Here is a 57,671-nt window from a genome sequence, read left to right on the forward strand (position 1 = left end):
CTCGGCATCCCACTCCCCCAATTCGGCATGACCTGGGTACCCGCACCACTGCGCAGCCTGTGGCACTACCACGCCGAAATGTGGTCGTTCCACACCGGCCTGGACAGCCCACACCCCTACCAGTCGAATCCGTGGAGTTGGCTGGTCCTGGGCAGGCCGGTGGCGTACTACTTCGAAACGGTCCACCAGGGCACGGCGGGCTGCACCGAACAGGACTGCTACCAAACCGTCCTCGGCATCGGCACCCCACTTCTGTGGTGGACCGGGGTGGTCGCGGTCGGCTACCTGCTGTTCCGCTGGGCGGGCCGACGCGACTGGCGCGCGGGCGCGATCCTGTGCGGGCTGGCCGCCGCCTACCTCCCCTGGATGGCGTACCAGCAACGCACGATCTTCCTCTTCTACGCCGTCGCGTTCGTCCCGTTCCTGTGCCTGGCCGTGACCATGATGCTCGGCGCACTCCTCGGCCCACCCGGAGCCACCGAACGCCGACGCGCCTGGGGCACCGCGGGCGTGGTCGCGATCATCGCCCTGATCGCCTGGAACTTCCTCTACTTCTACCCGATCTTCACCGGTGAGACGATCACCCGCAGCGGATGGCTGGACCGCATGTGGTTCAGCACCTGGATCTAGCGGCGCGATGTCGCCGTCGATGCCGAGGGAGGCTGCACCGGTGCCCGTCACGCGGGAGCAGGACATACGCAGGCGAGCCATCGACGCGACCCGCGACCTGGCCGCGGAGGGCGGCTACGACAGCGTGCAGATGCGCGACGTGGTCCGCCTGTCCCGGCTCTCCTCGGCGACCATCTACCGGCACTTCTCCTCGAAGGACCACCTGCTCGCGGCCACCCACCTGGAGTGGATCGCGGCCCTGGAACGCAGCGGCGCGGCCCGCCCGGACGGCGCGAACGCGGCCGAGCGGGTCTGCGCGATCCTGCGCGACACCTGCCGCACGATGGCCCGCCACCCCCGCCTGACCGCCGCCCTGATCCACGCCCTCGGCTCCTCCGACCCGGGCGTGGGCGACTGCCACCGCGAAATCAACCGCATCATGAACACGATGTTCCGCACGGCCCTGGCGGACGAGGTGACCAACGCCGACGAGTTCGTCCACTTGCTCGGCATCGCCTGGGAAGGCGCCCTGTTCAGCTGGGCCTTCGGCCGAATGACCATGACAGAGGTAGAACACACAATCTGCCGAGCCACCCACCTACTCCTACTCGGCACCACCACAGAGGCAAGCACACCCCCCTGACGGCCCCCAAAAAACCAAGCCACACACGTCAGCCCGCCCAGCGTGGGAGAACGCCCGCCACAGGCGCCACGGCCCGTGGCCTCAACCTCCGGACCCAACCCATCCCAGCCCGTCCGGCGCTTGAGGACGCCCGCCGCAGGCGCCCGGAAACCGCCGCCCGAACGGGCAAACACAACCCAACCCAGCCCGTCCGGCGCTTGAGGACGCCCGCCGCAGGCGCAACACACCGCAGCCCGAACCGGCGAACGCCACCCACCTCAGCCCGTCCGGCGTTTGAGGACAACCGACTCGGGCCGACCAATCAGCCCGTCCGGCGCCTGAGGACCTGCCGGACGGGCCCACCCGCACGCACTACGACGCCCGGCTCGCGCGCTCCGCGACCGGCGCCGCAGCCAGGTCCAACGGCGCCAACTCCGGCCGCTTCGCCGTCACGTGATCCCCCGACGACTGCCCCCGAAGCCGCCGCCCGATCCACGGCACCAGGTGCTCCCGCGCCCAATGCACGTTCTCCAACCGCGCCGCCCCCGCCGTCACCGCGACCTCCTCCGCCGGCCACGGCGCATCCGGGTCACCGTCCACGGCCAGCCCGAGCGCCCGCCCGACCTTGAGCGCGACCCGATCGTGCCCCTCGGGCGACAGGTGCAGCCGATCCTCGCTCCAGGCCCGCCGATCGTGCAGCGAGGTGAGCCCCCACATGTCGGCCACCGCACAGTCGTACCGATCCGCGACCGCCCGCAACAACTCGTTGTAGGTGGCCACCTTGCCCCGGATCAACTTGAGCACCGGCACCCACCGCGTATCGAACCCGGTGAACACCACCACCCGCGCGCCCGTCGCCGTCAGCGCGGCGACCGCCTCCTCGTACTCCGCGGCAAGCTTGTCCGGGTCGCTCCCGGGCCGCAGCACATCGTTGCCCCCCGCGCACAACGTCACCAGATCGGGCCGCGCCGCGATGGCCAGCGGCACCTGCTCCTCGACGATCTGATGCAACAACTTCCCACGCACCGCGAGATTCGCGTACCGCAACCCCGGCCGCTCCACCGCCAGCCGAGCCGCGAACCGGTCGGCCCACCCGAGATAGTTCCCGTCGGGCCCGGGATCCCCGACGCCCTCCGTAAAGCTGTCGCCGATGGCCACATAAGAGTTGATTCCGGACAGATTCCCGTGTGGATTCACAAGCTCGGCCATGTCACCCGATGTTGGCACCGCTCACCTCGCCTACGCGACCGTAATAACCACCCGAACACACTCCGCTACACGCGGCGCTGCCCCGCACGTCACCACGCGAGACGCACTCTTTCGAGCAAGGCCGATCGACCCCCGGACATTCCCACCCCGGCCCGAAAGATCACTGTTCACACACCGGGCGCCGCTTCGTCACTCAAGGCTTCGACGTCAGGCCAAGCCATTCCCGACGCCGCGCTCACGGGCTGCGCCCGCAGCGCGAATTCGAGCAGCCCGGACAGCTCGCCCCAACCACGAACCAGCACATCCAGCGCGGCCTTCGCATCCGTTCCCGGCGGCAACGGAGTATCACCGAGCAGGTCCGAGAGCGTGTGCGGCCTGCACAGTCGACGCTGCAGGGCCCGCCAATCCTCGTCCCTTTCCGAGTCCGCACCGAGAGACCATGGCTCGACCTCATAAACGGTCCGATCGAAGCCCACGGAGTGGAGCAGACCGGAACGCCGTACCAGGCACGGGTAACAGACACCGCAGTTGGCCATGGTCAAGCCCTGCCCCTGCCGAATCGGCGGCTTGCCACAAGTCACCGTGCCCTCCAGCTCGGCCGGTCTCAAACCGGCGTCCAGCGCGGCCCGACACACCTCCCCTTTGGTCAGCTGCCCAAGGGGATTCACCACCGTCACCGCACCGTCGCCGGCGCTGATCTCGGCCATCAACGCATTCAGGTGATGCAACGTCCAAGGATGGACGGAACGGGTCGAGCAGGCCGCGGCGCGGGCCGGCGTCAGCGGTGGGTTGAGCGCGAGTTGTCCGTTCTCGGGCACGTGCACGATCCGCACCCGATGAGCCGTGGCGATGCGAACCGCACCGGTTGTGTACAACAGTCCTCGGGTGCGCGCAGAAGTCTCCAGTCGGTCTCCGGATCCGTCGCCCTTCGGGGTCTGCCGCAGGGGTACCAGTGAGATGTCCCGGGTGGGGCGCAGACGTCGAACCGACGCGTACACCCGTTGCTGCACCGCGTCGAGACTGATCTCGCGGAACATCACGAACACCAGGCCCTGCGCACTGGTTCCACCGGCTCCCGCACGGGTGGCCGCCCAGCTCAGGGAGTCCAAGCCGCCCGACAACAACGCCACTTCACTCACCTGGCGTTCGTACGCCAACGGCAGCGCCTCGCACGTGTACTCGGGTCGGAACGCGCGGAAGGACACCTCCCACACGTCTGCCGTAAGCGTCTGAAGCAACGTAGTGAGATGAGCCGACGCCACGGGCGACCCCCAACGTTCGGGATCGGTCACCGGTACCGAGAGGTGGATGTGGCGCGTCCAGTTGTCGACAGCGGTGCTTCGTCGAATGTACTTGTCCGCGATGAAGGCGGCCCGAGCCACGCGAAACAGGTCCTCGGCCCAGGCGGGGACGAGACCGGGCAACCGATCCGCTCCGGTGACCCTGCCCTCGCGTTCCTGGAACGAGTCCGCACCGACCACTGTCGCGTGCTTGGGTGCCGTCGCCGTATCCCTCGGGTGTGCCGACCACCACACGAGTCGACCGGGCCCGGTCACACCGACTCCCCCACGTCGCCGGCGAACGGAGTGACAAGGCCGAGGATCATGCCGACCGTGCGCGGCACAAGGCCCCGAGCAACGTGGGACAACCCGCCCGGCGAGCCTTCCGTATCGGCGGTCTCGCAGGGATCGGGGACCAGTTCCAACACATGGTCCGCGACCCAGCCGCTGATCACGTCCTCCGGATCGATGACAGGCAGCACCGGAACGGTCGACTTCACCTTCTCCGCCACGACGGAGCGCAGAAATTCGGCCACCACGTCGGCGAAGAAGAATCGAAAGAGGTCGCACAGGACATCCGAGGCGATACCGCGACCGGCCGAACCCGTTCTTGCGCCCGGTTCCGGTTCCGGGTGCTGTTCGAGCACCTGACGCCCCGCCGCCACGACAGCTCTACGCACGACCGCGTCCGCAAGGGTGCCGCCCTCTCCGGCGATCCGGGAGACGAGCCCGGCCAGGAAATCCGCCTCGGTCTCCATCCGCGGCGGGTTCTCCAGCACCGCGGCCAATCGTTCGCCCGCCGCACACGCGGCGTCGTAGAGGCCGAATGCCGAGGGATCGTCACGCACGGTCGACTGGAGGGCCAGGAGATAGCCCCGGGCAATCCCCCGAAGGCGATCCTCGGCATCAGGCCCGTCCGGGTCCCACCGGGTCAGCCGACCGCCTACGGAACTCCATGGTCTCCCGCTCGGTCCATCCCACCGCGTGGATGTCCCCACCGTGCCCCCCGGTGTCGATGCCGCCCGCCTGGCACCTTCCATGGCAGCAGACGAAGGAACCGCCCGGTAGGGGGTGAGTCGGCCATGATTCGACGCATTGATCGGGATCGCACCGCGCCTGATGGAATTCCGCGCTTTTACCAACCGACGACCACACAGTGGAATCCGGAAATGACGAAAGCCCCGCCGGAGTTCGGCGGGGCTTTCGTGATGTGTGGACCTGTGGGGATTTGAACCCCAGACCCCCTCGATGCGAACGAGGTGCGCTACCAGACTGCGCCACAGGCCCAACGAGGAGAAACATTACCACCTCCCCGAGCCGGCTCGTGCACGGGTATTCACTCGTTGCCGGCTCGGCGCCACTCGTGTTCGTAGAGCGGGAGGGAGTCGACCGAGGCGCCGTAGCCGGTGCGGGTGTCCTCGGCGTATTGGTCGAACAACGGGGTGGGCGGGCGTAGTGCCTCGGCCGGTTGCGGGTCCGGGACGGCGTGGATCTGCGGGCGCTCCGGCTCCTGTTCGGTGTCGCCGCGCGGGACGACCGGGGCCGTCACGTAGGTGGGCAGCGGGACGGGGACCGGGTCCCACGCGTCCCGGTCGGGGCCGTCACCGGTGGCCAGTTCGGCGATCCACTCGGCCAGCGCCGGCTCCTCCTCCGCACGCTCGCGTCGACCCCGGGCCGAGCCGGCCGGGCCGGCGGCGCCGCCCGCTCCCGCGGGGCCGGACGCACCCGGCGCACCGGAGCCCGAACGCGGGGTACGGACCTGCCGCCCCTCGCCGGCCGTCGGCGGCGTCGCGGGCCGGGGATCCGCCGTCGCGCCGTCGGCGGCCTCACGCGTCCGGGCTGCCCGGACCCGAGCCTCGTGCGCCGCGCCGGCGTCGGCCGGCGTGCCCGGCTTGCCCGCCGGTCGGCCCAGCCGGCGCAGCCCCGCCTCGTAGCGGCGGCGCTCCTGGACCCGCAGATGCACGATGTACGCCGACAACAACACGCCGGGCACGGCGGGCAGCCACACCCAGGCGAGGCCGGCCACACCGGCCAGGATCGCGCCGGCGGTGAAGCCGGCGAACAGGCTCGCGATCACCCGGCGGCGACGGGTGAGCAGCGCGGCGCGCCCCTCGTCCCGGCGCACCGGCGCGGCGGGGCGCTTGCCCGCGCCGCCGGCCCTGCCCTTGGCCGCCGCGGCGGACCCGGCACCCGACCCGGTCGCCTGCTGCGGCACCGACGACTGGCCACCCGAGGACTGCCCGGCGGGGGCCTGCACCGAAGCCTGTGCACTCGAAGCCTGCCCACCCGAGCCCTGCGCACCCGAAGCCTGTGCCCCGACACCCGGCCCCGCGCCCGCCGTCCCCGACGGCCGCCGCCCGCGCCCGGACTCACCGGCGGCGCGGCGCTCGGCGCCCTCCGTACCGCTCTTTTCGGCCAGCGCCCGCGCCGAGCGCCGCTCGAAGGCGCCGCGACGGGACAGGATCCGGATCGCGGTGGTGAAACGCTCGGTCGGCCGGGCCTCGTTCAGCTCGTCCTGTCGGCGAAGCCACATGGGCACCAGATAGGCAGCCCAGGCCCCCACGATCGCTGCGTAGATCAGGCCGCTGCCGTTCACGCTTCACACGCTAAGCCGGATGGGCACCGCATCGTCGGATTAGGCACGGTGTGTCGTGCGATCCGTTCTGATGCCCATGTGACGGATGTGACTACCGGGATCATCGAGGCGACCGGATCGCTCGGGGTCGCCGAGCCCCCCGAGGCCCACCGGGCAGCCATGCCCCCGGAGGCTCCGGGGTCTGCCGAGGTGACACCGCTCATATCTCCGGGAGAGTAGCGAAATCGCGAGATCGATGTGTCGATATGGCGGGATCGACATCGAAGAGATTCCGAAGGCGGCGGTGACTACCAGGTGAACCCCCGGCTCTCCCGATAGGCGCGCCACCGCATCAACAGCCCCTCCGGGACCTCCTCGGCGTTCAGCGCGTACGCCAGGTGGTCCCGCCAGTCGCCGTCGATGTGCAGGTAGCGCGGGCGCAGGCCCTCCTCGCGAAATCCCAGCTTGTCCACCACGCGCCGACTGGCCCGGTTCTCCGGCCGGATGCACACCTCCAGGCGATGCACCCCGAGCCGGAAGAAGCAGTGGTCGGAGACCAGCGCGACGGCGGTCGGCATCACGCCGAGCCCGGCGACGCGCTCGTCGACCCAGTAGCCGACATGCGCCGAGCACATCGACCCCCAGGTGATCCCGGCAACGGTGACCTGGCCGACCAACTGCCCGTCGTACAGCACCACGAACGGCAACATCCGCCCCGCGCCGGCCTCGGCCCGCAAAAAGCGGACCATCTGCCGAAAGGTCGGCCGCCGCCCGGCCGCCGACCCCGGCGGCACGGTCGCCTCCCAACGGCGCAGCCACTCGCGATTGCGGGTGTGCACCTCCTGCCAGGCGGCCGCGTCCCGGGCCCGGATCGGCCGAAGCGTCACCCGGCCCTCGGCGAGTTCCACGGGCCAGCCCCGGGTCAGCGCGTGCCCCATGGCGGCTGCTGCGCCCCTCCGTAGCCCCCGCCGCCCTGGTAGCCGCCCCCGCCGCCACCACCCTGGTAGCCGCCACCCGCGCCGTAGCCGCCCTGGTACCCGCCGCCGGGCGGAGCCTGCTGCGGCCCGCCGCCGAACCCGCCGGCACCGCCGGCGCCGCCGAAACCGCCGCCGCGCGCGTGGTCGCCGCCCTGGAGCTGGGACACCACGTGCGGCAACACCTTCGCCAGCACCGTGATCCCGTCCTGCGCGCCGCCCGGCGAGCCGGGCAGGTTGACGATCAGGCTGCGGTAGGTCCAGTGCGAGTCCTGGGTGATCGCGACGCCGGCGATGCCGCGCGACAGGATCGAGGTCGGCACCTTGTCGAAGTTCTCCATCCGGATCGCCTCGGCGATGCCGGGCACCTCGTAGCTGATCACCCGACTGGTCATCTGCGGGGTCTGGTCGAACGGGTTGAGCCCGGTCCCCCCGGTGGTGATGATCACGTCGTAGTGGCCCGCGCACGCGTCGCGCAGCGCCTGGGCGACCGGCTCGCCGTCCGGCACGATCTGCGGCCCGCGCGTCTCGAAGCCCATCTGTTGCAGCCCGCGCACGATCACCGGGCCGCTCTCGTCCTGGTAGGTCCCGGCCGCCGCGCGCGTGGACACGGTGATCACCATGGCTCGCATCAGACTTGCCCTCCGTCCCGTTGTGTGGCCCCTGCCCCCGGGTCCCGCTGCCAGTCCCCGGAGACTCCGCCCGTCTTCGCCTCGACCCGTACGTCGGTGATCACCGCGCCCGGGTCCACCGCCTTGACCATGTCCACCACCGTCAGCGCCGCCACGGAGACCGCCGTCAGCGCCTCCATCTCGACGCCGGTGCGGTCGGCGGTGCGCACGGTCGCGGTGATCGCCACCGCGTCGTCGTGCACCGACAGATCCACCGCGACGCCGTGCAGCGCGATCGGGTGGCACAGCGGTACCAGGTCGGGGGTGCGCTTGGCCGCCATGATGCCCGCGATCCGGGCGGTGGCCAGCGCGTCACCCTTGGGTACGCCCTCGCCGCGCAGGAGTTCGACCACCCGCGGCGACACGAGCACCCGGCCCGACGCGGTGCCCGTGCGGACCGAGACGTCCTTGGCCGTGACGTCCACCATCCGGGCCGCGCCGGCCTCGTCGAGGTGCGTGAGGTTCTTGGCGCCGCGCGTCAACTGTCCACCCCATACGGTGAGCCCCCCGTTGCGGTGGGCGTCGAAGTGCCGTCCGTGTCCGACTTCCGTGTGCGTCGAACCGGCGTTTCATGTCGGGGCAACGTTAGAGGCACAACCGGGCGCCCCGCATGCACGGGCCCGCCCGGACCGGGATCGCGGCGCCCGGACGCAGACGCCGCCGCCCGCTCAGCCGAGCAGCATCACGGACACCTCGGTGCCCTCGGCCACCGCGGTGACCTCGGCGGGAAGGCTGATCAGCGCGTTCGCCCGGGCGAGGCTGCCGAGCAGGTGGGAGCCGGTGCCGCCGACCGGATCGACGGTGCCCTCGCCCACGCCGTCCACCGGCGGGGTGTACCACGCACGCAGGAACTGACGCTTGCCCTCGGGAGAGGTCAGCGCCGTCGAACAGGTCGCCCGCACGGTCGGGCGCTCGGTGACCGCGGCACCCTGCATCCGCAGCAGCGCCGGCCGGACGAACACCTCGAAGGACACGAAGGCGCTGACCGGATTGCCGGGGAGGGTGAAGATCGGCGTCTCGTCGGGGCCGATCACGCCGAAACCCTGCGGCATCCCCGGCTGCATCGCGACCTTGCCGAACTCGACCGTGCCCAGCTCGGACAACACTTCCTTGACCACGTCGTAGGCGCCCGCGCTGACCCCGCCGGTGGTGACCACCAGGTCCGCCCGGATCAGCTGGTCCTCGATCGTGTCGATCAGCACCTTGGGATCGTCGGGCACGTTGCCGACGCGGTACGCGATCGCGCCGGCCTCGCGCGCGGCGGCGGTGAGCATGTAGCTGTTCGAGTCGCGGATCTGCCCGGGGCCGATCGGCCGGCCGGGCTGGATCAGCTCGCTGCCGGTGGACAGGATCACCACGCGCGGCCTGGGCCGGACCCGGATCCGCTCCCGGCCGATTGCGGCGAGCAGACCGACCTGGGCGGAGCCGATCGTGGTCCCGGCGTCCAGCACGGTCTGCCCCGCCGACACGTCGTCGCCCCGCCGCCGGATGAACTGCCCACTCGACGGCGCCTTCGTGATCCGCACGGTCGGCAGCCCCGCGTCGGTCCACTCCACCGGCACGATCGCCTCGGTGCCCTCCGGCACCGGCGCGCCGGTCATGATCCGCGCGCACGTGCCCGATCCGAGCGCGACCTTCGGGGTGTCGCCGGCGGCGATGTCGTCCACCACTTCGAGCACCACCGGGTACTGCTCGCCCGCGTCCGCGACATCGGCCAGCCGCACCGCGTAGCCGTCCATCGACGAGTTGTCGAACGGCGGCAGGTCGCCGGTGGCGGCCACCTCGTCGACCAGGAGACTGCCGTGCGCGTCGAGCAGTTGCAGTTCGAGGGGGGCGAGCGGGGCGATCCGTTCGAGGATCCCGCTCAGATGGTCCTCGACGCTTTTCATCCGTGCATCTCCTCGTTCACGTACTGCCTCAACCAGGCCCGGAATTCGGGCCCCAGGTCTTCACGCTCGCATGCCAGCTTCACGATGGCACGCAGATAGTCGGCCCGGTCGCCCGTGTCGTAGCGGCGCCCTTCGAACAGCACGCCGTGCACGGTGCCGCCCTCGTTCGGCCCGCGCCTCGCGAGCACCCGCAGGGCGTCGGTCAACTGGATCTCGCCGCCCCGACCGGGCGGGGTGTGCTCCAGCACGTCGAACACCGCCGGGTCCAGCAGATAGCGCCCGATCACCGCGTAGTTGCTCGGCGCGGTCCCCGTCTCCGGCTTCTCCACCAGGTCGGTCACCCGCACCACGCCGGGCTCGGAGACGCCCTCGGCCAGGGGTTCCACCGCCGCACAGCCGTACAGGTGCACCTGCGCCGGGTCGACCTCGATCAACGCCACGACGCTGCCGCCGAGTTCGCTGCGTACCCGAAGCATCGTGGCGAGCAGCGGATCGCGCGGGTCGATCAGGTCGTCGCCCAGGAGCACCGCGAACGGCTCGTCGCCCACGTGCGGCCGGGCGCAGGACACCGCGTGCCCGAGGCCGCGTGGGTCGCCCTGGCGCACGTAGTGGATCGCGGCCAACTCGCTCGACTCGCGGACCAGCTTGAGCCGGTCCAAGTCACCTTTGGCGGCCAGCGCGTGTTCGAGTTCGTAGGCCCGGTCGAAGTGGTCCTCCAGGGCGCGTTTGTTGCGCCCGGTGACCATCAGTACGTCGGTGAGCCCGGCCGCGACGGCCTCCTCGACCACGTACTGGATGGCCGGCGTGTCCACGACCGGCAACATCTCCTTGGGCGTGGCCTTGGTCGCCGGCAGGAACCGGGTACCGAGGCCGGCGGCGGGCACGACCGCCTTGGTGAGCCGGAACGCATGACGCGCAGACATGACCGCACACTAACGGGTGAGGTCGCCGGGGGTGCCATGAAGCCCGGCGATTGGCCGGTTGTCGGCCGCCGGCCCGGTCTCGGCCGGGTCCGGGCCGCAGAACCGGTCGCCGCCCGCCCGCTTGGCCCGGGCCAGCGCGCGGTCGGCGGCGCGCAGCAGGGTCGTGGCGTGGGTGCCGTCCTCGGGCAGCACGGCGGTGCCGATCGCCAGGGTCAGCGGGACCGGGTCGGTCGCCGCGCCGAACGTGCCCCGGCGTACGGCGTAGCACAGTCGCTCCGCCACCTTGGCCGCCCCGGCCGCGTCGGTCTCGGGCAGCAGGATCACGAACTCCTCGCCGCCGTACCGGGCGATGGTGTCCACCTGGCGGATCTCCAGGGCCAGCCGCTGGGCCACCTCGCGCAACACCGCGCCCGCGCCCTGGTGGCCGTGCCGCTCGTTGACCGCGCGGAAGTGGTCGAGGTCGAGCATGAGCAGCCCCAGCGGCCGACCGAACCGGGTCGCCCGCATCACCTCGCGGTCCAGCACGAGTTGCAGATAGCGGTAGTTCCACACGCCGGTCAGCGGATCGGTGACCGACAACCGCTCCAACTCGGCCCGGTTCAGCTCCAACCGGGTGACCTCGTGTCGCAGTTCGGGCAGTTCGTTGCCGGCGATCGCGCGCAACCGGCGTACGGCGACCGTCAGCGAGCCGACCGCGACCGCGAGCGCGCCGACGAGCAGGATGATCAGGAGGCGTTCGAAAGTCAGGCTCATGCGGGATCCGGGTCCGGTGCGATGGCGCGAACTGTGTCGATTGCGCGGACTCCTTCGGTAACCCGTCCAAACACGTCATTCAGGGAACAGCATGAAGGACATCCTCAACGACAAGGCCACGCTGAGGTCACAGTTGATGAACTCACGGTCACGTTCCGGGTCGGACCGGCGTGTCGCGGCGAGTCGCGCGCTCCGGGACGCGCTCCTCGCGCTCCCCGAGATCGCCGCCGCGGGCACCGTCGCGGCGTATGTGCCGGTGGGTTCCGAGCCGGGCGGGCGGGATCTGGCCGAGGACCTGGCCGCCGGGTCGACCCGGCGGGTGCTGCTGCCGGTGCTGCTGGCCGACAACGACCTGGACTGGGCGCTGTACGAGGGGCCGGCGTCGCTGGTGCCGGCCGGCCGCGGGCTGCGTGAGCCGATCGGGCGGCGGCTCGGCCCGGAGGCGGTGCGCACGGCCGATGTGCTGGTGGTGCCCGGGCTGGCGGTGGATCGCCGGGGGATGCGGCTGGGGCGCGGCGGCGGCTCCTACGACCGGGCGCTGGCCCGGGTGCCGGAGGCGGCGGTCACCGTGGTGCTGCTGTACGACGACGAGGTGCTCGACCGGGTGCCGGCCGAGCCGCACGACGTGCCCGTGGACATCGCGGTGACGCCCGCGGCGGTGTACCGGTTCACCCGGTAGCACCGCCGCGGGCGCCCGTCACGGCTTGCCCGGCGCCGCCGGACCGGCCGGGAGCAGGGTCAGCCGGTGCTTGGCCGCCTTGTCCACGGCCGCCGGCGTGAACGCCCACGGCAGCGTCTTGCCCTTGCGCCACAGGTCGGTCTGATCGGTGTAGTTGTCATGCCACACGTGCCCGGAGGCGCCGGTCAGGTTGATCCACCGGGACGCGTCCAGGTCGGACATGTCCACCACCATCCGCATCGACGGCACGGTGGTCACCTCGTAGCCCTGCGCGGCGTTCCAGCCGGTCGCGTTGACCAGCCCCTCGCCGCCGGACATCGCGTACGGCCCCCGGTTGAGCATCCACTTGACCACGCCCGGACCCTCGGTGCCCAGGGTCTGGTTGCGCAGGGTCAGCGTGTGCAGCCGGCCCCACGACCAGGTGTCGATGTTCTTGCCGAGCCGGGCGGTGAGGTCCTTCTTCGCCTCGGTCATCGCCTTGTGCAGCAGCCCGTCGCGGGTGGTGACCGCGCCCGGGTTCTTGGAGATGTTCCACCACGGGCTCTCCGGGGTGGCCAGCAGTGTGCGCACGACCTCGTTCCACCGGTCGCCGCCGTCGGGCTGCGCGGTCGAGTCGTCCCGGTCACCGCACTGCACGTGTGTGTTGTCCGCGTTGCTCGCGCAGTCGTTGTCGGCCCGGACCGAGAACGGCATCTTGTCGCCGAACGCGAGCATCAGCACCTGACGCCACACCGCGTTGAAGTACGCCGCGGCCGTGGAGTCGGCGTCGTTGCGCTTGTCCCAGTCCTTGAGCAGGTCCTGCGCCTCGCGCACCCACGGATCGTCGATCCGCACCGCGAGCAGCGCCGGGACCAGGAACTGCGCGACCGGGTTGACGTCGTCGACCTGCATCTTCTGCATCATCGCCGGATCGATCTTGCCCGGCGCGTTGACGATCATCTCCTCGATCCGCGCGCTGCGGGCGCCGTACCCCCAGTCGGAGGTCAGCAGATACGGGTACGCCGGCGAGGTCACCGCGTTGTTCGCGGTGACGATGTAACCCTCCTGCGGGTCGTACACGTTCGGCAACGACTCGAACGGGATGGTGCCCAGCCAGTCGTACTTCGGGTCCCACCCGTACACCGGCCACCGGCCGTCGCCGCTGCGGCGCAGCGGGATCTTGCCGGGCGCCTGGTAGCCGATGTGGCCCTCGACGTCGGCGTAGATCGCGTTCTGCGACGGCGCGTCGAAGTTCTTCAGCGCGGCGCGGAAGTCGTTCCAGTTCTGCGCCCGGTCCAGTTGGAAAAGCGCGTCCATCGAGCTGCCGGGGTCGAGCGCGGTCCAGCGCAGGGCGACCGCGTAGCCGTCCTCGCGCTGGGGGCTCAGGTCGGGGATCGGCGCGTCCTTGCCGACATCCTTCAGGTCGTCGGACTCGTCGGAGGCGTCGGTCAGGATCGGTCCGTGCCGGGTGGTGCGCACGGTGATCCGGCGATCGGCGCCGCCGGCGACCTTGATGGTCTCCTGGCGGACCTCCTTGAACGGCTCCCACTTGGAGTCGTAGAGCACGCCGTCGCCCTGGACCTTCTCCAGGTACAGGTCGGTCACGTCGGCGCCGAGGTTGGTGAAGCCCCAGGAGATCTTCTGGTTGTGGCCGATGATCACGCCGGGCATGCCGGAGAACGTGTAGCCGGAGACGTCGTACTGGCACTGCGGTCCGACCGCGCGGCAGTGCAGCCCCATCTGGTACCAGACCGACGGCAGCGACGGCGACAGGTGCGGGTCGTTGGCGAGCAGGGGCTTGCCGGTGGTGGTGCGACTGCCGGCCACCACCCACGAGTTGGAGCCGACGCCCGACGACTTCTCGCTGAACAGCGAGGGCAGCTTGGACAACGACTCGGAGAGGTTGGCCAGCGCGGACTGCGCGTTCTTGGACGGCGCCGGCGGCGGCGCGTCCTGGGCGAAGCGCTCGGTCTTGCCGTCCTTGACGATGTCGCCGTTGCGCACGATCGGCTTGTTCGTGTCGTACGGGTAGGGCGGGTACAGCTCGTCGATCCGGTTGACCGTCAACTTGTCGGACAGCAGCGCGCGGTCGATCTCGTCCTGCATGTTGGTCCGCAGGTCCCACGCCATCGCCTTGAGCCAGGCGACCGAGTCGACGGGGGTCCACGGCTCGGCCTTGTAGCCGTCGTGCACGAGGCCGAGGAGCGCGTATTCGAACGACGCGTCGGCGCCCTTGTGGTCCTTCAGATAGGCGTTGACCCCGTCGGCGTAGGCCTGGAGGAACTTCTGCGACTCCGGGGCCAGCGCCGCGTATTCCTGCTCGGCCACCTTGCGCCAGCCGAGCGTGCGCAGGAACTTGTCGTTGTCCACCTGCCCGGAACCGAACATCTCGGAGAGCCGGCCCGCGGTCATGTGCCGGCGTACGTCCATCTCCCAGAACCGGTCCTGGGCGTGTACGTAGCCCTGCCCCCGGAACAGGTCCTCGGACGTGTCGGCGTACACCTGCGGGATGCCCTGGGCGTCGCGGACCACGTCCACCTTGCCGGTCAGCCCCGCGATCCGCACGGTGCCGCTGGTCTGCGGGAACGAGTCGCGGGACAACTGCCAGCCCCACCAACCGAGTCCGCCGGCCGCGATGGCGAGCACCACGACGAAGACGATGGCGGTCAGCCGGAACCGGCGCCAAGCCTTGGACGGCCCCTTGGGGGTGTTCGATCGTTCCTTGACCTTGCCGGTGCCGCCGGCGGCGGGCTCGGCGGCCTCGGGCGCGGCGCCGGGCGCGGCGGCCTCGGGCGCGGACTCGGCGGTGGAGCCGGTCGCGGCGGAGGGTGCGGGCGAGGGGGCGGGCTCGGGCGCGGGTGCCGGGATCGGTGCCGGTGCCGGTACCGGCGCGGGCGCGGGACCGGCCGGCGGTGGCTCGGCGGCGCGCGGCGCGGGCGGTACGGGCGCCGCGGCGGGCGGCGGGACCGACCCCGCGGCCGGCTCCGCGTACGGTTCCAGGGGCGGGTAGGGCTCCCCCGGGGCGGGCGACTCCGGTGGGGCGTACGGCTCTTGTCCGGCGTGGGGCTCCCGCGCCGGATACGGGTCCTGCCGCGGCGCGTACGGCTCCTGCGGGACGTAGGGCTGGACGTAGGGCTCTTGCTCTGGCTCTTGCGGGACGTACGGCTCGGGTTCGTCGTACGGCTCGGGCGCGGCCCGGCGCTCACGCTCCGCGCGTTCTTCCGCGCGCCGCTGGGCCGCGACCGGATCCGCCGCGGCCCACTGCGATGTGGGCCACTCGCCCGTGGGCCAGTCGTCCCACCCGGAGGATGAGGCGTCCTGGCCACCGGGGGGCTGCTCCGGGTCGGGCGTCTTCGAGGGAGGCATCAAGGTCCTTATGCGGTCGGTGCGGCAAGGGACACCTTAAAAGCCGAGTGTCGTCGACAGCACAGCCACGGGTACGAGACGGGACCCCTGTGGGGTATGGATCCTTCGCTTTGGTAAAATATTTCCCAGGCGTAGGTAATTGATCGCCGGTTCGCCGGCGCGGCAGGGCCCCCCGTCCCAAGGCCTGCTGATTCCCTGCGCATTCGCGACGCCGGCTTCGCCCGTCGTCGTCTGCCTTCATGTTCAAGCACTCCGTGCGGCCGCCTGGGGGGTGGCCGGACCGACGACCGCCGGAGGTGACGCACGTGTCCGTGCCCGAGCTCAACCAGGTCCTGCTCCTGGGTGCCCTCGTCATGCTGTCCGCTGTCATAGCGGTCCGCCTGGCGACCCGCACCGGGCTGCCGAGCCTGCTGCTCTACCTCGGACTCGGAATGGTGATCGGGGCCGACGGCCTCGGCATAGGTTTCGACAACGCCGAACTGACCCAGACGCTCGGCTACGCCGCGCTGATAGTGATCCTCGCGGAGGGCGGGATCGCCACCAGTTGGAAGGAGATCAGGCCGTCGGTGCCGGCCGCGGCGGTGTTGTCCACCGTCGGGGTCGGGGTGAGTGTCGCGGTCACCGCGTTGGCCACCAGGATCGTGCTCGACGTGGACTGGTCGACCGCGATCCTGATGGGCGCGATCGTGTCCTCCACGGACGCCGCCGCGGTCTTCTCGGTGTTGCGCAAGTTGCCGCTGCCGCACCGGTTGACCGGGTTGCTGGAGGCCGAATCCGGGTTCAACGACGCGCCGGTGGTGATCCTGGTGGTCACGTTCGCCCACACGGGCCACATCGAACCCTGGTACAGGATCCTCGGCGAGATCGGCCTGGAGCTGACGATAGGCGCGGCGGTCGGCCTCGCGGTCGGCCGGCTCGGCGCGTTCGGCCTGCGCCACGTCGCGCTGCCGGCCTCCGGCCTGTATCCGATCGCGGTGATGGCGCTGTGCGTGCTGGCCTACTCCGGCGGCGCGTTGGCGCACGGCAGCGGGTTCCTCGCGGTCTACCTGACCGCGCTGGTCCTGGGCAACTCGCAGCTCCCACACGGCCCGGCCACGCGCGGCTTCGCCGAGGGGCTCGGCTGGATCGCCCAGATCGGGCTGTTCGTCCTGCTCGGACTGCTGGTCACCCCGCACGAGTTGGGCAGCGCGGTGGTCCCGGCGCTGGTGATCGGCACCATCCTGCTGCTGGTCGCCCGGCCGCTGTCGGTGATCGTGACCACGTCGCCGTTCCGCATACCGTGGCGCGAGCAGCTGATCCTGTCCTGGGCGGGACTGCGCGGGGCGGTGCCCATCGTGCTGGCGACCATCCCGATCGTGAAGGACATCCCCGACGCCCAGCGGCTGTTCAACATCACCTTCGTGCTGGTCGTCGTGTTCACCCTGGTCCAGGGGCCCACGCTGCCGTGGATAGCGCGCAAGGCCGGTTTCGCGGGTGCCGACGAGCCGACCGACCTCGGCGTGGAGTCCGCGCCGCTGGAGAAGCTGCACGGCCACCTGCTGTCGGTGAACGTGCCGACGGGTTCGCGGATGCACGGCGTGGAGGTCGGCGAGCTGCGTCTGCCGCGCGGGGCCGCGGTCACCCTGATCGTGCGCGAGGACGGGAGCTTCGTGCCCGAGCCGACCACCGTGCTGCGGCGCGGCGACGACCTGCTCGTGGTGACCACCGACGCGGTGCGCGACCAGACCGAGGACCGACTGCGCGCGGTCAGCCGGGGCGGCAAGCTCGCGAGCTGGTTCGGGGTCAAGGGCGACACCTGAGGCGCGGCGCCCCGCCGTCGGTCCGGGCCGGGTGCGCCTGGGATACAATCGTATGGTTGATCGTCGGCGGGGCGCCCCAGGGTGTCCCGAACGCCGATCCCACTGCACACACCGACTCTGCCTGACGCAGGGCTGGCGTCGTGACCGCACGGCGGCCGAGGCACAACGCTTCGGTATCTACCCCGGTGGACGCTTTCGAGGACAGCTCTCGGCGCACCGGGGTTTCCCCTGTGCGTCACCAGGTGGCAGGAAGCGACAACCCGCGATGCCCACGATGCCCACGCATCGGACCGCCGCACGCGCCCGCCGGGGGCGGTGCGCATGATCTCCACGTACTCCACGCTGCTGCGGACCCCCTCCGCCTGGCGATTCCTGGCTCCCGCGCTGATCGCGCGGCTGCCCTACGCGATGCTCGGCCTGGGCATCGTGCTGCTCGTCAAACACACCACCGGCTCGTACGGCACGGCCGGCGCGGTCTCCGCCGCGGCCGCCGTGGCGCTGGCCTTCGTCGGCCCGCAGACGGGTCGGCTCGCCGACCGCTTCGGCCAGGCCGCGGTGGTCGTGCCCGGCGCGCTGCTGCACGGCGCGGCGGTGTCCGCGCTGATCGTGGCCGCGCTCGCCGAGGCGCCGCTGTGGCTGCTGTTCACGACCGCGGTGCTGTCCGGTGCGACGGTGCCGCAGATCGGCTCGATGGTGCGGGCCCGCTGGGCGGCGCACCTGGAGCGGTCGCCGCTGCTGCCGACCGCGTTCGCGTTCGAGTCGGTGACCGACGAGTTCACCTTCGTGGTCGGCCCGGTGGTGGCCACCTTCCTGGCCACCGGCGTACACCCGGCGGCCGGCCTGGTGGTCGAGGCCGCGCTGACCGTGGTCGGGTCGTTGTTGTTCGCGGCACAACGCGGCACCGCGCCCCGGCGGGTGGTCCGCACGGCCGGTGACACGCCGCACACGTCCGCGCTGCGGATCGGCGGGGTACGCCTGCTCGTGGTCGCGTTCATCTGCATCGGCGGGGTCTTCGGCACCGTGCAGGTCTCGGTCACCGCGTTCGCCGAGGAGGCGGGCCGGCCCGGCCTGGCGGGCGCGCTGTACGCGGTCTTCGCGGGCGGCAGCCTGATCGCCGGGGCCGTCTACGGCGCGATCGCCTGGCGACGGGCCGCGCACCGCCGGATGGTGGTGATGTTCGCGCTGCTCGCGCTCGGCACCGCGCCGCTGTGGGCCATCCCGTCGGTGGGAATCATGGTGCCCGTCGCGTTGCTGTGCGGACTGGCGATCGCACCCACGCTGATCACCGGCTTCACCCTCGTCGACACGCTGGTCCCGGCCGCGGCCAAGACCGAGGCGTTCACCTGGTTGACCGGGGCGATCGGGCTCGGCCTCGCGCTCGGCTCGACGTTCTCCGGGATGCTCACCGACGCGCGCGGCTCGGGCGCCGGGTTCGCGCTCACCCTGGCCTCCGCCGGCATCGGCTTCCTGGTGGTGCTGGCCGGGCAACGGCTGCTGAAGCCGAAGGCGGATGTGACACCCATTACACCGACGACCACCACCGTGGTGGACGGAACTCCGGTGGATGCTGCACCATTGGCACTCGACAGGTGAGAGTGCCAGTACCCAGCTGACCTGTCTGTCGAAGGAGGACCAGACCGTGCCGACGTACCAGTACCAGTGCACCGCCTGTGGCGAGGGCCTCGAGGCCGTCCAGAAGTTCACGGACGACGCGCTGACCGTGTGCCCCGCCTGCCAGGGCAGGCTGCGCAAGGTCTTCTCGGCGGTGGGCGTGGTGTTCAAGGGCTCCGGCTTCTACCGGACCGACAGCCGCGGCTCGAGCACGTCGTCGACGCCGGCGACCGCCGCGTCGTCCGGCTCGTCCTCGACGGGTTCGTCCTCCTCGTCCTCCTCGTCCTCCTCGGAGGGCTCCTCGTCTTCGTCGTCGACGTCCTCCACGTCGACGTCCTCGTCCGGCTCGTCCGGTACGACGTCGACGGCGGCCTGAGCGATGACGACCGGCGTGTTGCCGGCGGGGGTGGCCCCGGCCGAGATCGGTGTGATCGGCGGTTCCGGGTTCTACGCCTTCCTGGACGACGTGGTCGAGGTGCGGGTGGACACGCCGTACGGCGCGCCCAGCGACGCGCTCTTCCTGGGCGAGGTGGCCGGCCGTCGGGTCGCGTTCCTGCCCCGGCACGGCCGCGACCACTCGATCCCGCCGCACCGGATCAACTACCGCGCCAACCTGTGGGCGCTGCGGGCCGTCGGGGTCACGCAGGTGCTCGCGCCGTGCGCGACGGGCGGTCTGCGGGCCGAACTGGGTCCGGGCACGCTGGTGGTCCCCGATCAGCTGATCGACCGCACCTCCGGCCGCACCCAGACGTTCTTCGACGGGCTGCCGCTCGCCGACGGCAGCGTGCCACCGGTCGTGCACACCACGTTCGCCGACCCGTACTGCGCCGACGGGCGCGCGGTGGCCATCGCGGGCGCCCGCGCCTCGGGGTGGGAGCCGGTGGACGGCGGCACCCTCGTGGTGATCGAGGGGCCGCGCTTCTCCACCCGGGCGGAATCCAAGTGGTACGCGGCCCAGGGCTGGTCGATCGTCGGCATGACCGGGCACCCCGAGGCGGTGCTCGCGCGCGAACTGGGGCTCTGCTGCACGGCCATCGCGCTGGTCACCGACCTCGACGCGGGTGTCGAGGCGGGCGAGGGGGTCACCCACGCCGAGGTGATGGAGGTCTTCGCGGCCAACGTCGACCGGCTGCGCACGCTGCTGTTCGATGTGGTGGCGGCGTTGCCGAAGACTCGTACGTGCAGCTGTGGCACGGCGGAGGTCGAGCGGCCGGCGTAGGCGGTTCGCCGGTCGGTGAGTGTTGTGTGGTCGGCCCGTCCGGCCGTGTGTGATGTGTTCGAAGGCCGTCTCCCGGGTGGGGGCGGCCTTCGTGCTGTTCGGGGGCGGTCGCTCGGTGGGGGGAGTCATGTCATTCACGTGGGTGAATTCGTTGTCCACAGGGGGGCGGTGATCCACAGGCGTCCGGGCGGTTCGGCGCGGGTGGGTCGGCGGGCGGCACGGTGGGGGTGCGGCTCGGCCCTCGTTTTCCCGCCCCGGTTCCGACGGGGGTCGGGCCGCATCGTCCCTACCGTGTGCGCCGCCCGCGTTGGAGGTGTGATGTCCGCTTCGGGATCGTTCGGATCGCCGTCCGGTCCGTCGTTCGGCCGGGCCGGCGGGCCGGCCCTTCGCGGGTCGCCGGGGGTGCCCGCCCGGCCGTCGTGGCGTCGCGTGTCGGCCCGGCATCGGCGCGGGTTGGCCGCGTTGTCGGCGGCGGTTGCCGCGCTCGCGGTGATCGTCGCGGTCCGGCCGGCGCCCGCGCCCACCACGCCGATCCTGGTGGCCGCGCGTGACCTGCCGGCGGGCAGCACGCCCGGGCCCGCCGACCTGGCCCTGGTGCGGATGCCGACGGCGTTGCGCCCCGAGGGGGTCCTGCGCGCGGTCCGGCAGGCCGAGGGGGGCGCGTTGACCGGTCCACTGCGGCGCGGCGAGCCGGTGACCGACGTGCGGTTGACCCGGCCCGGCGGCCCGGCCGACGCGGGCCCGGTCGCGCTGCCCGCGCGCTTCGCCGACGCCGACGCGGTGGCCGTACTGCGTCCCGGCGACCGGATCGACGTGCTGGCCGCGCCGCCGCCCGAACACCCCGGCCCCGCACGGCCGATCGCCGCCGGCGCCGTGGTGGTGGCCAAGCCGCCCCCGACCGGTTCCGGGTTCGGGGCGCCCGGGTCCGGAGCGCTCGTTATCCTCGAGGTTCCCCGTGCCGTGGCGAGCGAACTCGCGGGCGCGGCGACCGGCCCGGGACTCACCTACACCATCCGCAGGTTCTGAGCGGCGTTGTTGCGACGGATCGTGAATGACACCAGACTCGTGCGGGTTGTCCGGCTTCATCGGCTATTCCACAATTACTACGATTATTACCGCTGTTGGTGGTGATCGTCGCTCGGAACGCCAGGTCGAGCCTCGACCGATCAAGATCGATGGGAATCAAGCAGTGGGCGGCTTCAAGAAGTTCCTCATGCGCGGAAACGTCGTCGACCTGGCCGTGGCCGTGGTCATCGGCGCCGCGTTCACGGCGGTCGTGAACGCATTCGTGAAGGGGATGATCAACCCGGTCGTGGGTGCGCTGGGCACCAAGAACCTGGACAGCTACACGACCTGCATCAAGGGCCCGTGCGGCGTCGACGCGAAGGGCGAGACGACCGGCGTCCAGTTGTTGTGGGGCTCGGTGCTCGGCGCGGCACTGACGTTCGTGATCACCGCGGCGGTGGTCTACTTCCTGCTCGTGCTGCCGATGAACCACATGCTGGAGCGGCGCAAGCGGGCCCTCGGGCACGCGGGCGAGAAGGAATTGAGCGACGTCGAGATCCTGCGCGAGATCCGCGACCTGCTCGCCGAACGGCTGGAGCCGCAGCAGGACTCCGGCCGCGACGGGGGCAGCGGATCGTCGGGGCCCTCGGGAGGCTCGGGGACCCCGGGAGGCTCGGGGACCCCCGGAGGCTCCGGGGCCACGCGTTCGGACGCCTGATCGGTCGAACGGCGGGCCCGTACCTTCGTGGGAAGGCGGGCCCGCCGTTCGTTTTCGTGGACGTGCGTCGAGCGTCTGTGCCGCCCCGGGCCACGCCGGCCGCCCGACGGCGGCCCCGGCTCAGAAGTGGTGTGGCGGCTTGTCGTCGAGGAAGCGGCGGATGTCGGCCGGGTCGGCGCCGGTCCGGTGCTCGCCCCAGCCGGTGTCGGTCTCGTCCGAACTCGTTTCGGGCAGCAGGTCGTCCCAGCCGAAGCGGTCGTGCCGCTTCGGCCGGCCCGGTCCGTTCGCCTCGCGCTCTTCCGCTTCCGCCATCGCACCAGTGTGCCGGCGCTCCGGCGCGGGCCGCGTCACGCGGCCTCGAGCCCCTGGGCGGTGGCCAGCTCGCGCAGTTCGACCAGCGCCTGCTTCTCGATCTGCCGGATCCGCTCGCGGGTGAGCCCGAGTTGCTTGCCGACCTCGGTGAGCGTGTGCTCCTTGCCGTCGGCCATGCCGTAGCGCGCCCGCAGAATGGTGGCCGTACGGCCGTCGAGCCGACCCACCAGGTCCGCTATCTGCTCCCGGCGCAGCGTCGCGAGGGTGATGTCCTCCGGGGTCAACGGGTCGGTCTCCTGGACCAGTTCGCCCAATTCGGTCTCGCCGTCGTCACCCACGGGGGTGTCCAGGCTGATCGGGTCACGCGCCCACCCGATCACGTCGACCACCCGCTCGGGGGTGGTGCCCACGATCTCGGCGATCTCCGGGAACTCGGGGTCGCGACCGTGGTCACGGGCGAACTCGCGCTGCACGCGGCGGATCTTGCTGAGTTCCTCGACCAGGTGCACGGGCAGTCGCACGGTGCGGGCCTGGTCGGCCATCGCCCGGGTGATCGCCTGCCGAATCCACCACGTGGCGTAGGTGGAGAACTTGAAGCCCTTCGCGTAGTCGAACTTCTCGACCGCGCGGACCAGACCCACGTTGCCCTCCTGGACCAGATCCAGGAACGGCATCCCGCTGCGCGGGTAGCGCCGCGCGACGGAGACCACCAGACGCAGGTTGGCCTGGATGAACAGTTCCTTGGCCGCCGCTCCACGCGCGATCAGCGCGTCGAGCTCGGCCCGGTCGACTCCCTCGGGTACGGCGTCCTCGTCGATCAGTTTCTGCGCGTAGAGCCCGGCCTCGATGTCCTTCGACATCTCCACCTCGCGCTCCGCGTCCAAGAGCTTCGTGCGGCTGATCTCGTCCAGGTACACACCGACCGTGTCGCGCTCGACGTCGGCAGCCTTCCGCGTGCGGGAAGCCGCCACTCGCTCGGCGCCCTGTCGGGCCACACCACGTGTAGTCGGCATGCTCTAGCCCTCGCTTTCATTCGCGTTCGTCAACATTTCGAACGAACGAGAAGCCTGTGGTATTCCATCCGGAGATGTACTGTTGAAAGGTTGGCCGATAGCGGCCTTTATCAGCGCCTGCCCGGCCTCGGGCTCCGCATGCACGCTCCGGAGTGCCTACGATCCGCTCAACGGCCGAGGGGCCCCGGATGTTCCTAAGGCCCGGGTGGGAGCGGGTGCGCGGACTCCGGGAGGGCGGCCTCGACCCGCCGACGGGCGTCGCCTCACCCACCGTGGGGCGGTCCGGTGCGACGTGCCTCGCGGCTGCCCGACCGACCACTTTCGGCCGGCCGAGCGCGGCCCGCCGCGCACGGCCGGCATCCGTCCCGGCCCGGCGGTCGGCGCGGGTCAGTGCGTGTCGGAGGCGGGTTCCAGGTCGCGGGGGATCAGCCGCCAGGCCAGTACCGCGGCGACCAGCGCGACCACGCCGCCGGCCAGGAAGGTGGGCGTCATGCCGGCCGTGAACGCGTCGCCGGCTCGGGTGAGCAGGCCGCCCGTGCCGAGCCGGTCCGCCACCACCGACGCGTCCCCGATCGACTCGCGCACCGCCGACAGATCGGCCGCGCCGAGGTCGAGGTCGGGCAGGTTGGAGCGGTAGAGCGCGGAGGCCATGCTGCCGAGGATGGCGACGCCGAGGGCTGCGCCGAGTTCGTACGCGGTCTCGTCGATGGCGGCCGCGCCCCCGGCGTCCGCGGCCGGCGCCGAGGACATCAGCACCACCGAGGCGACGGTGGCCAACGTACCCACCCCGAGCCCGACCACCGCGAGCGAGACGCCGATCAGCGGGTAGTCCACGTCCCGGAAGTGCTGCCCGATCCAGGGCAGCGCCAGGCCGACACCCATCAGCGCGAGGCCGATCCCGAGCACGTTGCGCGGCGGGAAGCGGTGCATCAGCGGCGGCACCACCATCGACGCCACGATCAGCGCGATCGGCGCGGGCAGCAGGTGCAGACCGGCGGACACGGGGCTGTAGCCGCGGACGTACTGGAACCACTGGCTGAGCAGGAACAGCGCCGCGCCGAGGCCGAGCATGCCCAGGAAGATCGCGGTCGCAGCCATCGTGAACGCGCGGTTCGTGAACAGCCGGACCTGGAGCAGCGGGTGGGCGAGGCGCAGTTGGCGCCGGACGAACACGGTCAGCGTGACCCCCGCGACCGCGAGCAGGATCCACGCTCCGGGGTCGGCCACGCCGCCCTTGCCGAGTTGTTTGACGCCGCCGGCGAGCGTGCCCATGCCGACGATGGACAGCCCCACCCCGGGCCAGTCCCACGCGCCGGAGCGCGGCGAGCGGGACTCGGGCAGCAGCCAGAGGCCGAATCCGATCACCGCGACGGCGATCGGCACGTTCAGGAGGAACGCCGACTGCCACCCGTGCGACTGTACGAGCAGTCCGCCGATCACCGGCCCGAGCGCCATGCCGCCGCCGAAGACGGCCGACCACACGGCGTAGGCGAAGGCCCGCTCGCGGGCGTCGGTGAACACCTGGCGCAGGATGGTCAGCGTGGAGGGCATGATCGCCGCGCCGCCGACGCCGAGCAGCACCCGGGCGGCGATCACGTGCCAGGCCGCGGTGGCCGCCACCGCGAGCAGCGAGGCGATCGCGAAGATCGCGAACCCGACCAGGAGCAGCCGTTTGCGGCCCCAGCGGTCGCCGAGCGCGCCGGCGGTGACCAGCAGGCCGGACAGCGCGAGGGCGTAGGAGTCGATGATCCACAACTGCTCGACCGCGCCGGGCCGCAGATCGGCGACCAGGGAGGGGAACGCGACGTTCAGGATCGTCGCGTCCATCGAGATGATCAGCAGGCTCCCCGACAGGATCGCGAGCACGGCCCAGCGCCGCGGGTCACGGGCGGGGCGAAGGGGGGTGGAGCCGGCCATGAGACATCCTCAATTCTTGTGAGACACAAATGTCTCATGTCTCGATCGACGCGTCCACCGCTCCCCCACCGGGTGCCTACCGCTCGCCTCCCGGGAGTACGACGTGCATCAACGACTCGTCGTGCCGGAATCCGAGGCGCTCGTACACCGTCCGGGCCGGATTGCCCTCGGTGACCGCGAGGCCGATCGAGGGCAGCCCGGCGCGCGCGGCCAGGCCGAGCGCGTGCCGCAACAGCCGGGCACCGAGGCCGGCGTACGCGGGGTCGGGATCGCGGAAGACCTCGCTGATCCACGGCCCGAGTTGTTCGGCGTCGTTGACCAGCACCGCCGCGACCACCCGCCCCCGATCCAGCGCCACCACGCTCGCGTCGAGCAGGGGCCCGAGCACACGTCCGTGGTACAGGACGTCCAGGTCCTCGGGATGGGGATGCGACGTGCCGTCGGGATGTCCCGGCGGATAGGCGGCGATCCAGGAGTCGTACAGCGCCCAGGGCGGCACGGACGTCACCGGTCGCACCTCGATGCGCGGATCCGCCCAGGCGTGGCCGTCGGCCCGCGGATCCAACTCGCGGGCGTACCGGTGCAGATGCCGCACCAGTCGGCCGCCCGACGCGATCAGCACCGCACCGGTGTCCGCGTGCGCCGACACGACCCATCCGGGGAGCGCGGTCAAGATGGCGGGGGCCGCCGCCTCGGCCGGCAGCCGATGCAGCCGCAGGTCGAGCGCGGCCGGTCGGCCCGAGCGGTTGCCGAGCCGGTAGTCGGCGACGAGCGTCCCGTCCCGATCGAAGACGGTTCCGCGCGTACGCACGCTTTCATCGGTGGTCATGAGGTTCATTCTTCGATGCCCGAGCAAGTCGTTTACCTCCTCGGTCGCGGCCCTCTGCCCCCTCGCCAGGATCACCCGGCACACCGGTCGTCGCATTCCCGCGCCCACCAGAACATGCGCGGAGAGTGATCGCCCCCGAAACTGACATACATGGATAAAATCTCGCTCCGGACGGCCACGAAGGAGCAGCTCGCCTCGGCCCGCAGCACCTCGTCGGGCCGCAGCTCGACCGCCATGCTCGGCGGCTCCCGCCGGCGCTTGCGGCAGACCCTGATCGCCCTCACGGCGGGCAACTCGCTGGATCAACCCGAGAGCCCGGGCGAGGCCTCCCTGATCGTGCTGACCGGCCACATCCGGCTGACCGCGGGCGACGACTCCGTCGAGGGCGCCTCCGGCGACCTGCTCGTCGTCCCCGAGGAGCCGCACACGGTGGAGGCCGTCGAGGACTCGGCCGTCATCCTGACCGTCGGCACATCGGTGACTACCCCTGGCGCTTGATCCACTCGCCGCCGCCGAGCGGGTAGTCGTAGCCGGGGCGGGCCGAGCCGGCGCTGGTGCGAAACGGCTTGCCCTTGTTGTCGACCTTGACCGTGCCGCGGCGGCCGTCGGCGGCGGACCAGTCCAGGGTGAGATCCCAGCGCACGTCGTGGGCCTTGGTGTGCACCGTGATGTAGAAGACCTCGGGGTCGGTGGCGCTGACCTTGTACGGGAAGTCGCGTTGGCCGTTCTTCGCGGTGACGGTGGGGCTGCCCCGGTCGAGGTCGATGTCGAAGGACTTGGTGTCGACGTCGCCGCCGCAGCCGACGCCCATCGCGTAGTCGTTCCAGGCGAGGGGCGCACCCTTGGCGACGACGCGGACGTGCAGCGCCTCCAGGACGATCGTTTCCCGTTCGCGGCCCTGGACGGTGAGGGCGATCTGCTGCTCGTCCGAGGAGACCGCGCCGTACGCGCCGGACCAGCGCACCGCGTCCGCCTCGCCGGCGGGCGGGCCGACCTGCTCGGGGGCGCTGTCGACGAGGAAGTGTTGGCTGCACGGGTTGCTGTAGACGTACGGACGTACGGCGACGCCGAGTGGGTCGTCGCCCGAGGCGGCTCCCGTGCTTGGCGTGCCGCCCTTCGAGGCGCCGGGCGCGACCTTGCCGGGCGGGGTGGTGCCGGGCGGGGCCGAGGCCGATCCGGTGCCGGTGCCGGCGGTCGGCGGGGAGGCGGGGGCGGGCTCGGCGGGCCGGTCGCCGGCAGCCCGCGGGGCGGTGGGCACGGGGCCGGAGTCGGCCGCCGTGCGGGCGTCGGAATCGTCGCCGTCGTCGCCGGACAGCGGGTACGCGACGACCAACACGGCACCGAGCACGGCCGCTGCCGCGGCGAGGGTGACCGCGGCACGGCGACGGCGCGCGGGGGTGGGGGTCGGCGCATGCGGCGGCCCGACGACCGTCACCGTGTCGTCGCTTCCCGGGCCCTGCTCGGACGAGCCGACCGAACCGGCCGAGGGCACTCCGGCCGAGCCCGAGAAGCCGACCGAAGCCGCTTCGCCCGAAACCGCCGAGCCGGCCGGGGACGCTACGGAGCCAGAAGCCCCAGCAGCCCCGCCCCCGGCTCCCGAGCCCGACACGCCATCCCCGCCCGCCCGCTCGACCGAGCCCTCCACCGCCCCAACCGACCCACCCGCTGCCGCAACCGCAGTCGGACCCGAGGCCGGAGCCGAAGCTGAGGCCCCAGTCGGAACCTCGCCCCCGGCCGGGACCTGGGCCGGGGGCCAGGCCGAAGCCTCAGCGACAGTCGAACGCGGAGCCTCAGCGGCAGCCGAAGCCGGAACCTCGGCGGAAGCCGGGGGCGAGGTCGGGCCCGAGGCCGTAGCCCCGACCGGAGGCGAAGTCGAGCTCGAAGACGCAGCCCCCACCGAAGGCGAAGCCGGACCCGAAGGCGAAGGCGAAGCCGCAGCCGGGGCCGAGGTCCCGGCCGCCTCCGGCGCCGGCGCCGGAGGCGAAGCCCCCGCCGGAGGCGAAGTCGGGGTCGGGGTGGAGGTCTGGGCCGGAGGGGGCGCCGGCGTGCGGGGGCCGGGCGCGTCCGGGCGGCGGCCTCGCATCGCGTCCGCCAGGATCCAGTGTCGGTGCAGCTCCACCAGCTCCTGTGGGGTCGCCCGGCACGCCCTCGCGAAGCGCTCCACCGGTGCGTACTCGTTCGGCACCGCGGTGCCGTTGCAGTAGCGGTGCAGCGTCGAGGTACCCATGTGCAGCCGCTTGGCCAGCGCCCCGTAGCTGAGCCCCGAGCGGTCCTTCAGCCCCCGCAACAAACGCGCGAACGCCTCCGTTTCCGCTGCTCCCGCTGCCTCCGACACCCGTTCCTCCATCGCCCCGTGTCCCAAGCCGGCGTTCCAGGGGTCCGGCATTTCCCCTGGTCAGACCCGGTTTCGCCGTTCCGGCGTCCCCAATCGGCCGCTGTCCGTAGCCGCTGGGACGAACCCTGCCACAGGCTCGTGGTCGTTCAAGCAGCGCATCACCCGAACTCCCGAGGAGCCCGATCACATGTCCCGCGTCCGCACTTCCCGCACCCGTCTCGCCGGTGTCACGACGCTCGCGCTGGCCGCGCTCCTGCTGACCGCGTGCAACAACGACTCGGACAAGGACGGCAAGCCCGCCGCCGCCCCCGTCGTGACCACCCCGCCGAGCGCCCCCGCGGCCGCGCCGACCGCGGCGCCGATCGCCTCGACCCCCGCCGGCGCCCCCTCCTCCCGACCCGCCTCCTCGAACACCAAGCCGGGCGCGGCCTCCGGCCAGGACTCGGGCGGGCGAACCGATCCCGACAACGCGGTCACCTGCGAGGGCTCCAACACCAAGACCGTCGCGGCCCCGCTGAACCGCCCGATCAACCACGTGCTTCTGACCGTCACCAACACCGGCGGCAAGATGTGCTTCCTCTACGGCTACCCGGCCCTGCGCTTCGGCGAGGCCCAGTCCGTACCCCCGGTCATCGACGAGTCGAAGCCGCAGGCGGTCGTCACGCTCAAGCCCGGCGAGTCCGGCTACGCCTCCGTCAGCCTGTCCGCCGCGGACGGCAGCGGCGGCACCGGCCACACCGAGAAGACCCTCACCGTCTACTTCCACGGCCCCTCGGGCAACCAAAGCGTCGGCAGGGGCGCCACCCCGTCGCTGCCCGCCCAGGGCCTGTACATCGACGACTCCCTCAAGACCACCTACTGGCAGCAGTCCATGGACGACGCCACCAGCTGGTAGCCCGCCCGCCCCGGGCGCCGAGCCGGCACCGCCCGAAAACGCCCCGACGTCCACCCGACCCCGTCCGCTATCCTGTGCGCGGGATCCGATCCCGGGGACCGAAAGCCCATCGCCCCCGGACCCGGTTCCCCGCCCCGCCTCCATAGCTCAGGGGATAGAGCACCGCTCTCCTAAAGCGGGTGTCGCAGGTTCAAATCCTGCTGGGGGCACCACGCCTGAACAGGCAGGAAACCCCGGCCTCGGCCGGGGTTTCGGTGTGGGTCACTGGTCCAGGTATGCGAGGACCGCCAGCACGCGGCGGTTGTCGCCGTCGGCCGGTAGTAGGCCCAGCTTGGTGAAGATGCTGCTTATGTGCTTGGCGACGGCCTTCTCCGAGATGAAGAGGGACTGGGCGATGCCCGCGTTGGAGCGGCCCTGGGCCACCCACACCAAGACCTCGCGTTCGCGACCGGACAGGGTGCTCATGCTCTCGTCGCGCTCCTTGCGCACCAGGAGCTGGGAGATCACGTCGGGGTCCATCACGGTGCCGCCCTCGGCCACCCGTCGGATGGAGTCCAGGAACTGCGCCCCGTTGGTCACCCGGCCCTTGAGGATGTAGCCGATCCCGTTGCCGCCGCTGCTCAGCAACTCGCGCGCGTACAGCGGTTCGACGTACTGGGAGAGGAGCAGCACCGGCAGGTCGGGCATCTCGCGCCGGGCGGCGAGGACCGCGCGCAGGCCCTCGTCGGTGAAGTTCGGCGGTAGCCGGACGTCGACGATCGCGACGTCCGGTCGCTCCTCGGTGAGCGACTCCAGCAGGTCCGCTCCGTTTTCCACCGCGGCCACGATCTCGTGGCCGTGTGCCTCCAGGAGGCGGATCAGTCCGTCCCTAAGGAGGAAGTGGTCTTCGGCGAGGACAATTCGCACGGAAGCTCCATCGTCACCATCGTCGGGCCGTTGACGGGGCTGTTCACGGCCAATACACCGTCGAAAGTGGCAAGTCGTCGCTCGACGCCCTGCAGACCGGTGCCACGGGCGGCGTCCGCGCCGCCGTGTCCGGTGTCGGTGATGGTGACGCGCAGCATTCCGTGATCGTAACGGACGTCGATCCAGGCCCGGTCCGCGTTCGAGTGCTTGGCGACATTGGTGAGGATCTCCGAGATCGCGAAGTACGCGGCCGACTCGATCGGCATCTCGGGGCGGCCGGGCAGGTCGACCGTGACCTCGGTGGGGACCGGGCAGACCATGGCCAACGACCGCACCGCGTCGACGAGTCCGCGGTCGGCGAGCACCGGCGGGTGGATGCCGCGGACCAGATTGCGCAGTTCCTGCAACGCCTTGGCCGAGGACTGGCGTGCCTCGATCAGCAGGGCGCGCACGGCCTCGGGGTTGGTCTCCAGGAGGCGTTCCGCGGCGTCCAGGTTCATGCCCATCGCCACCAGGCGGGCCTGAGCGCCGTCGTGCAGGTCGCGCTCGATCCGGCGGATCTCGGCCATTTGTGTGTCCGCCGCGTCCGAGCGGGTCGTGGCCAGGTGCTCGATGCGGCCGGCCATCATCTCGTTCTCGCTCGGGGCGAGCATCGCGTAGGTGTACAGGGCGTGCTTGTGGACGGCGCGGGGCGCCAGCCACAGGGCCAGCGGCAGGTGCAGGACGCCGAGGATGCCCGCGAGCACCGCGGTGGCCGATCCCCCGACCGGGATGAAGTAGTACCACAGGCCGTCCCATTCCTCGGAGAGCGAGACGCCGAAGAAGGCGAGGAAGATGCCCCACGCGCTGCCGAGGAGCAGGGCGATCGGGAAGAAGGCCAGGAAGGCGCCGGCGACGGGGTCGGAGAGCACCCAGACGAACTCCCGCCGCAGTTGTGGGTCGTTCATGATCCAGCGGTAGCGGGCGACGACTCCCGAGGCGCCCGCGGGCACCGGCGGCTGCCGGCCGGCCGGGGTCGGGATCCGCACGCCGGACCAGCGCGCGGCCAGCACGCGTTGGCGGTTGCTCAGCCCGCGTACGCCCTCCATGGCGCGCGGCACCATGCCGAGGCCCGGGCCCACCAGGGTGATCGCGGAGGAGACGGCAAGAGAGCGGCCGAGGGCCGCGATCGACATCCAGCACAGGACCAACGCCCGCCGCAGACCGACGAACCCGGCAGGGACGGAGAACCCTTTGATCTCGCCCGACGACGGGCTTTCCCCGAGCTGCCTCGTGCCGTCCATGTATTCACTCCTCTTGCCATTCGCGGTGTCCCGGCCACAGTGGCCGTGTCGCTATTGTGGCGGAGGTCGGGCACCGAAATCGGTAGTATTTACTCCCCTCTTGGACGGCGGAGGGGGGTGTTTCCCCTACCTCCGTCAGGGCGCGGCCAAAGGCGTCCCGGGGGCGACGAAGAGCGACAGGGTGTCCGCCACGCAGGCCGCCTGTTGCCGGCCCTCGACCTCCACCGTCATGCGCACCGCGGTCAGGTGACCCGAGGGTGTTTCGCGGACGTTGGTGAGTCTGGCGCCGCCGCGGACCCGGGCCCCGACCGGCACGGGGCGGGGAAAACGCACCTTGTCCAGACCGAAGTTGACGCCCAGCTCCACCTTTTCGATCGCGAAGATCGCCCGCATCATCGCGGGCAGCAGCGCGAGCGTCATATAGCCGTGGACGATGGTCCCGCCGAACGGTCCGGTCGCCGCCCGCTCGGGATCCACGTGAATCCACTGGAGGTCGCCGGTCGCACCGGCGAATTGGTCGACGCTTCCCTGGGTGACTTCGAGCCATTCGCTGTAGCCGAGGTGTTCGCCGGCCGCGCCGGCGAATTCCTCAAGGCTGGAAAAGGATCTCATGCGGCAGATTCTGTGTGGGCGTCGAAGACGCGGCAAGGTGCTCCGGGGCCGGTTGTTCGTTCGGTCAGCGCGCCGTCAGCCGGCTGTCAGCGGTCGCCGGGGATCACCCCGGCGCGGCCCGCTCACAGCCGGCCCGGCACGGCGTCAGCCGTAGCGCTTGAGCTCGTGGAAGAAGTCCGGGACGGTGTGCAGTCCGTCCCTCTCGCGCACGCGGTCGTACACGTACTTCGCGACGGCCATGTCCAGGACCCCCAGGCCGAACGGCGAGAAGACCACCGGCCGGTCGGCCGGCGGGGTGATCGCCCCGGTGAGCACGTCGTACAGGGTTCCGGCGACGAACTCGCGGTTGCCGACCAGCTGTTCGGCCAGATGCGGCGAGGTGTTCGCCTTCATGCAGTGCTCGATGTCGTCGACGATGTTCCACGAGTCCAGGACGATCTCGGGGGACAGGTCCCGCAGGGAGACGTGCAGCACCAGCGGGTTGTGCGCGAACCATCGCGGGTCGCTCACATGCGGCTCCCCCGCGACGGTGGCGAAGACCACCAGATCGCTGGAGCGGATCAGGTCCTCGGCCTTGTCGTGGATGGTGATCCCGCGGTCCTCGCCCTCGGCCCGGCGCAGGTAGCCCGCGAAGCCCTCGGCGTACTCGGCCGACACGTCGTGCACACCGATCGACTCGAAGGCGAAGCCGCTGCCCGCGAGGTACCGGTGCACATAGCGGGCGATCAGACCGACCCCGAAGAAGCCCACCCGCGTGGGGCGTTGCCCGCGCACCTCGCTGAGCCGCGCCGCCGCGAGGGCTGCGGACGCGGCGGTGCGCGCCGCGCTGATGATGGAACTCTCCAGGCACGCGAACGGGTAGCCGGTCTCGGCGTCGTTGAGAATGAGCACGGCCGAGGCACGCGGGATGCCGGCGGCCACGTTCTCCGGGAAGCTGGAGATCCACTTGATGCCGTGCACCTCCACGTCGCCCTTGATCGACGCGGGCAACGCGATGATCCGCGACGACGGACGATCGGGGAAGCGCAGGAAGTACGAGTCGGGGTTGACCGTCTGCCCCTCGCCGTGCAGCCGGTAGGCGGCCTCGATCGTTGCGACGACCTCTTCCTCACGCCCGCTGAGGACGCGGTCCACCTGAGCGCCGGAGACCACGGCGAAGGAAGGTACCTGATTCATGGGAACACTGCTCCTGGTGGGACGAAAGGACCGGGTCGGGATGGGAAGGTGACGGTCGCGGGCCGGCCGGCCCTCAGCCGATGCGGGCCAGGCCCTTCGCGCCCTGCCGCGCCTGTCCGCGCGAGACGGCCAGTGGGTCCCAGTCCGGTGCCCGTTCGGGCAGTCTGGAGGCGTCGCCGAGCACCTTTCCGGTGTACGCCTCGGCGAACAGCCCGCGGCCGAGGATGCGCGAGGCGGCGGCGATTCCGCAGGTCGCCACGCCGCCGATGCCGCTGCCGTAGCGGACGTTCTGGCCGACCACGTACAAACCCTCGACCTCGGTCCGCACGTCGGGCCGCCGGGCCGTGCCGCCCCAGGTGGCCATGCCGTACGGGGTGCCGCCGCCGGCTCGGATGTAGCGCTCGTTGGTCAGCGGAGTGGCCGTCTCCACGTGTGTGATGCGGCTGCGGAACGGGCCGAGGATCTTCTCGGCGGTGTCCAGCATCGCCTCGGTCAACTCCCGTTTGCGGGCGAGGTAGACGGGGTTGCGGCGGTACGGCTCGCCGTCCACCGGTCCGCCCGGCACCCCCCAGAAGTCGTAACCGAACGGGCAGTTCATCATGAGCTGGAAATTGCTGTGGCCGGGCGGGCACACGGCGTGCGCCCCCGGGTCCCGGAGGGAGGCGAAGAACAGGGCGAGTTGCGACACCGTGTCCATCGTTTTGTCGCGCGCGTACCGCTCCAGCATCGCCGCGTGCGCGCCCTCCATGTCGTCGCTGCCGTGCCACCAGATGTTGGCGTTGGGCAGCGCCGGCAACTCGGTGTCGAGCGCGACGTACACCGAAACGATGGCATTGCGCATGGTCGCCTCGCGGGTCCGTGCCACGACGCCGGCGGGGAAGGCCGCCTCACCGCCGCACAGGTCGAGGACGGTGCGCCGGTAGTCCGCGTTGGAGATGATCAGCGGCGCCGAAATGCGCTGCCCGTCGATGAGTTCGACGCCGGTGGCGCGCCCGTTCTCGATCAGGATGCGGCGCGCCTCGCACCGGGTGCGCAGCTCGCCGCCGTACGCCTCCAGCGCCTCGACGAACGCGGCCACCAAGGCTTGGCCGCCGCCCTCGGGGTAGTACGCGCCGCGCAGGTAGTGGTCGGTGATGTTGACGTGCTCGGCGAAGCCGACCCCGTCGGGCATCGAGCCGTAGTTGCCGGCCTGGGCCGCGATCAGGGTGCGCCCCTTGGCGGACAGGCCGCAGTGGTCCAAGGCCTCGCCCAGCGTACGGCGAGTCCAGCGCATCGCCTCAGGGAACCTGCGGCACAACTGCGCCATCGAATCACCCGTCAGACTGGCCCGGTTCACGGCGGCCAGCGCCGTGGCGAGGTCGATGAACCGGTCGACGCGGTCGGCCTCCTCGGGCAGTGCCTGCCGAAGCCGTTCGGCGTAGGCGTCCCACCCGGCCGGCACGTCCAGGGTCGCGGTGGGCGTCATGACCCGGTCGAAGCCGTGCTCGTTGTCCATGGGCAAAAAGCGCACCCGGTCGCGGACGCCGAGGCCGGACAGGATCGTGGGGATGAGCCCGTCGGGCCCACAGTCGCCGAGGTAGTGCATGCCGACGTCGAACTCGTACTTGCGCCGCCGACGGAAGGCGTGCGCGTTTCCGCCCGCCACGTCGTGCTGTTCGAGGATGAGCACGCGGCGCCCGTCGGCCGCCAGATAGCCGCCGGTGACCAGGCCGCCGATGCCGCTGCCGACGACGATCACGTCGTAGCTGTCCCGAAGGCCCCCGGCCCCCTGCGTTCCGGTCCCCATCAGAAGGTGCCACCACCGTGGATCTCGAAGACCGACCCCGTGATGTACGAGGCCCGGTCCGACACCAGGAAGGACACCAGGTCCGCCACCTCCTCGGGGCGGCCTGCGCGCCCGAGCGCCACGCTCCCCAGCATCCGCTCCACCGCGGCCTCGGACATGTCGTCGACCATGTCGGTCGCGATCAGGCCCGGGGCGACCACGTTGGCGCGCACACCGCGCGGTCCGCACTCCTTGGCGAGGGACTTGGTGAAGCCGATGATCCCGGCCTTGGAGGCGGCGTAGTTGGCCTGCCCGATGTTTCCGTGGATCCCGGACACCGAGGACAGATTGACGATCGCGCCGTTCCTGCGCTTGCTCATGGAGAACGCCGCGGCGCGGCACACGTGGTAGACGCCGTCCAGATTGGTCCGCAGAACCCGGCCCCAGTCCTCCTCGGGCATCAGGATCACCGGCCGGTCCCGGGTGATGCCCGCCGAGGTGACGGCGACGTCGACGGGGCCGAGTTCGCGCTCGGTTCGCGCGTACCAGTCGCGCACGTCCGCCGCGTCGGACACGTCGCAGCGGGCGGCGCTGACACGCGTGCCGAACTCGCTTGCCTGCTTGACCAGTTGCTCGGCGGCCTCGTCGTTCGAGCGATAGCAGAACGCGACGTCGTACCCGTCCCGGGCCAGGCGCAGCACGATGGCCTTGCCGATGCCCCGGGACCCGCCGCTGACGAGCGCGATCATGCGTGCTCCCCGAGCAGTCGCAGGACGGCACAGGCCACCGCGCCGTCCCGGTCGACGGCGGACACCAGCGCGATCCGACCGGACGAGGTCGGGTCGGCCTCGGCCACCCCGAGCACCGCCTGGATCTGGAAGGAGGCGGAGGCCGCGCTGGTATCGCCGAGCAGCTCCATGGACGGCACCCGGGACAGCGCGTCGGCGGGCAGCAGCGCCGCCAGCGCCTCCGACTCGGCCCGGCCGGCGGCGGTGGGGGCGGCGCATGGGACGGCCGCCCACACCTCGTCGGGGGTGACGCCCGCGCGGTTCAGGGCGCGGCGCACGCAGCCGGTGACCGCGGCCCGCGGGTCGTCGTCGATGTCGATGCCGCTCTCGATGCTCAACACGGCGGCCAGCGCGGGGCGTTCGGCGGCGCCGGCGTGCTCGACCAGGAAGAGCCCGCAGCCCTCGCCGAGCAGCGGCTCGGGGTCGCCGGCCGCGAGGGCGGTGTACTCGAACCAGGCGTGGATGGCGGAGAACTCCTCGACCGAACCCACCAGGTACTTCGTCGCACGGCCCTGCCTCATCAGCCGCCGCGCGTAGTTGAGGGCGAGCAGCCCGCTGACCCGGCCGCCCGCGACCGTCGTGTTGGGGCCCTTGAGGTCGTGCCGGATCGCGCAGGCGCCCGCGGCGTGGTTGAGGCTGCCGAAGGGGATGCGGCCCGCGTCGACGTGGAAGGGCAGCGCGTTCGTGTAGGACTGACGCAGGAGGTCCGTCATGTTCTCCAGGCTGCCCATGGAGATCCCGAGAACCACACCGGTGGCCTCGTCGGTCCGCACCGCCCTGTTGCCTTCGGCGTCCAGGAGCAGCCCGTCGGAGGCGACCAGCGCCAGCGCGGTGAGCCGGTCCATCTTGGCCGTGCCCTTCGGACCGAGCAGGCCCGGGATGTCGAAGTCCGGGACCGTGCAGACGTTGGGCGACGGCAGCGTGCCGAGCGCCGCGTCCGCCTTCACGGCCGTCTTCGCGCCGCCGCGCACGCCCGCGGCGAAGGCTTGCCGGGTCACGCCGTGCGGGGATACGGCCGACCAGCCGGTGATGACTAGCGTCTCCGGTGGCAGCGAGGCCGCCGGGGTGACTGCTGCGGTACTCATGTGGGACTCACTCTCCGTACGTCCCCAGAATCAGGATGGCGTTGTTGCCGGCGAAGGCGCTGGAGTTGTTCTGCACGAGCCGCACGTCCGCGTCGAGGGCGTGGTTGGGTACGACGTCGAGCGGGCAGGCCGGGTCCGTCTCCCGATGGTGGATGGTCGGCGGAATGAACCCGTGCTCGATGGCGAGGCTGCAGGCGATGGCGCCGAGGGCGCTGGCCGCTCCCATCGCGTGGCCGAGCATCGACTTCAGGGCCACGGTGCGCGGCGGCGCGTCGCCGTACACGTCGAGGATGGCGGCCGACTCCGTGCGGTCGTTGGCCTTGGTGCCGGTGCCGTGCGCGGAGATGAAGTCGATCTCCTCCTTCTTGACCCCGGCGTCGTCCAGGGCGAGGCGAATGCCGCGCGCGATGCCGAGGCGGTCCGGTGCGGTGGCGTGATTGGCGTCGCAGCTGAGGCCGTAGCCGAGCACCTCGGCATAGATGTGCGCGCCGCGCGCGAGCGCCGATTCCAGGCTCTCCAGGACGAGGATGCCCGCACCCTCGCTGGTGAGGATGCCCTGCCGGTTCTTGTCGAAGGGCCGTACCACGTCCGGGGTGAGCGCGCCGAACCGCTTGAAGGTGAGGTACGCCTTGCGGCACACCGCGTCGGCTCCGCCGCACAGCGCGACGTCGACCTCGCCGGAGCGGATCGCGTCCAGGCCGTAGCCGATCGAGTAGTTGCCCGCCGCGCAGGCCGTCGTGATGGTGGTGGCCTCCACGTTCGGTATGCGCAACTCGCGGGCGATCACGGTGCTCAGCCGGCCCGCGTTGATGCGGCGGGACAGGACCGGGTCCATGGCCTCCGGGTCCCCGGCGGCCAGTTCCTGCTCGACGAGCACCCCGATGTCGTGCGACTCGCCGTCGGTGGTGCCGATGCTGATGAGCGCCTGCCGCTCACGCAGGTCGGCCTCGCTGAGCCCGGCGTCCACCATCGCCATCCGGGCGGCGGCGACGGCGAACTGCCCGGCGCGGCCCATGTCGTCGAGGGGTACGTTGCGGATCCAGCGCTCCGGCTCGAACTCGGAGACCTCGCATGCGGTGTTGTGGCCGAACCCCTCGGTGTCGAAGCGGGTGATCGGCCCCGCGCCGGAGCGGCCGGCCCGCAGCGCCGCGGTGAACTCCTCGACACCCGTGCCGATGCTGGAGATCGCGCCGAGGCCGGTGAGGACGGCCCGGCGGCGATCCGCCGGTGCGCGGGCGGGGGGCGCCGGTGGTGGCTGTGCGGTGGACATCGGACTCCTTAAGCAATGGGATGCCTGTGGACGGGGGGTCCGGGACGGGGACCCCCGCTGCTCACCAACCGGCGGCGGCGGCGGTCACCTGGTACGTGGTCTCCACGTTCACCATCTTCGGGAGCTCGTCCATGTCGATGACGATGGAGTACTCCATCTCCAGGGCGCTGAGCACGTCGATGAGTTTCAGGGAGTCGGCGCCCAGTTCGTCGATGAACAGTGTGCTGTCCGCGAACTCGGTGTGAACATCGATGTTCTCGGCGATGATTTCCCTGATGCGGGTAAGGCGCTCGGGCACAACCGTGGTCATGTTTTTTTCTCCGTTTCCCAGGTTCTCGAATTTGCCTTACGGCAAAAATTAGTCAGCCTCGATGACGGGCCGATGACATTCAACTGACCGCTCACTGACGGCAGTTGCCGGTCACCTTCCGACGGCCTTTTCGAAGCCCCGTACACTGCCGGCGACCGCGATGACCAGGATCGTCGTCAGGGTGATGGCGGCGACCACGCCCGGATGGTCGGCGGCGAACCCGCTGCCCGCCGCGCCCGATGGGTCGTTGCCCCACAGCCTGCGGCAAGTGGTGATGACGGCGGTGACCGGGTTCCATTGGGCCACCGGGCGCAGCCATTCCGGCAGGCCGTTCACACCGACATACGCATTGGAAAGAAAGCTGAAGACGACGAGTACGAGCGCGCCCGTGCCGTCGATGGCCTCGACATTCTTCTGGGTGGTGCCGAGCAGAATTCCGAGCCACAGCATGGTGTAGATGAAGGCGAGCAGCACGGCGAATCCGGCGGCGGTGCGCAGCACGCCCTCGTGTGGCCGCCAACCGACGGCCAGGCCGACCAGGGACACCGCCGTCAGACTGACCGCGCCGACGCACAGGTCGGCCAGGGTGCGGCCGATGAGCACCGAACTCGGTGCGATCGGCAACGAGCGGAACCGGTCCACCAGGCCGTGGCGCAGATCGAGGGCGACACCGATGGCCGTGGGGCCGACGCCGGACAGGCCGACCTGGACGGCGATGCCCGCCAGGATGAAGTCCTCGTACGGGACGCCGCCGGGAACGTTCATCGACTTGCGAAAGAGGTAGCCGACGGCGACGAGCATCACCAGCGGCGTCATCGTCACGAGCACGAGCCGGCCCGGGGAGCGGCGCAGATGGATCAGATGGCGTCCGGCCAGGGCGAGGGTGTCGCCGAGGTAGCCGAGCAGCACGCCCCTGGACTCCGCGGATCGCGGCACCGGGGACGAGGCCGCGGGGGCGAGCGCCGTCGGCGACACCGCGGCGTCGGTCGTCGATGTCATCGCCGGCTCTCCTTCTTCTGTCCCGTGCCCGTGAGCTGGAAGAACACGTCGTCGAGCGTGGGCTTGCAGACCTCGAAGTCGATGGTGTCCACGCCCTTTTCACGCAGCGCGACGGCGGCGCGCGCCACCTCGTCCAGGCCGCCCCGGTCGAGGTGCACCGATACCCGCAGAGTGGCCGGATCGGCGACCGGTTCCTGGGCGCTGCCGAGCGTGGCGAGCGCGGCGACCGCGTCGGCCAGGCTCTCCGGGCGGGCCACGGTCACCTCCAGGCGCTCGCTGCCGACCATGCGCTTGAGCGCCGCGGGGGTGTCCTCGGCGATGACGCGGCCGGCGTCGATGACGGCGATGCGATCGGCGAGTGCGTCCGCCTCCTCCAGGTACTGGGTGGTGAGCAGGATGGTCACGCCGTTGGCGACCAGGTCGCGCACCACGTCCCACAGGACGCTTCGGCTGGTGGGGTCCAGGCCCGTGCTGGGCTCGTCGAGGAACAACACCTGCGGATCGCCGATGACACAGGTCGCCAGGTCGAGCCGGCGGCGCATGCCGCCCGAGTAGGTGCCCACCGTGCGGTCGGCGGCGTCGGTCAGCTCGAACCGTTCGAGCAGCTCGGCCGCGCGCAGGGCCGCACCGCGTCGCCCGTAGCGCAGCAGCTTGGCCAGCAGGACCATGTTCTCGCGCCCGGTGAGGAGTTCGTCGACGGCCGCGTACTGTCCGGCGAGGCCGATGCGCCGCCGGACCTCCTTGCCCTCGCGCACCACGTCGTGCCCGGCGACGACGGCGCGGCCGGCGGACGGCTCGACCAGGGTGGCCAGGATGCGGACGGTGGTCGTCTTGCCGGCGCCGTTGGGGCCGAGTACGCCCAGGACGGTGCCGGCCGGCACCGCCAGATCGACGCGGTGCAGTGCCGTGTGGCCGCGGTACTGCTTCTGCAGCCCTTCGGCGAGGATGGCCAGGTCGGACGAGGCCACGGTCATCCCGCCCGACGCTGCAGGCTGAGCGGACGCATGTCCGTCCAGTCGCGCTCGATGTGGGCCACGGCCGTGGCGCGGTCGGTCTCTGCGAGCGTCACCCGCCAGCCGTCGGGCACGGCGGCGAAGGACGGCCACAGCGAGTACTGCCCCTCGTCGTTGACGAGGACGAGGAACCGGCCGTCTTCGCGGTCAAAGGGGTTGGCCATGGATGTTCTCCAGATCTCGGTTGGTGCTCGAATGCGTCGAGTGCGGCGAATGCGTCGGGTGGTCGGGGGTCAGGCGGGCTCGGCGGCGGCCCGGGCCGCCGCCAGGGCGGAGAGCGCGTGCTCGACGGCCCGGCCGATGGCCGCCGCCGGGGCGGGTCGCATCATCTGTTGGTGGGTGCAGTCCACGTCGTACGTGTCGATGGCCCGGCCGACGTGCGGCTCCCAGCTCTTGAGCTTGAGGGCGCGCTCGTCCCGCGTGCCCCTGTCGCTGCCCCCGGTCGCCACGAAGAGCGTCATGGGGCAACCGTCGAAGCGGCCGGGGGTGAAGCTCCGGAACAGCTCCAGGTTGTTGCGCATGACGCTCAACAGGCGCTCCAGGGTGGCCTGTTCGAACGCGGCGAGCGGGCCGCCGGAACCGGCGAGGTGCGCGGCGACGCCCTGCGGGGTGAGCCGGTCGAACCCCGCCGGGTCGACACCGGCCTCCGTCAGGAAATCGGCGAGGAACTCCTCGTCGCTCGGTGCGGCGCCGTGCGCGTCGTCGGGGTAGGCGTCCAGGTTCGCCAGGTAGGCCACTTCCTCGCCCGCCGCCCGCAGTCGCACGGCCATCTCGTGGGCGACGACACCGCCGTAGGACCAGCCGAGCAGGTGATACGGGCCGGTCGGCTGGATGGCCCTGATCCGGGCCAGGTAGTCGTCGGCGACCTCCCCGATGTGCTCGGGCAGCGGGCCCGGCTCGGCGATGCCGCGCGCCTGGAGGCCGTAGACGGGCTGCTCCGGGTCCAGGTGCTCGGCGAGCGCGGCGAACGGGATCGCGAAGCCCAGGCCGCCGTGTACGCAGAACAGCGGCGGCCTGCCGCCGGTCGGGCGGATCGGCAACACGGGCCCCAGCGGGTCGCCGGCCTCGCCCTCGGTGACCGCGCTCGCGGCGAGGGCCTCGACGGTGCGATGCTCGAAGACCGCGCCGAGGCTGATCCGCAGCCCGAGCCGGGCGGCGCCGTCGACCAGCCTGATCACCTTCAGACTGTCCCCGCCCAGTGCGAAGAACCCGTCGTCCGGACCCACGCCGTCGACACCGAGCACCTCCTCGATCGCCGCGCACAACAACCTTTCCCGCTCGGTGCGAGGCCGCTGCGGCGCGCGGTCGGCGCCGGCCCGGGGGCGGTCGGGGGTGGGCAGGGCCTTGACGTCGAGCTTTCCGTTGGCGTTCAGCGGCAGCGCGGGCAGCGGGAGATAGCTGTCCGGCACCATGTAGCCGGGCAAAAAGCGCGCCAAGTGCCGTTGCAGCTGCGCCGGTTCCGGGTTCGGGCAGCCGGGGGCGGGCACCACGTAGGCGACCAGGCGACGCTGGCCCGTGCGCTCGGCGGGAGCCAGCACGGCGGCCCGCGCGATCGCCTGATGAGCAGTCAAATGACGCTCGATCTCGCCGAGTTCGACGCGGTAGCCGCGGATCTTCACCTGCTGGTCGGCGCGCCCGACGTAGTCGATCCGGTCGTGCCGGTCCCAGCGCACCAGGTCGCCCGTCCGGTACATCCGCTCGCCCGGCGCCCCGAACGGGCAGGCCACGAAGCGGTCGGCGGTCGTACCGGGCCGGTTGAGGTACCCGCGGGCGAGGCCCTCGCCCGCCAGGTACAGCTCGCCGACCACACCGCGCGGCACCAGTCCCAGCGTCTCGTCCAGGACGTAGGCGCAGGTGTCCCCGATCGGCAGCCCGATGGGGACGGTGGCCCCGCCGCCGACCAGGGCGGTGTTCTGGGAGGTGGCGAAGGTGGTGGCCTCCGTCGGGCCGTACACGTTGAATACGACGGTGTCCGGCAGCGCGGCCCGCAACCGCTCGATGTGGTCCGGGGACAGCGCCTCGCCGCCGGTGAACAGGGCCCGCACGGGGGCCATGGCGCGGGGCCGGGTGTCGGCGAGGATGTTGACGAGTTGGGTGGTGAGGAAGGCGATCGTCACCCCCGCCCGGCCGACGAACGCCTCCAACGTCTCGGGGTCGGCGGGCCCCGGCGGGCAGATCGCCAGCCGCGCGCCGTGGGTGAGCGGCGCCCAGATCTCGAAGGTGGACGCGTCGAAGGCGACCGCCGCGAAGCACAGGAAGGTGTCGTCCGGGGTCGGCGCCAACTCCGGCAGCCCCCCGACCAGACGCACGGCGGCCCGGTGCGAGACGGCGACGCCCTTGGGCTTTCCGGTGGAGCCGGAGGTGTAGATGACGTAGAGCAGGTCGTCGGGTTCGACGACCACGGCGGGCCCCGGGGCGGCGGGCAGCGCGGCCGACGCGGCCACGGTGTCGGGGGCATCGAGGACCACGACCTCGACCCCGGCACGCTCGGCGCCGAGGGCGGCCCGGCTCGCCAGGGACTCCTGGGTCAGCAGCAGGCGGGCACCGCTGTCGGTCAGCATGTCGTGGACCCGCTCGGCGGGGTACGACGGGTCGAGGGGCAGATAGGCCGCGCCCGTCCTGGCGATCGCCAGCACCGTGATCACGGTGGCCGGTCCGCGCTCCAGGAGCAGGGCCACCAGGTCGCCTCGGCCGGTGCCGCGGGCGGTCAGCAGGTGGGCCAGACGGTTCGCCGCCGCGTCCAGTTCGGCGTACGTGACCCGGACCAACCGCTCCGGGGCACCCGGCTCGGCGTGGATCAGGGCCACGGCGTCCGGCGCGGCCGCGACCCGGGCCGCCACCAGCTCGGTGACCGTGGTGTGCGGGGTACCGATGCGATGCGTGCCGAGGGCGAGCAGTTCGGCGTGCTCCCGGGGGTCGACGATGTCCAGGCGGGACAACGGCCGACCGGGCTCGGCGAGCGCGGCGGCCAGCAGCCGCAGGTAGGCGTCGGTGATGCGGCGCGCCGTCGCGGGCTCGAAGAGGTCGGCGGCGTACTCGACGGCCAGCGACAACCCCGGCCCGGCCGCGTCCTCCGCCTCCTCGGTGAGCTGGAAGAGCAGGTCCCACTTGGCGGTCTCCCCCGGCACGGGCTCCTGCGTCACCGAGACCCCGGCGTCGGCGTCCTCGGGGGTCTTCGCGTCCGGGCCCGGTGCCGCCTGCTGGAAGCCGAGCATCACCTGGACCAGCGGGTGCCGCGACATCGACCGCTCGGGGTTGAGCACCTCCACCAGCTTCTCGAAGGGCACGTCCTGGTGCCGATAGGCGGCCAGGTCGCACTCCTTGACCCGCTCGACCAACTCCCGCAGGCTCGGGTCGCCCGAGGTGTCGGTACGCAGCACCAGCGTGTTCACGAACATGCCGACCACGTCGTCGAGGCGCTCGTCGGTGCGGCCCGCCACGGGACTGCCGAGCGCGATGTCGGTGCCCGCGCCCAACCGGGTGAGCAGCGCCGCGAGCCCGGCGTGCAGCAGCATGAACACACTGACGCCCCACTCGGCCGCGAGCCGGTACAGGTCGTCGCCGAGCGCCCGCGGCACCGCGGTGCGGACGTGGCCGCCGCGAAAGCCCGCCCGGGCGCCGCGCGCGAAGTCGAAAGGCAGCGCCGGCTCCTCCGGGAGACCGGCCAACGCCTCGGTCCAGTAAGCGAGTTGGCGAGCCAGTTCGCTGCGCGGATCATCCGCGTCGCCGAGCAGTTCCCGCTGCCACAGGGCATAGTCCGCGTACTGCACCGGCAGCGGCGGCAGTTCGGGCGCACGGCCGGTGCGTCGGGCCCGGTAGCACTCGGTCAGATCACGGGTGAGCGGGGCAAGAGACCACCAGTCGGCCGCGATGTGGTGCACCACCAGCAGCAGTACGTGCTCTTCGGGGCCGAGCGCGAAAAGGGTGGCCCGCACCGGGATCCGGGTCTCCAGGTCGAAGCCGCGCGCCGCCTCGGCGGCGAGCGCGGCGGGCAGACGATCCTCGGTCGTCTCGCTCACCGGCATCGGGACGAGGGCGTCGGCCGGCGCGAGCACCCGCTGTTCGGCCGGACCCGCACCGTCGTCCCCGGCCGTGGCGTGCGCCGGGAAGACGGTGCGCAGCGCCTCGTGGCGCGCGACGACGTCCCGCAGCGCCCCCTGGAGCGCCGTGACGTCCAGGGGTCCCGAGAGCCGGACCGCCAGTGGGATGTTGTAGAGCCCGTCGGGCGCGCCGAGGCGTTCGATGAACCACAGCCGCTGCTGCGCGTACGAAAGCGGCAGCGACGCCGGACGCGGGCCCGCGACGAGCGGGGCCCTGCCGCGCTCCGCACCGGGCAGCCGCTGCGCGAGGCGCGCCGGCGTCGCGGCCTCGAACAGGTCCCGGATCCGCAGTTCGGCGCCGAGTTCGGCGCGGACCCGATTGACGATGCGCGTCGCAAGCAGCGAGTGGCCGCCGAGCGCGAAGAAGTCGTCCTCCACGCCGACACGTTCGAGCCCGAGCACCTCGGCGAAGACGCCGCAGAGCAGTTCCTCCTCGCGGGTGCGCGGGGCGCTCGCCGACGTGGCGTACTCGGGTGCGGGCAGCGCCCTGCGGTCCAGCTTGCCGTTGGCGGTCAGCGGCAGCGCGGCCAGCCGCACCACGGCCGCCGGGACCATGTAGTCGGGCAGCCGTTCGCCGACGAACGCCCGCAGTTCCGCGCCCGGTTCGGCCGCCGCCTCCTCGCCCGCGTCGTCGCGCAGCACCACGTACGCGACCAGACGCTGGTCGCCCGGCCGGTCCTCGCGGGCGACCACGGCCGCCTCGGCGACGCGCGGGTGCCGGCCGAGTACGGTGGCGATCTCGCCCGGCTCGATCCGGAATCCGCGCAGTTGCACCTGCTCGTCGGCGCGCCCCAGGTATTCGAGGGTGCCGTCGGATCGCCACCGGCCCAGGTCGCCGCTTCGGTACATGCGGGCGCCCACGGGCTCGAACGGGCAGGCCACGAAGCGCGCCGCCGTCAGGTCGGGGCGCCCCAGATAACCGCGCGCGAGGCCGGGACCGGCGACGTACAGCTCGCCGGGCACGCCCGCCGGTACGGGCTGGAGGGCGCCGTCGAGCACGTACACCCGCAGGTCCGCGATGCCGCGCCCGATCACGCTGCCGCCCTTGCCGGCCGCCGTCGCGGCGTGCAACTCCTGGTAGCTGACGTGCACCGTCGTCTCGGTGATCCCGTACATGTTGACCAGCAGCGGCAGGTCGGGGGCATGCCGGGCGTACCAGTCGGCGAGCTTGCCGACATCGAGCGCCTCGCCGCCGAACACCACACGACGCAGTGCGAGTTCGCGCGGGCTCTCGGAGTCGGCGCGGATCAGCTGATAGAACGCGGACGGCGTCTGATTGAGGACGGTGACCCCTTCCGCGGCAAGCAGGTCCAAGAACGCGCCGGGCGAACGTGACACGTCGTACGGCACGACGACCAGGCGCCCGCCGCGCAACAGCGCGCCCCACAGCTCCCACACCGTGAAGTCGAAGGCGATGGAGTGGAAGAGGGTCCACACGTCGTCGGGCCCGAAGCCGAACCGATCGTCGGTGGAGTCCAGCAGTCGCACCACGTTGTGGTGCGGTACCACCACGCCCTTGGGACGGCCGGTGGAACCGGAGGTGTAGATGACGTACGCGGGGTGCTCCGGATCCGCGTCGACACCCGGCTCCGTGTCCGGGCAGGCGGCGAGCGCGGCCGCGGTCTCCTCGGCCCCGAGGTCGACGCGCTCCACGGCCGGTGCGTCGGGCAACTCCGGCAGTCCCGCGTCGACGCACGTCAGCAGGAGCGTGGGGCGCGCGTCGCGCAGGACGTAGGTGATCCGGTCCGCCGGATGGCCCGGTTCCAGGGGCAGATAGGCCGCACCGGCCTTGAGGACGGCGAGGACCGCGACGATCAACTCCGCGCCGCGCGGGAGCGCCAGGGCCACGAACGTCTCGGGCCCCGCGCCCCGCGCGGCGATGAGGTGGGCGAGCCGGTTCGCACGGGCATCCAGCTCTCGGTAGGTGAGGGCGCCGCCGGGCCCCTCGGTCCCGGGCACGGTGACCGCGACGGCGTCGGGGGTGCGCGCAGCCTGCGCGGCGAACAGCGCCGGGATGGTGGTGCGGCGCGCGGGCTCGCGAGGAGCGGCCGACGCGCCGCTCCACTCGGTGAGAAGGCGCGCCCGCTCGGCGGGGTCCGGTGCGCCGAGGCGGGCGAGGAGCGTGTCCGGCTCGTCCGCGACCTCCTCGAGGATGCGGACGAACCGGTCCAGGACACGTGTCGCACCGACCCGGGCCGTCGCCTCGCTCCGCCCCAGCGTCGCGTCCTTGTAGGCGAGTCGCAGATCGAGGCGCTCGCCGGGGAACACCGTCAGGCTCAGCGGGTAGTGGGTGGCCGCGTGCATCTCGGCCGCGCTCACCTCACCGCCGAACTCGCGGCGCAGCGTCTCCCCGTCCAGCGGATAGTTCTGGAACGCGAGCACGGTGTCGAAGAGTTCGCCCTGGATGCCGGAGGCGGCCTGCGCCTCGGCGAGCGGCAGGTGCTCGTGCGGCATCATCTCGACCTGCTGCCGGGCCAGCGCCCGGAACAGCTCGCTCGCCCTCAGGTCCGGGCGCAGGTCGGCCCGCACGGGCAGGGTGTTGGCGAAGAGCCCGATCATCGACTCGACGTCCGGCACCTCGGCGGGCCGGCCGGAGGTCACGACGCCGAAGACGACGTCCTGGCGGCCGGTGAGCCGGCCGACCAGCAGCGCCCAGCAGCCCTGCACCACGCTGTTGAGGGTCAGACCCTGCCCGCGTGCCCACCCGGCGAGCGCCGCCGTGCTCCGCGGTGACAGGACGTGCTCGACGAACGAGGGCGGTTCGAGTGCCCGGCCCGCGTCGGGAAGCACCCGCACGGGTCCCTCCAGGCCGGCGAGCAGCGCGGCCCACGCCGCCCGCGCCGCGTCCCGGTCGCGGTCGTTCAGCCAGGTCAGGAAGGACCGGTACGGCGCGGGCGCGGCCAGTGCCGCCCGCTCGCCCCGCGCGCCGAGGAGCAACAACTCGTGGACGGCGAGCGGAAAGGACCAGCCGTCCATCAAGATGTGGTGCACCGACCACAACAGCCGGTGGCGCCGCTCGCCGAGCCGGATCAGCGTGAACCGCATCAGCGGCGGACGCGCCAGGTCGAACCGGCGCAGCCGGTCCTCGTGCGCGAGCCGCTGCGCCGCGGCCTCCCGCGCGGCCTCGGGCAGCCCCGTCAGGTCCCGGAAGTGCCAGTCCGGCTCGACCTCGCTCTCCTTGAGCACGATCTGGACGGGTTCGCCGCTTTTGCGATTGCGGAAGCAGGCTCTGAGGTTCGAGTGTCGGCTCAGCAGCGTCGCCGAGGCCGCGCGCAGCCGGGCGGCGAGCCGGGGCCCGTCGTCCGTGTCCCGGTCGTCGATGTCCGCGACGAACTGGAGCGTGTAGAGGTCGGGTGCCGCCGGGTCGTACGAGGACAGGAACAGCAGCCCCTGTTGCAGCGGTGAGAGCGGCAGTACTTCGCTGATCTTCGACCCGGCTCCGGGAGCGGTCGTCACGACAATTCCTCATTCAACTCGAATTCGAGATCGGCCAGTTCCTCGTCGGAGAGGGAGATCAGGCTGCCCTCGGGCTCCACGGCGGCGCGTTCGGGACCGTCCTGCTCGTGTTCGGCGGCGATCTGTGCGAGGGCGGCGGCCGTCTTGTGGGTGAAGATGTCGCGGGTGGTGAGGGCGAGGCCGGCCTTGCGGGCGCGGCTGACGAGTTGGATCGAGCGGATGCTGTCCCCACCCAGCGTGAAGAAGTCGTCGTCGATGCCCACATCCGCGAGGCCCAGGACGTCGCCGAGGATGCCGCACAGCAGCCGCTCGTTCTCGTTGCGCGGGCCGCGCGCGGTATCGCGGTCGGCGGTGGTGGGCGACGGCAGGGCCTTGCGGTCGAGCTTGCCGTTCGAGGTCAGCGGCATCGCGTCCAGGACCACCCAGGACGCGGGAATCATGTACGCGGGCAACAGTTGGGCGAGTTCCCCGCGTACTGTCGCCGCGTCCACGCCGGGCCCGGTCAGGTAGCCGACCAGGCGGGGGTTCCCGGACGCGTCGGGCAACACCGCGACGGCGGCGTCGGCAACCGTCTCCAGAGAGCGGATGACGGCCTCGATCTCACCGGTCTCCACCCGCCGTCCACGGATCTTGATCTGGTGATCGCGGCGCTCGATGAACTCCAACTGCCCGTCGGCCCGTTGCACGACCCGGTCACCGGTGCGATACATCCGGGCACCGCCACCCACGAAGGGATCGACGACGAACGTCGCCGCGGTACGGGCGGGATCATGCAGGTAACCGCGTCCGACACCCGCGCCGCCCACATACAACTCGCCCGGCACACCGGCCGGAACCGGCCGCAGCTCGTCACCCAGCACGTACAGACGGGTGTTCCGCACGGCCGTACCGATCGGCACCCGCGACCCGAGGATGTCCGAGGCGGTGATCACGGCATGCGTCACATCGTCCGAGCACTCGGTGGGCCCGTACGCGTTCATCAGCGGGATCTTCGGGTGCCGGGCGTGCCAGCGGTGGCACAGATCGACCGGCAGCGCCTCCCCCGTGGTCATCAGCCAACGCAGATCCGGCAGTTCCGGAGCGGCGTCCTCGACATCCCACGCGTCCAGGGCCGCGCGCAGCAGCGAGGGAACGACCTCCAGGACCGCGACCCGTTCGTCGCGGACCAGCGCGAACAGCGCGGCGGGGTCGGCCGCCATGTCGGTGCCACACACCCGGACCCGACCACCGACCACCAGCGGAGCGAACATCTGCCACACCGACACGTCGAACGTCAGCGGCGCGTTCTGCACGACCGTCTCACCGGCCGCGAGGTCGAGATCGGCGACCTTGGCCCACAGGTGGTTGAGCATCCCGGAACGCTGCACCATCGCCCCCTTGGGGCGACCGGTGGACCCCGACGTGAACATCACATACGCCAGATCCGACCCACCGCCGACGCAAGCCGGCAGCTCGCCGGGAATCGGCGCGCCCTCCAGGTCGACGACCGTGACGGGGACGGTGGTTGTCGAGGCGGCAAGCTCGGCCGCCGCCGTCTCGTATCCCGCGCCCACGAGCAGATGGCCGGCGCCGCTGTCCCCGAGCAGGGACGTGTTGCGGGCGGCGGGCGCGTCCGGATCGAGCGGCAGATACGCGCCACCCGCCCCCAGCACACCCAACACACCCACCACGAACGGCACCCCGGGATCGGCGAACATCGCCACCACCGAACCCGCCGACACCCCGGCCTGCGCCAGCCGGACGGACAGTCCACCGGCCGCGGCGACCAGCTCCCCATAGGTGAGCGATGTGGTGCCGTCCGACACGGCGCTCTCGTCGGGGATGCGGGCGGCCACCGCCCGTACCCGCTCGACGACGCCGAGGCTCTCCTCGGGGATCGACGGGTCCCATGTGCCGAGCAGCCCGCCCAGCTCACCGGTCGTACCGGGGCCGGCCGCGGTCGCCGGGGCGGTCACATCGATGTGGGCGAGCGGCAGTTCGGGCCGCTCCGCGACCGTGCGCAGCAGGTGCTGGAAGATCACCGCGGTTCGCTCGACGTCGTCCCGGGTGAACCGGTCCGGCGCGTAGTCCAGGCGCAGGGTCAGGGCGTCGCCGGGGAAGACCACCATGCTCAGCGGATGGTGGCGGGCGTCCCTGGCCTCGGCGCGCACCACGCGCGGACCGTCGGCGCCGGTGTCGAGGCCGTTCTCGTCCAGTGGGAAGTTCTCGAAGAGCACCACGGTGTCGAAGACTTCGCCGGAGAGCCCGGCGGCCTTGTGGATCTCGGCGAGGCCGAGGTGTTCGTGCGGGAGCAGCGCGGTCTGCTGATCCTGGAGGGCGTGCAGCAGTTCGGTGAGGGTGGCGCCGGGGTGCAGCCGGGCGCGCACCGGCACGGTGGTGAGGAACATGCCGATCATCGACTCGACGTCCGGGACCTCGGCTGGGCGGCCGGAGGTGACGGCGCCGAAGACGACGTCCCGGCGGCCGGTGAGCCGGCCGAGCAGCAGTGCCCAGCAGCCCTGCACCACGATGTTGAGGGTCAGCCCCTGTGCGCGCGCCCACCCGGACAGGGCGGCCGTCAGCTCGCGGGGCACCTCGGCCTGTACCGATTCGGGCAACATCGGGGCGTGGTCGCGATCGCCCGGGACGAGCAGCGTGGGTTCGGCCACGTCGGCGAGCACCGCGTGCCAGGCCGCCTTGGCCGCCTCCCGGTCCTGCGCGGTCAGCCAGGCGAGATAGGAGCGGTACGGGGCCGGGTCGGCGGACAACGCGACGTCCGCGCCGGTCGCGCACAGCGTGAACAACTCCCGTACGAGCAGCGGCATCGACCAGCCGTCGACCAGGATGTGGTGGCTGGTCCAGATGAAGCGGTGCCGGCCCTCGCCGTGGGTGACCAGCGTGAAGCGCAGCAGCGGCGGCGCCGCGAGGTCGAAGCGACGGGCCCGCTCGGCGTCGGCGATCCGGTCCAGTTCGGCGGCCCTCGCGGACTCCGGAAAGTCCGTCAGGTCGATTTCCCGCCAGGGCAGTTCGGCGTGCCGCGGGATGAGCTGTACGGGTGCGCCGGTGGCGCGGGCCCGGAACGAGGCGCGCAGATTCGGATGCCGATCGAGCAGCGCCTGGCCCGCGGCACGCAGCATCGCGGGGTCGAGGTAGCCCTCGATGTCCGCGACGATCTGCAGGGTGTAGACGTCCACCGCGTCCGTGTCCGCGTCGTCCTCGGCCTCGGTCGCGCCCGCGGTGTCGTAGTCGGCGTGGAAGAGCATGCCCTGCTGCAGCGGGGTGAGCGGCAGGACGTCCACGAGGACCGTGCCGGTCCGCGCGAACTCGGCCTCGTACTCCTCGATCTCGTCCTGCGCCGGCTCCACCAGCGGCAGGTCGGACGGAGTGAGGCCGCCCGCGCCCGGCGCACCGGCGTGCCGGGCGAGCAGTTCCAGGGCGCGGAACCAGGTCTGCGCGATGTCCTGGGCGTCCTCCTCGGCCACGGTCCGGCCCGCCCACGCCCAGTTGGCGATCAGGTGCGGTCCGTCGTGGCGGTCCTCGGTCGCCGGGGTGACGTCGAGCAGGTGCGGCAGCGGCATGCCCGGGTGCGCGCCGGTGCCGACGACGCCGTTGCCGGCGACGGGTTCCCACAGGCGGGTGTCCCGAGCGTCGAAGCGGCCCATGTAGTTGAAGCCGATCTGCGGCCGGTTTCGGCCGGCGAGGGCGCGGGCGGCGTGCGGGTTGAGGTAGCGCAGCAGGCCGTAGCCGACGCCGCGGTCGGGCAGCGCGCGCAGCTGTTCCTTGATCCGCTTGAGAGCCGTGGACAGGGCGGGGCCGCCCGTCCACACCTCGTCCCAGTCGAGCGTGCCGGGGTCGAGGCGCACCGGGAAGGCGCTGGTGAACCAGCCGACGGTGCGGGACAGGTCGAGGTCGTCGCCGAGCTGCTCGCGGCCGTGGCCTTCCAGCTCGATGAGGGTCTGCGCGTACCGGGCGTGGCCGTGCCGCCGGCGCCAGTCGGCGACGGCGAGCGCGAGGCCGGTCAGCAGGACGTCGTTGACCTCCGCGTGGAAGGCCGCGGGGACCTCCGTGAGCAGCGGCCCGGTGACATCGGGGCCCAGTTCGAGGCGGAGGGTGCGCCGGGTGCCGTACACGTCCGTGGCGGGGTCGAGCCGGTGGGTGCCGACCAGCGGGTCGGGTCCGGCCAGGATGTCCTGCCACAGGGCGAGTTCGGGCCCACGCACCTGGGTGCGGGCCTGCTCGGTGAGCAGTTTCGACCAGCTGCGGTACGAGGTGCCGACGGGGTCGAGGGCCGGGGCGCGGCCGGCGGCGAGTGCCTCGTAGGCAGCCGCCAGGTCGGGCAGCAGGATGCGCCACGACACGCCGTCGATGACGAGGTGGTGGGCGCAGAGCACCAGCCAGGCGGTGTCGGCGTCGGCTCCCGCGCCGATCAGCACGGCCTGAACCATGACGGCGCCGGCGGGGTCGAGCCGGGCGCGGGCCGCGGCCGCCTGCCGCTCGGTGTACCCGAGGACGTCCTCGGCGTCCGCACCGCCGTCGAGGCCCTGAACGGCGATGACCAGGCGTTCGCCGGAAAGCGCGCCGGGCGCCAGGACCTCCGTGTGCCAGAGTCCCGGGGCCGGTTCGGTGGCCCGGGTGCGCAGCGCGTCGTGGTGGTCGACCAGGGCGTGCAGGGCCGCGTCGAGCCGGTCGGCGTCGAGCGCGGCGGGAACGCGCACCACCACGTGTTGGCTGTACTTGACGACCGGCCCGGTGAGACTGCCGCTGTCGTCGTGCAACTGGGCCATGATCGGCGTGAGTTCGTAAGGACCGCTGCCCTCGTCGTCCGCACCCGCGCCGGCGCTGCCCGCGGCCTCGGCGTCGATCCTGCCCGCCGCCTGTGCGAGGGCGGCGGCCGTCTTGTGGGTGAAGATGTCGCGGGTGGTGAGGGCGAGGCCGGCCTTGCGGGCGCGGCTGACGAGTTGGATCGAGCGGATGCTGTCCCCACCCAGGGTGAAGAAGTCGTCGTCGATGCCGACGTGGGTCAGGCCCAGGACCTCGCCGAAGATGCCGCACAGCAGCCGCTCGTTCTCGTTGCGCGGGCCGCGCGCGGTGTCCCGGTCGGCAGCCGTGGGCGAGGGCAGGGCCTTGCGGTCGAGCTTGCCGTTCGAGGTCAGCGGCATCGCGTCCAGGACCACCCAGGAGGCGGGGATCATGTACGCGGGCAGGAGTTGGGCCAGCTCGGCGCGTATTCTGCCGGCGTCCACGCCGGGCCCGGTCAGGTAGCCGACCAGGCGGGGGTTCCCGGACGCGTCGGGCAACACCGCGACGGCGGCGTCGGCAACCGTCTCCAGAGAGCGGATGACGGCCTCGATCTCACCGGTCTCCACCCGCCGTCCACGGATCTTGATCTGGTGGTCACGGCGCTCGATGAACTCCAACTGCCCGTCGGCCCGTTGCACGACCCGGTCACCGGTGCGATACATCCGGGCACCGCCACCCACGAAGGGATCGACGACGAACGTCGCCGCGGTACGGGCGGGATCATGCAGGTAACCGCGTCCGACACCCGCGCCGCCCACATACAACTCGCCCGGCACACCGGCCGGAACCGGCCGCAGCTCGTCACCCAGCACGTACAGACGGGTGTTCCGCACGGCCGTACCGATCGGCACCCGTAGGTCGAGGGTGTCGGAAGCGGTGATCACGGCGTGGGTGACGTCGTCGGAGCACTCGGTGGGCCCGTACGCGTTCATCAGCGGGATCTTCGGGTGCCGGGCGTGCCAGCGGTGGCACAGATCGACCGGCAGCGCCTCCCCCGTGGTCATCAGCCAACGCAGATCGGGCAGTTCGGGGGCGATGCCCTCGATGTCCCAGGCATCCAGGGCCGCGCGCAGCAGCGAGGGAACGACCTCCAGGACCGCGACCCGTTCGTCGCGGACCAGCGCGAACAGCGCGGCGGGGTCGGCCGCCATGTCGGTGCCACACACCCGGACCCGACCACCGACCACCAGCGGAGCGAACATCTGCCACACCGACACGTCGAACGTCAGCGGCGCGTTCTGCACGACGGTCTCACCGGCGGCGAGGTCGAGATCGGCGATCTTGGCCCACAGGTGGTTGAGCATCCCGGAACGCTGCACCATGGCGCCCTTGGGGCGACCGGTGGACCCCGACGTGAACATCACGTACGCCAGGTCCGACCCGCCACCGACGCAAGCCGGCAGCTCGTGGCAGGCAGGCGTGTCCGCCAGGCCCACGACCGTGACCGGGACCGTGGTGACCGAGCGGACGAGTTCGCCGGCCGATGCCTCGTATCCCGCGCCCACCAGCAGGTGGCCGGCGCCGCTGTCCCGCAGCAGCGCGCCGTTGCGGGCGGTCGGCGCGGCCGGATCGAGCGGCAGATACGCGCCACCCGCCCCCAGCACACCCAACACACCCACCACGAACGGCACCCCGGGATCGGCGAACATCGCCACCACCGAACCCGCCGACACCCCGGCCTCCGTCAGCCGGACGGAGACACCTGCGACGCGCGTAACCAGCTCGCGATAGGTGACGCTCTCGGCGCCGTCGGACACGGCCACGGCATCGGGCGTTTCCGTCGCCACGGCACGTATTCGTTCGATGAGCCCTTCGTCCGCCTCCCCCTCCGCGGCGGGGTCCCACTCGCCGAGCAGACCGAGCAGCTCACCGGTCGCGCCCAGACCGACCCGGCCGAGCGGCTGGTCGGCGGGCATGGCGGCGAGCGCGGCCAGGAAGGTCTCGAAACGGGCGAGGTGGGTGGCGAGTTCCGCGGAACCGTACAGCTCGGGGTTGCCGTCGAGGTGGATCTCCATCGTGCCGTCGGCCGTGTTCAGGACCGTCATGATGAGGTCCTTGACGATGCCGGTGGACAGGTTGACCACCAAACCGCGGCAGTCGTCGGAGAAGGCCAGCTCCGGGTCCTGGTTGAGCACGTTGATGAACGGCCCGAAGGCGCGCTGGTCGTCGGTGCGCAGGCCGATGTCGCGGCGGATGCGGTCGCCGCGGTAGCGCTGGTGTTTGAGCGCGCTCGCCACCTCCACCCAGGCCCGGCGCAGCAGTTGGGTACGGGTCATCTCCGGGCTCACCCGCACGGCGAGCGGCAGGTAGTTGGCGAGCATGCCGGGGATCTGCCGGCTGATGGCGCCGACCCGACCGGTCACCGGCAGGGTGAGCAGCGGCCCGGCGACACCGGTGACACGCTGGGTGTAGGCGGCCATCGCGGCGACCATCAGGACGGGCATGGTGACCTTGCCGTCCTGGGCGAGGGCGCGCAGCGCGTCGGTGGCCCCGGGAGAGAGGCGGGAGGTGTGGCGCAACGCACCGCGGCCGGGGGCGGGCTCCTCCTCGGAGAGGGAGACCAGCTCGGGCGCCGGCCCGTGCGCACCGGAGGTGAGACGCTGCGTCCAGTAGGTACGGTCCCGCTCGACCAGCGGCGAGTCGCGGTATTCGCGCTCGGCGTCCAGAAGGAGGTGGAACGCCGGGATCGCGCCGGGGTCCGCCGCCGAATCGGCGATGCCGGCGACGAGCCGGGTGTACAGCTCGGCGAGCCTCGGGTAGAGGAGCACGCGGCTGTAGCCGTCGATGAGGATGTGGTGCATGCACAGGTAGAGCAGGTGGTGCTCGGGTGCCAGCTTGATCAGCGCGCCGCGGTACAGCGGGAAGTCGGTGACCTTCAAAGGCTCGGCGTGGTCGGCGCGCATCCACCGCTCGGCGGCGGCCAACGGCTCGGTCTTTTCGCTGAAATCGAAGATCTTGAGCGGGAGTTGGGCGAGTGGACGGATGATCTGCCCAGGGACGCCGTCCTCTTCGAGGAACTGCGCGCGCACTCCCTCGGCCTCGTCGGCGAGGCGGTGCATCGCCTGTACGAGCAACTCCACGTCGAGTGGCCCGCGCAGTTCGATGTAGTCCGCCATGTTGTAGGCCAGCGGCCCGGTGGCGAACCGCTCGTCGAACCAGATCTCGGCCTGCGCCGCGGTGAGCGGAAGGACAGTACCCCGGTTGTTTGCCATCGCTTTGCTCTCCGTCATCCTCAGCTCAGCCTCGAATCGACTCTCGATCCTTTGGTACCGCTCGGTCCGCGGTCAGCCGGAAATCGTTTCGAGTCCGGCGGTGAATTCGGACCCGATGTCCGCGTATTCGACGCCTGCCGTGAGACCTTCCGGGCCGATCGAATCGCGCACCCAATCGTCGCGGTAGACGGTCTCCATATAGCGCTCGCCCAGGTCGGGCGAAATGGTCACGGCGGTCACCTGGTCGGGTGCGCCGGCGGTGCCGTAGTGCTCGTCGAGCCAGTGCAGCGCTCCGCTCACGGCGGTTCCGGTGGAGCCGCCGAAGAGGAACCCGTGGCGCATCAACTCGCGGCAGGTGCGGACGGTGTCCGCCTCCTCGACATGGATCGCGGCGTCCACCAGCGACTCGTCCAGGAGCGGCGGACGCACGCTGGTGCCGAGGCCCGGGATGTGCCGGGTGGCCGCGGGGCGCCCGAAGGTCACGGAGCCGACGCTGTCGACGGCGATCACGCGCACCGACGGGCGCCGCTCACGGAAGTAGCGCGCGCAGCCCATCAGGGTGCCGGTGGTGCCGGCGCCGATGAACAGCACGTTCAGGTCGGGGAACTGGCGGGCGATGGCGGGCGCGGTGGTCCGGTAGTGGGCCATCCAGTTGCCCGGGCTCAGGTACTGGTTGAGCCAGACCTTCTTGTCGTCGGCGGCGAGCAGCGCCTTCACGTGCCGGATCCGCGCGCCGAGGAAGCCCTCGGTCTCGTGCGGCTCGGTGACCACGTGCACCTCGGCGCCGAAGGACTCCATGGTGCGCCGGGTCACCTCGTTGCACCGGGTGTCGGTCACGCACAGGAACCTGAAGCCCCTGTTCGCGGCGAGCACGCTCAGGGCGACGCCCATGTTCCCGGACGAGGACTCCACCAGGGTCGAGCCGGGGCCGAGCACACCCGCGGCCTCCGCCTGCGCGACGATCTCACGGGCCGCCTTCAGCTTGATGGACCCGGCGAAGTTGAATCCCTCGACCTTCAGAAAGAGCCGACGCCCGAAAAGCGGCTGTAAATTCACGAAGAGGTCGCTGACCTCGAATTCATGCGACGCGGAAATAACCGGCACTGGCGACTCCTGGCCCTCGGCAACCAATTAGCCTGGACGGCCAGCCTCTCGCCGTGCGCTGACGAGGTGCTGACGGACTGCTGACGAGGGCGGCGTCACGAGCGCGCCGCCCACCTCGCAAGATGCGTCAGTGGCCCGTCAGTTATCGGTCACTTGAGTGTCAGTGCGATCGGCCTATGTTTGTCATTCCGCCCGTCCAGCTCTTCCGCGAGGAGTCCGGTTTGAATCGGCCGTCCGCGATCAGCGAAGTCCTCTCGCTCTCGCCGCTGCAACAGGGACTGCTCTTTCTTTCGGAGTACGACCGCGAGGGAACGGATGTCTACACCATCCAGCTGGTGCTCGATTTCCGGGAAACGACCGACGCCGACACCGCCGCGCTGCGCGCCGCGGCGACCGCGCTGCTGGAGCGGCACTCGAATTTGAGGGCATGCTTCCGGCATCGCAAGAACGGCGAGGCGATCCAGATGATCCCCAAGTCGGTGGCGCTGCCGTGGCACGAGGTGGAGGTCGGCGCCGGGAGTGGGCGGGCCGCGTCGGTGGAGGCCGAGTTCGACCGGGTGGCCGAGGAGGACCGGCTGCGCCGCTTCGACCTGGCCCGGCCGCCGCTGCACCGGTTCACCCTGATCCGGGC

The 57,671-nt window shown here is 71.6% G+C and carries 42 protein-coding genes, 2 tRNA genes and 2 pseudogenes (1 of these 46 running past the window's edge); 13 read left to right on the forward strand and 33 right to left on the reverse strand.

Going from position 1 to position 57,671, the window contains the following annotated elements:
- Together ACWGR4_RS37140 and ACWGR4_RS37145 are read left to right on the forward strand one after the other, a co-directional pair.
- Window positions 1-630: pseudogene (locus ACWGR4_RS37140) on the forward strand (phospholipid carrier-dependent glycosyltransferase); the annotation flags it as partial.
- 40 nt (window positions 631-670) lie between these two features.
- Window positions 671-1,252: a TetR/AcrR family transcriptional regulator gene (locus tag ACWGR4_RS37145; protein WP_452128622.1), complete on the forward strand. Its 582-nt coding sequence runs from the start codon at window positions 671-673 to the stop codon at window positions 1,250-1,252.
- A 351-nt stretch (window positions 1,253-1,603) separates the two neighbouring features.
- Here ACWGR4_RS37145 and ACWGR4_RS37150 read toward each other — a convergent pair whose 3' ends face one another.
- The 11 genes from ACWGR4_RS37150 to ACWGR4_RS37200 all read right to left on the reverse strand — a co-directional run bounded on the left by ACWGR4_RS37150 (window position 1,604) and on the right by ACWGR4_RS37200 (window position 11,505).
- On the reverse strand, window positions 1,604-2,440 hold the full coding sequence (locus ACWGR4_RS37150; RefSeq protein ID WP_380009196.1) for an SGNH/GDSL hydrolase family protein: 837 nt from the start codon (window positions 2,438-2,440) through the stop codon (window positions 1,604-1,606).
- 167 nt (window positions 2,441-2,607) lie between these two features.
- Entirely contained in the window at window positions 2,608-3,921 is a 1,314-nt protein-coding gene (locus tag ACWGR4_RS37155; RefSeq protein WP_452128621.1) for a 7-cyano-7-deazaguanine synthase, read from the reverse strand.
- Between the two features lie 71 nt (window positions 3,922-3,992).
- Complete coding sequence (locus ACWGR4_RS37160) at window positions 3,993-4,499, reverse strand: hypothetical protein (RefSeq protein ID WP_452128620.1); 507 nt, start codon at window positions 4,497-4,499, stop codon at window positions 3,993-3,995.
- 434 nt (window positions 4,500-4,933) lie between these two features.
- Window positions 4,934-5,007, reverse strand: a tRNA-Ala gene (locus ACWGR4_RS37165).
- A 49-nt stretch (window positions 5,008-5,056) separates the two neighbouring features.
- A complete protein-coding gene (gene sepX / locus ACWGR4_RS37170) occupies window positions 5,057-6,316 on the reverse strand; it encodes a divisome protein SepX/GlpR (RefSeq protein WP_452128619.1) in 1,260 nt (419 codons plus the stop codon).
- Window positions 6,317-6,603: 287 nt separating this feature from the next.
- Entirely contained in the window at window positions 6,604-7,233 is a 630-nt protein-coding gene (locus ACWGR4_RS37175) for a GNAT family N-acetyltransferase (protein WP_380009184.1), read from the reverse strand.
- Window positions 7,218-7,892, reverse strand: a complete 675-nt coding sequence (locus ACWGR4_RS37180) for a MogA/MoaB family molybdenum cofactor biosynthesis protein (RefSeq protein ID WP_380009181.1) — start codon at window positions 7,890-7,892, stop codon at window positions 7,218-7,220. The genes ACWGR4_RS37175 and ACWGR4_RS37180 overlap by 16 nt, the downstream gene beginning before the upstream one ends.
- 8 nt (window positions 7,893-7,900) lie before the next feature.
- Complete coding sequence (gene moaC, locus ACWGR4_RS37185) at window positions 7,901-8,368, reverse strand: cyclic pyranopterin monophosphate synthase MoaC (RefSeq protein ID WP_235618915.1); 468 nt, start codon at window positions 8,366-8,368, stop codon at window positions 7,901-7,903.
- 240 nt (window positions 8,369-8,608) lie between these two features.
- Window positions 8,609-9,829, reverse strand: a complete 1,221-nt coding sequence (gene glp / locus ACWGR4_RS37190) for a molybdotransferase-like divisome protein Glp (RefSeq protein WP_380009178.1) — start codon at window positions 9,827-9,829, stop codon at window positions 8,609-8,611.
- Complete coding sequence (gene galU / locus ACWGR4_RS37195; protein WP_380009175.1) at window positions 9,826-10,752, reverse strand: UTP--glucose-1-phosphate uridylyltransferase GalU; 927 nt, start codon at window positions 10,750-10,752, stop codon at window positions 9,826-9,828. The genes glp and galU overlap by 4 nt, the downstream gene beginning before the upstream one ends.
- Window positions 10,753-10,761: 9 nt before the next feature.
- On the reverse strand, window positions 10,762-11,505 hold the full coding sequence (locus ACWGR4_RS37200) for a GGDEF domain-containing protein (protein WP_380009172.1): 744 nt from the start codon (window positions 11,503-11,505) through the stop codon (window positions 10,762-10,764).
- A gap of 91 nt (window positions 11,506-11,596) precedes the next feature.
- Between ACWGR4_RS37200 and ACWGR4_RS37205 the strand changes: the two genes are divergently transcribed.
- The gene (locus ACWGR4_RS37205; protein WP_452128618.1) at window positions 11,597-12,184 is read left to right on the forward strand and encodes a 5-formyltetrahydrofolate cyclo-ligase; all 588 of its coding nucleotides are present in this window, start codon (window positions 11,597-11,599) and stop codon (window positions 12,182-12,184) included.
- An 18-nt stretch (window positions 12,185-12,202) separates the two neighbouring features.
- Here ACWGR4_RS37205 and ACWGR4_RS37210 read toward each other — a convergent pair whose 3' ends face one another.
- A complete protein-coding gene (locus ACWGR4_RS37210) occupies window positions 12,203-15,529 on the reverse strand; it encodes a penicillin acylase family protein (RefSeq protein ID WP_452128617.1) in 3,327 nt (1,108 codons plus the stop codon).
- A gap of 239 nt (window positions 15,530-15,768) precedes the next feature.
- Here ACWGR4_RS37210 and ACWGR4_RS37215 point away from each other — a divergent pair, with 239 nt between their 5' ends.
- The 6 genes from ACWGR4_RS37215 to mscL all read left to right on the forward strand — a co-directional run bounded on the left by ACWGR4_RS37215 (window position 15,769) and on the right by mscL (window position 21,881).
- Window positions 15,769-17,328, forward strand: a complete 1,560-nt coding sequence (locus tag ACWGR4_RS37215) for a potassium/proton antiporter (RefSeq protein WP_452128616.1) — start codon at window positions 15,769-15,771, stop codon at window positions 17,326-17,328.
- Between the two features lie 321 nt (window positions 17,329-17,649).
- Window positions 17,650-18,921, forward strand: coding sequence for an MFS transporter (locus tag ACWGR4_RS37220; RefSeq protein WP_452128615.1), 1,272 nt, complete (start codon window positions 17,650-17,652; stop codon window positions 18,919-18,921).
- Window positions 18,922-18,967: 46 nt separating this feature from the next.
- Window positions 18,968-19,315: an FmdB family zinc ribbon protein gene (locus ACWGR4_RS37225; protein ID WP_452128614.1), complete on the forward strand. Its 348-nt coding sequence runs from the start codon at window positions 18,968-18,970 to the stop codon at window positions 19,313-19,315.
- Window positions 19,316-19,318: 3 nt separating this feature from the next.
- Window positions 19,319-20,158 (forward strand): S-methyl-5'-thioadenosine phosphorylase, encoded by an 840-nt coding sequence (locus tag ACWGR4_RS37230; RefSeq protein ID WP_380009155.1) that lies wholly within the window; start codon window positions 19,319-19,321, stop codon window positions 20,156-20,158.
- Window positions 20,159-20,476: 318 nt separating this feature from the next.
- Complete coding sequence (locus ACWGR4_RS37235) at window positions 20,477-21,184, forward strand: SAF domain-containing protein (RefSeq protein ID WP_452128613.1); 708 nt, start codon at window positions 20,477-20,479, stop codon at window positions 21,182-21,184.
- Window positions 21,185-21,347: 163 nt separating this feature from the next.
- On the forward strand, window positions 21,348-21,881 hold the full coding sequence (gene mscL / locus ACWGR4_RS37240; RefSeq protein ID WP_452128623.1) for a large conductance mechanosensitive channel protein MscL: 534 nt from the start codon (window positions 21,348-21,350) through the stop codon (window positions 21,879-21,881).
- A gap of 120 nt (window positions 21,882-22,001) precedes the next feature.
- Here the strand turns inward: mscL and ACWGR4_RS37245 are convergent, their stop codons facing one another.
- From ACWGR4_RS37245 to ACWGR4_RS37260, 4 genes are all read right to left on the reverse strand, one after another.
- The gene (locus ACWGR4_RS37245) at window positions 22,002-22,193 is read right to left on the reverse strand and encodes a hypothetical protein (protein ID WP_380009150.1); all 192 of its coding nucleotides are present in this window, start codon (window positions 22,191-22,193) and stop codon (window positions 22,002-22,004) included.
- A 35-nt stretch (window positions 22,194-22,228) separates the two neighbouring features.
- Window positions 22,229-23,206 (reverse strand): sigma-70 family RNA polymerase sigma factor, encoded by a 978-nt coding sequence (locus ACWGR4_RS37250; RefSeq protein WP_380009147.1) that lies wholly within the window; start codon window positions 23,204-23,206, stop codon window positions 22,229-22,231.
- 387 nt (window positions 23,207-23,593) lie between these two features.
- Window positions 23,594-25,123, reverse strand: coding sequence for an MFS transporter (locus ACWGR4_RS37255; protein WP_380009144.1), 1,530 nt, complete (start codon window positions 25,121-25,123; stop codon window positions 23,594-23,596).
- Window positions 25,124-25,199: 76 nt separating this feature from the next.
- Window positions 25,200-25,952 carry a GNAT family N-acetyltransferase gene (locus ACWGR4_RS37260; protein WP_452128612.1) on the reverse strand — a complete coding sequence of 251 codons (753 nt, stop codon included), beginning with the start codon at window positions 25,950-25,952 and terminating at the stop codon, window positions 25,200-25,202.
- Between the two features lie 150 nt (window positions 25,953-26,102).
- On the opposite strand from ACWGR4_RS37260, the gene ACWGR4_RS37265 reads away from it, so the two are divergent.
- On the forward strand, window positions 26,103-26,450 hold the full coding sequence (locus ACWGR4_RS37265) for a cupin domain-containing protein (RefSeq protein WP_380009138.1): 348 nt from the start codon (window positions 26,103-26,105) through the stop codon (window positions 26,448-26,450).
- On the opposite strand, the gene ACWGR4_RS37270 is transcribed toward ACWGR4_RS37265, so the two are convergent.
- Both ACWGR4_RS37270 and ACWGR4_RS37275 read right to left on the reverse strand, forming a co-directional pair.
- Window positions 26,434-27,387 (reverse strand): hypothetical protein, encoded by a 954-nt coding sequence (locus ACWGR4_RS37270; RefSeq protein ID WP_452128624.1) that lies wholly within the window; start codon window positions 27,385-27,387, stop codon window positions 26,434-26,436. The two genes, ACWGR4_RS37265 and ACWGR4_RS37270, sit on opposite strands and share 17 nt — an antisense overlap.
- Window positions 27,388-28,122: 735 nt before the next feature.
- Window positions 28,123-28,338: pseudogene (locus ACWGR4_RS37275) on the reverse strand (helix-turn-helix domain-containing protein); the annotation flags it as partial.
- Between the two features lie 136 nt (window positions 28,339-28,474).
- On the opposite strand from ACWGR4_RS37275, the gene ACWGR4_RS37280 reads away from it, so the two are divergent.
- The gene (locus tag ACWGR4_RS37280; protein WP_380009136.1) at window positions 28,475-29,182 is read left to right on the forward strand and encodes a DUF4232 domain-containing protein; all 708 of its coding nucleotides are present in this window, start codon (window positions 28,475-28,477) and stop codon (window positions 29,180-29,182) included.
- A 136-nt stretch (window positions 29,183-29,318) separates the two neighbouring features.
- A tRNA-Arg gene (locus tag ACWGR4_RS37285) sits at window positions 29,319-29,394 on the forward strand.
- A 49-nt stretch (window positions 29,395-29,443) separates the two neighbouring features.
- Here the strand turns inward: ACWGR4_RS37285 and ACWGR4_RS37290 are convergent.
- From ACWGR4_RS37290 to sbnA, 15 genes are all read right to left on the reverse strand, one after another.
- On the reverse strand, window positions 29,444-30,088 hold the full coding sequence (locus ACWGR4_RS37290) for a LuxR C-terminal-related transcriptional regulator (RefSeq protein WP_380009133.1): 645 nt from the start codon (window positions 30,086-30,088) through the stop codon (window positions 29,444-29,446).
- Window positions 30,040-31,371 (reverse strand): sensor histidine kinase, encoded by a 1,332-nt coding sequence (locus tag ACWGR4_RS37295; protein WP_380009130.1) that lies wholly within the window; start codon window positions 31,369-31,371, stop codon window positions 30,040-30,042. The genes ACWGR4_RS37290 and ACWGR4_RS37295 overlap by 49 nt, the downstream gene beginning before the upstream one ends.
- Window positions 31,372-31,506: 135 nt before the next feature.
- Window positions 31,507-31,983, reverse strand: coding sequence for a MaoC family dehydratase (locus tag ACWGR4_RS37300; protein WP_380009127.1), 477 nt, complete (start codon window positions 31,981-31,983; stop codon window positions 31,507-31,509).
- A gap of 144 nt (window positions 31,984-32,127) precedes the next feature.
- Entirely contained in the window at window positions 32,128-33,159 is a 1,032-nt protein-coding gene (gene sbnB / locus ACWGR4_RS37305; protein ID WP_452128611.1) for a 2,3-diaminopropionate biosynthesis protein SbnB, read from the reverse strand.
- A gap of 73 nt (window positions 33,160-33,232) precedes the next feature.
- A complete protein-coding gene (locus ACWGR4_RS37310) occupies window positions 33,233-34,945 on the reverse strand; it encodes a phytoene desaturase family protein (protein ID WP_452128610.1) in 1,713 nt (570 codons plus the stop codon).
- A complete protein-coding gene (gene fabG / locus ACWGR4_RS37315; RefSeq protein ID WP_452128609.1) occupies window positions 34,945-35,673 on the reverse strand; it encodes a 3-oxoacyl-[acyl-carrier-protein] reductase in 729 nt (242 codons plus the stop codon). The genes ACWGR4_RS37310 and fabG overlap by 1 nt, the downstream gene beginning before the upstream one ends.
- Complete coding sequence (locus ACWGR4_RS37320; protein ID WP_380009116.1) at window positions 35,670-36,797, reverse strand: beta-ketoacyl synthase N-terminal-like domain-containing protein; 1,128 nt, start codon at window positions 36,795-36,797, stop codon at window positions 35,670-35,672. The genes fabG and ACWGR4_RS37320 overlap by 4 nt, the downstream gene beginning before the upstream one ends.
- A 7-nt stretch (window positions 36,798-36,804) precedes the next feature.
- The gene (locus ACWGR4_RS37325; protein ID WP_452128608.1) at window positions 36,805-38,067 is read right to left on the reverse strand and encodes a beta-ketoacyl-[acyl-carrier-protein] synthase family protein; all 1,263 of its coding nucleotides are present in this window, start codon (window positions 38,065-38,067) and stop codon (window positions 36,805-36,807) included.
- 61 nt (window positions 38,068-38,128) lie between these two features.
- Window positions 38,129-38,377 carry an acyl carrier protein gene (locus tag ACWGR4_RS37330; RefSeq protein WP_380009110.1) on the reverse strand — a complete coding sequence of 83 codons (249 nt, stop codon included), beginning with the start codon at window positions 38,375-38,377 and terminating at the stop codon, window positions 38,129-38,131.
- A 111-nt stretch (window positions 38,378-38,488) separates the two neighbouring features.
- Window positions 38,489-39,376 carry an ABC transporter permease gene (locus ACWGR4_RS37335; protein ID WP_380009107.1) on the reverse strand — a complete coding sequence of 296 codons (888 nt, stop codon included), beginning with the start codon at window positions 39,374-39,376 and terminating at the stop codon, window positions 38,489-38,491.
- Complete coding sequence (locus ACWGR4_RS37340; RefSeq protein WP_452128607.1) at window positions 39,373-40,350, reverse strand: ATP-binding cassette domain-containing protein; 978 nt, start codon at window positions 40,348-40,350, stop codon at window positions 39,373-39,375. The genes ACWGR4_RS37335 and ACWGR4_RS37340 overlap by 4 nt, the downstream gene beginning before the upstream one ends.
- A complete protein-coding gene (locus ACWGR4_RS37345) occupies window positions 40,347-40,553 on the reverse strand; it encodes an MbtH family protein (RefSeq protein WP_078975915.1) in 207 nt (68 codons plus the stop codon). The genes ACWGR4_RS37340 and ACWGR4_RS37345 overlap by 4 nt, the downstream gene beginning before the upstream one ends.
- A 69-nt stretch (window positions 40,554-40,622) precedes the next feature.
- On the reverse strand, window positions 40,623-47,945 hold the full coding sequence (locus ACWGR4_RS37350) for an amino acid adenylation domain-containing protein (RefSeq protein WP_452128606.1): 7,323 nt from the start codon (window positions 47,943-47,945) through the stop codon (window positions 40,623-40,625).
- On the reverse strand, window positions 47,942-55,936 hold the full coding sequence (locus tag ACWGR4_RS37355) for an amino acid adenylation domain-containing protein (RefSeq protein ID WP_452128605.1): 7,995 nt from the start codon (window positions 55,934-55,936) through the stop codon (window positions 47,942-47,944). The genes ACWGR4_RS37350 and ACWGR4_RS37355 overlap by 4 nt, the downstream gene beginning before the upstream one ends.
- 72 nt (window positions 55,937-56,008) lie before the next feature.
- The gene (gene sbnA, locus ACWGR4_RS37360; protein ID WP_380009094.1) at window positions 56,009-57,040 is read right to left on the reverse strand and encodes a 2,3-diaminopropionate biosynthesis protein SbnA; all 1,032 of its coding nucleotides are present in this window, start codon (window positions 57,038-57,040) and stop codon (window positions 56,009-56,011) included.
- A gap of 221 nt (window positions 57,041-57,261) precedes the next feature.
- Between sbnA and ACWGR4_RS37365 the strand changes: the two genes are divergently transcribed.
- Window positions 57,262-57,671 carry the start of an amino acid adenylation domain-containing protein gene (locus ACWGR4_RS37365; RefSeq protein ID WP_452128604.1) on the forward strand. Its footprint extends 6,829 nt past the window's final position, so the window shows 410 of its 7,239 coding nt (coding positions 1-410); it begins with the start codon at window positions 57,262-57,264; its stop codon lies beyond the right edge, outside the window.

It is taken from the genome of Embleya sp. NPDC055664, from assembly GCF_053618075.1.

Bases quoted from the DNA above. Each gene is read 5' to 3' on its own strand.
- ACWGR4_RS37150 (WP_380009196.1), bottom strand. From the start codon at position 2,440: ATGGCCGAGCTTGTGAATCCACACGGGAATCTGTCCGGAATCAACTCT.
- ACWGR4_RS37175 (WP_380009184.1), bottom strand. From the start codon at position 7,233: ATGGGGCACGCGCTGACCCGGGGCTGGCCCGTGGAACTCGCCGAGGGC.
- ACWGR4_RS37180 (WP_380009181.1), bottom strand. From the start codon at position 7,892: ATGGTGATCACCGTGTCCACGCGCGCGGCGGCCGGGACCTACCAGGAC.
- moaC (WP_235618915.1), bottom strand. From the start codon at position 8,368: ATGGTGGACGTCACGGCCAAGGACGTCTCGGTCCGCACGGGCACCGCG.
- glp (WP_380009178.1), bottom strand. From the start codon at position 9,829: ATGAAAAGCGTCGAGGACCATCTGAGCGGGATCCTCGAACGGATCGCC.
- galU (WP_380009175.1), bottom strand. From the start codon at position 10,752: ATGTCTGCGCGTCATGCGTTCCGGCTCACCAAGGCGGTCGTGCCCGCC.
- ACWGR4_RS37200 (WP_380009172.1), bottom strand. From the start codon at position 11,505: ATGAGCCTGACTTTCGAACGCCTCCTGATCATCCTGCTCGTCGGCGCG.
- ACWGR4_RS37205 (WP_452128618.1), top strand. From the start codon at position 11,597: ATGAAGGACATCCTCAACGACAAGGCCACGCTGAGGTCACAGTTGATG.
- ACWGR4_RS37210 (WP_452128617.1), bottom strand. From the start codon at position 15,529: ATGCCTCCCTCGAAGACGCCCGACCCGGAGCAGCCCCCCGGTGGCCAG.
- ACWGR4_RS37215 (WP_452128616.1), top strand. From the start codon at position 15,769: ATGTTCAAGCACTCCGTGCGGCCGCCTGGGGGGTGGCCGGACCGACGA.
- ACWGR4_RS37220 (WP_452128615.1), top strand. From the start codon at position 17,650: ATGATCTCCACGTACTCCACGCTGCTGCGGACCCCCTCCGCCTGGCGA.
- ACWGR4_RS37230 (WP_380009155.1), top strand. From the start codon at position 19,319: ATGACGACCGGCGTGTTGCCGGCGGGGGTGGCCCCGGCCGAGATCGGT.
- ACWGR4_RS37235 (WP_452128613.1), top strand. From the start codon at position 20,477: ATGTCCGCTTCGGGATCGTTCGGATCGCCGTCCGGTCCGTCGTTCGGC.
- ACWGR4_RS37245 (WP_380009150.1), bottom strand. From the start codon at position 22,193: ATGGCGGAAGCGGAAGAGCGCGAGGCGAACGGACCGGGCCGGCCGAAG.
- ACWGR4_RS37250 (WP_380009147.1), bottom strand. From the start codon at position 23,206: ATGCCGACTACACGTGGTGTGGCCCGACAGGGCGCCGAGCGAGTGGCG.
- ACWGR4_RS37255 (WP_380009144.1), bottom strand. From the start codon at position 25,123: ATGGCCGGCTCCACCCCCCTTCGCCCCGCCCGTGACCCGCGGCGCTGG.
- ACWGR4_RS37260 (WP_452128612.1), bottom strand. From the start codon at position 25,952: ATGACCACCGATGAAAGCGTGCGTACGCGCGGAACCGTCTTCGATCGG.
- ACWGR4_RS37265 (WP_380009138.1), top strand. From the start codon at position 26,103: ATGGATAAAATCTCGCTCCGGACGGCCACGAAGGAGCAGCTCGCCTCG.
- ACWGR4_RS37280 (WP_380009136.1), top strand. From the start codon at position 28,475: ATGTCCCGCGTCCGCACTTCCCGCACCCGTCTCGCCGGTGTCACGACG.
- ACWGR4_RS37295 (WP_380009130.1), bottom strand. From the start codon at position 31,371: ATGGACGGCACGAGGCAGCTCGGGGAAAGCCCGTCGTCGGGCGAGATC.
- ACWGR4_RS37300 (WP_380009127.1), bottom strand. From the start codon at position 31,983: ATGAGATCCTTTTCCAGCCTTGAGGAATTCGCCGGCGCGGCCGGCGAA.
- sbnB (WP_452128611.1), bottom strand. From the start codon at position 33,159: ATGAATCAGGTACCTTCCTTCGCCGTGGTCTCCGGCGCTCAGGTGGAC.
- ACWGR4_RS37310 (WP_452128610.1), bottom strand. From the start codon at position 34,945: ATGGGGACCGGAACGCAGGGGGCCGGGGGCCTTCGGGACAGCTACGAC.
- fabG (WP_452128609.1), bottom strand. From the start codon at position 35,673: ATGATCGCGCTCGTCAGCGGCGGGTCCCGGGGCATCGGCAAGGCCATC.
- ACWGR4_RS37320 (WP_380009116.1), bottom strand. From the start codon at position 36,797: ATGAGTACCGCAGCAGTCACCCCGGCGGCCTCGCTGCCACCGGAGACG.
- ACWGR4_RS37325 (WP_452128608.1), bottom strand. From the start codon at position 38,067: ATGTCCACCGCACAGCCACCACCGGCGCCCCCCGCCCGCGCACCGGCG.
- ACWGR4_RS37330 (WP_380009110.1), bottom strand. From the start codon at position 38,377: ATGACCACGGTTGTGCCCGAGCGCCTTACCCGCATCAGGGAAATCATC.
- ACWGR4_RS37335 (WP_380009107.1), bottom strand. From the start codon at position 39,376: ATGACATCGACGACCGACGCCGCGGTGTCGCCGACGGCGCTCGCCCCC.
- ACWGR4_RS37340 (WP_452128607.1), bottom strand. From the start codon at position 40,350: ATGACCGTGGCCTCGTCCGACCTGGCCATCCTCGCCGAAGGGCTGCAG.
- ACWGR4_RS37345 (WP_078975915.1), bottom strand. From the start codon at position 40,553: ATGGCCAACCCCTTTGACCGCGAAGACGGCCGGTTCCTCGTCCTCGTC.
- ACWGR4_RS37355 (WP_452128605.1), bottom strand. From the start codon at position 55,936: ATGGCAAACAACCGGGGTACTGTCCTTCCGCTCACCGCGGCGCAGGCC.